The 57,671-nt window shown below is 45.1% G+C and carries 44 protein-coding genes, 2 tRNA genes, 1 pseudogene and 1 other annotated feature (2 of these 48 cut by a window edge); of the genes and pseudogenes, 39 read left to right on the top strand and 8 right to left on the bottom strand.

Annotation, left to right across the window (positions count from 1 at the left end):
• From ACTNEW_RS05005 to ACTNEW_RS04990, 4 genes and pseudogenes are all read left to right on the top strand, one after another.
• Nucleotides 1–1,211, top strand: partial view of an ATP-binding protein gene (locus ACTNEW_RS05005; protein ID WP_441058605.1) — the 3' portion only. It extends 97 nt beyond the left edge of the window; only the last 1,211 of its 1,308 coding nucleotides appear in the window; its start codon lies beyond the left edge, outside the window; the stop codon is at nucleotides 1,209–1,211.
• A 38-nt stretch (nucleotides 1,212–1,249) separates the two neighbouring features.
• The gene (locus ACTNEW_RS05000) at nucleotides 1,250–2,788 is read left to right on the top strand and encodes a Ppx/GppA phosphatase family protein (protein WP_441058603.1); all 1,539 of its coding nucleotides are present in this window, start codon (nucleotides 1,250–1,252) and stop codon (nucleotides 2,786–2,788) included.
• A 14-nt stretch (nucleotides 2,789–2,802) separates the two neighbouring features.
• Entirely contained in the window at nucleotides 2,803–4,962 is a 2,160-nt protein-coding gene (locus ACTNEW_RS04995) for an RNA degradosome polyphosphate kinase (protein ID WP_441058713.1), read from the top strand.
• Nucleotides 4,963–5,086: 124 nt separating this feature from the next.
• Nucleotides 5,087–5,185, top strand: a pseudogene (locus ACTNEW_RS04990) (type II toxin-antitoxin system YoeB family toxin); the annotation flags it as partial.
• A gap of 111 nt (nucleotides 5,186–5,296) precedes the next feature.
• Here the strand turns inward: ACTNEW_RS04990 and ACTNEW_RS04985 are convergent.
• A tRNA-Glu gene (locus ACTNEW_RS04985) sits at nucleotides 5,297–5,368 on the bottom strand.
• Between the two features lie 163 nt (nucleotides 5,369–5,531).
• On the opposite strand from ACTNEW_RS04985, the gene ACTNEW_RS04980 reads away from it, so the two are divergent.
• The 17 genes from ACTNEW_RS04980 to ACTNEW_RS04900 all read left to right on the top strand — a co-directional run bounded on the left by ACTNEW_RS04980 (nucleotide 5,532) and on the right by ACTNEW_RS04900 (nucleotide 24,243).
• Nucleotides 5,532–5,603, top strand: a tRNA-Glu gene (locus ACTNEW_RS04980).
• A gap of 168 nt (nucleotides 5,604–5,771) precedes the next feature.
• Nucleotides 5,772–7,697 (top strand): DNA gyrase/topoisomerase IV subunit B, encoded by a 1,926-nt coding sequence (locus ACTNEW_RS04975; protein WP_441058601.1) that lies wholly within the window; start codon nucleotides 5,772–5,774, stop codon nucleotides 7,695–7,697.
• Between the two features lie 49 nt (nucleotides 7,698–7,746).
• Nucleotides 7,747–9,993 (top strand): DNA gyrase/topoisomerase IV subunit A, encoded by a 2,247-nt coding sequence (locus tag ACTNEW_RS04970; protein WP_441058599.1) that lies wholly within the window; start codon nucleotides 7,747–7,749, stop codon nucleotides 9,991–9,993.
• 136 nt (nucleotides 9,994–10,129) lie between these two features.
• Nucleotides 10,130–10,594 (top strand): ribosome maturation factor RimP, encoded by a 465-nt coding sequence (rimP, locus tag ACTNEW_RS04965; RefSeq protein WP_441058597.1) that lies wholly within the window; start codon nucleotides 10,130–10,132, stop codon nucleotides 10,592–10,594.
• Nucleotides 10,595–10,624: 30 nt separating this feature from the next.
• Entirely contained in the window at nucleotides 10,625–11,872 is a 1,248-nt protein-coding gene (nusA, locus tag ACTNEW_RS04960) for a transcription termination factor NusA (RefSeq protein WP_441058595.1), read from the top strand.
• Nucleotides 11,869–12,144, top strand: a complete 276-nt coding sequence (rnpM, locus tag ACTNEW_RS04955; protein ID WP_441058593.1) for an RNase P modulator RnpM — start codon at nucleotides 11,869–11,871, stop codon at nucleotides 12,142–12,144. The genes nusA and rnpM overlap by 4 nt, the downstream gene beginning before the upstream one ends.
• A complete protein-coding gene (locus ACTNEW_RS04950; RefSeq protein WP_441058591.1) occupies nucleotides 12,134–12,448 on the top strand; it encodes a L7Ae/L30e/S12e/Gadd45 family ribosomal protein in 315 nt (104 codons plus the stop codon). The genes rnpM and ACTNEW_RS04950 overlap by 11 nt, the downstream gene beginning before the upstream one ends.
• A gap of 12 nt (nucleotides 12,449–12,460) precedes the next feature.
• Nucleotides 12,461–15,541: a translation initiation factor IF-2 gene (gene infB, locus ACTNEW_RS04945; protein ID WP_441058589.1), complete on the top strand. Its 3,081-nt coding sequence runs from the start codon at nucleotides 12,461–12,463 to the stop codon at nucleotides 15,539–15,541.
• Between the two features lie 23 nt (nucleotides 15,542–15,564).
• A complete protein-coding gene (rbfA, locus tag ACTNEW_RS04940; protein ID WP_441058587.1) occupies nucleotides 15,565–15,963 on the top strand; it encodes a 30S ribosome-binding factor RbfA in 399 nt (132 codons plus the stop codon).
• A 56-nt stretch (nucleotides 15,964–16,019) separates the two neighbouring features.
• Nucleotides 16,020–16,985: a DHH family phosphoesterase gene (locus ACTNEW_RS04935; protein ID WP_441058585.1), complete on the top strand. Its 966-nt coding sequence runs from the start codon at nucleotides 16,020–16,022 to the stop codon at nucleotides 16,983–16,985.
• The gene (gene truB, locus ACTNEW_RS04930) at nucleotides 16,982–17,869 is read left to right on the top strand and encodes a tRNA pseudouridine(55) synthase TruB (protein WP_441058583.1); all 888 of its coding nucleotides are present in this window, start codon (nucleotides 16,982–16,984) and stop codon (nucleotides 17,867–17,869) included. Before ACTNEW_RS04935 ends, truB begins: the two co-directional genes overlap by 4 nt.
• 10 nt (nucleotides 17,870–17,879) lie before the next feature.
• A complete protein-coding gene (locus ACTNEW_RS04925) occupies nucleotides 17,880–18,797 on the top strand; it encodes a bifunctional riboflavin kinase/FAD synthetase (protein ID WP_441058581.1) in 918 nt (305 codons plus the stop codon).
• Between the two features lie 3 nt (nucleotides 18,798–18,800).
• Nucleotides 18,801–20,465, top strand: coding sequence for a Na/Pi cotransporter family protein (locus ACTNEW_RS04920; protein WP_441058579.1), 1,665 nt, complete (start codon nucleotides 18,801–18,803; stop codon nucleotides 20,463–20,465).
• A gap of 147 nt (nucleotides 20,466–20,612) precedes the next feature.
• Nucleotides 20,613–20,879 carry a 30S ribosomal protein S15 gene (rpsO, locus tag ACTNEW_RS04915; RefSeq protein ID WP_015542977.1) on the top strand — a complete coding sequence of 89 codons (267 nt, stop codon included), beginning with the start codon at nucleotides 20,613–20,615 and terminating at the stop codon, nucleotides 20,877–20,879.
• A 255-nt stretch (nucleotides 20,880–21,134) separates the two neighbouring features.
• On the top strand, nucleotides 21,135–23,228 hold the full coding sequence (locus ACTNEW_RS04910) for a polyribonucleotide nucleotidyltransferase (RefSeq protein WP_441058577.1): 2,094 nt from the start codon (nucleotides 21,135–21,137) through the stop codon (nucleotides 23,226–23,228).
• A gap of 2 nt (nucleotides 23,229–23,230) precedes the next feature.
• Nucleotides 23,231–23,722, top strand: coding sequence for an anaerobic ribonucleoside-triphosphate reductase activating protein (gene nrdG / locus ACTNEW_RS04905; protein WP_441058575.1), 492 nt, complete (start codon nucleotides 23,231–23,233; stop codon nucleotides 23,720–23,722).
• 8 nt (nucleotides 23,723–23,730) lie between these two features.
• Nucleotides 23,731–24,243: a deoxyuridine 5'-triphosphate nucleotidohydrolase gene (locus ACTNEW_RS04900; RefSeq protein WP_441058573.1), complete on the top strand. Its 513-nt coding sequence runs from the start codon at nucleotides 23,731–23,733 to the stop codon at nucleotides 24,241–24,243.
• Nucleotides 24,244–24,421: 178 nt separating this feature from the next.
• Here ACTNEW_RS04900 and ACTNEW_RS04895 read toward each other — a convergent pair whose 3' ends face one another.
• Nucleotides 24,422–24,802 carry a DUF1292 domain-containing protein gene (locus ACTNEW_RS04895; RefSeq protein WP_441058571.1) on the bottom strand — a complete coding sequence of 127 codons (381 nt, stop codon included), beginning with the start codon at nucleotides 24,800–24,802 and terminating at the stop codon, nucleotides 24,422–24,424.
• A 234-nt stretch (nucleotides 24,803–25,036) separates the two neighbouring features.
• Between ACTNEW_RS04895 and ACTNEW_RS04890 the strand changes: the two genes are divergently transcribed.
• The 11 genes from ACTNEW_RS04890 to ACTNEW_RS04840 all read left to right on the top strand — a co-directional run bounded on the left by ACTNEW_RS04890 (nucleotide 25,037) and on the right by ACTNEW_RS04840 (nucleotide 40,608).
• Entirely contained in the window at nucleotides 25,037–25,789 is a 753-nt protein-coding gene (locus ACTNEW_RS04890) for an exodeoxyribonuclease III (protein WP_441058569.1), read from the top strand.
• A gap of 65 nt (nucleotides 25,790–25,854) precedes the next feature.
• The gene (locus ACTNEW_RS04885; protein ID WP_441058567.1) at nucleotides 25,855–27,708 is read left to right on the top strand and encodes a Type II secretory pathway, pullulanase PulA and related glycosidase; all 1,854 of its coding nucleotides are present in this window, start codon (nucleotides 25,855–25,857) and stop codon (nucleotides 27,706–27,708) included.
• A gap of 11 nt (nucleotides 27,709–27,719) precedes the next feature.
• Nucleotides 27,720–28,262, top strand: coding sequence for a DUF5662 family protein (locus ACTNEW_RS04880; protein ID WP_441058565.1), 543 nt, complete (start codon nucleotides 27,720–27,722; stop codon nucleotides 28,260–28,262).
• A 228-nt stretch (nucleotides 28,263–28,490) separates the two neighbouring features.
• The gene (gene putP / locus ACTNEW_RS04875) at nucleotides 28,491–30,029 is read left to right on the top strand and encodes a sodium/proline symporter PutP (RefSeq protein WP_441058563.1); all 1,539 of its coding nucleotides are present in this window, start codon (nucleotides 28,491–28,493) and stop codon (nucleotides 30,027–30,029) included.
• Between the two features lie 128 nt (nucleotides 30,030–30,157).
• Complete coding sequence (glf, locus tag ACTNEW_RS04870; protein ID WP_441058561.1) at nucleotides 30,158–31,279, top strand: UDP-galactopyranose mutase; 1,122 nt, start codon at nucleotides 30,158–30,160, stop codon at nucleotides 31,277–31,279.
• An 18-nt stretch (nucleotides 31,280–31,297) separates the two neighbouring features.
• Nucleotides 31,298–31,882 carry a DUF6553 family protein gene (locus ACTNEW_RS04865; RefSeq protein ID WP_441058559.1) on the top strand — a complete coding sequence of 195 codons (585 nt, stop codon included), beginning with the start codon at nucleotides 31,298–31,300 and terminating at the stop codon, nucleotides 31,880–31,882.
• Between the two features lie 207 nt (nucleotides 31,883–32,089).
• Complete coding sequence (locus ACTNEW_RS04860; RefSeq protein ID WP_441058557.1) at nucleotides 32,090–35,014, top strand: insulinase family protein; 2,925 nt, start codon at nucleotides 32,090–32,092, stop codon at nucleotides 35,012–35,014.
• Between the two features lie 28 nt (nucleotides 35,015–35,042).
• Nucleotides 35,043–35,951, top strand: a complete 909-nt coding sequence (era, locus tag ACTNEW_RS04855) for a GTPase Era (protein ID WP_441058555.1) — start codon at nucleotides 35,043–35,045, stop codon at nucleotides 35,949–35,951.
• A gap of 3 nt (nucleotides 35,952–35,954) precedes the next feature.
• Nucleotides 35,955–36,710 carry a DNA repair protein RecO gene (gene recO / locus ACTNEW_RS04850; protein ID WP_441058553.1) on the top strand — a complete coding sequence of 252 codons (756 nt, stop codon included), beginning with the start codon at nucleotides 35,955–35,957 and terminating at the stop codon, nucleotides 36,708–36,710.
• Nucleotides 36,711–36,771: 61 nt separating this feature from the next.
• Complete coding sequence (locus ACTNEW_RS04845) at nucleotides 36,772–38,166, top strand: glycine--tRNA ligase (RefSeq protein WP_441058551.1); 1,395 nt, start codon at nucleotides 36,772–36,774, stop codon at nucleotides 38,164–38,166.
• 150 nt (nucleotides 38,167–38,316) lie between these two features.
• Nucleotides 38,317–40,608, top strand: a complete 2,292-nt coding sequence (locus ACTNEW_RS04840) for a transglutaminase domain-containing protein (RefSeq protein WP_441058549.1) — start codon at nucleotides 38,317–38,319, stop codon at nucleotides 40,606–40,608.
• A 231-nt stretch (nucleotides 40,609–40,839) separates the two neighbouring features.
• Here the strand turns inward: ACTNEW_RS04840 and ACTNEW_RS04835 are convergent, their stop codons facing one another.
• Nucleotides 40,840–41,718, bottom strand: coding sequence for an aldose 1-epimerase family protein (locus ACTNEW_RS04835; RefSeq protein ID WP_441058547.1), 879 nt, complete (start codon nucleotides 41,716–41,718; stop codon nucleotides 40,840–40,842).
• 245 nt (nucleotides 41,719–41,963) lie between these two features.
• Between ACTNEW_RS04835 and ACTNEW_RS04830 the strand changes: the two genes are divergently transcribed.
• From ACTNEW_RS04830 to ACTNEW_RS04820, 3 genes are all read left to right on the top strand, one after another.
• Nucleotides 41,964–43,214, top strand: coding sequence for a 6-phosphofructokinase (locus ACTNEW_RS04830; protein WP_441058545.1), 1,251 nt, complete (start codon nucleotides 41,964–41,966; stop codon nucleotides 43,212–43,214).
• A gap of 323 nt (nucleotides 43,215–43,537) precedes the next feature.
• Nucleotides 43,538–43,783, top strand: a binding site (T-box leader).
• Nucleotides 43,784–43,961: 178 nt separating this feature from the next.
• On the top strand, nucleotides 43,962–44,456 hold the full coding sequence (locus ACTNEW_RS04825) for a TRAP transporter small permease (RefSeq protein ID WP_441058543.1): 495 nt from the start codon (nucleotides 43,962–43,964) through the stop codon (nucleotides 44,454–44,456).
• The gene (locus ACTNEW_RS04820; RefSeq protein ID WP_441058541.1) at nucleotides 44,453–47,860 is read left to right on the top strand and encodes a TRAP transporter large permease subunit; all 3,408 of its coding nucleotides are present in this window, start codon (nucleotides 44,453–44,455) and stop codon (nucleotides 47,858–47,860) included. Before ACTNEW_RS04825 ends, ACTNEW_RS04820 begins: the two co-directional genes overlap by 4 nt.
• 309 nt (nucleotides 47,861–48,169) lie before the next feature.
• Here ACTNEW_RS04820 and ACTNEW_RS04815 read toward each other — a convergent pair whose 3' ends face one another.
• Nucleotides 48,170–48,991 carry an AraC family transcriptional regulator gene (locus tag ACTNEW_RS04815; RefSeq protein WP_441058539.1) on the bottom strand — a complete coding sequence of 274 codons (822 nt, stop codon included), beginning with the start codon at nucleotides 48,989–48,991 and terminating at the stop codon, nucleotides 48,170–48,172.
• Nucleotides 48,992–49,178: 187 nt separating this feature from the next.
• Here ACTNEW_RS04815 and ACTNEW_RS04810 point away from each other — a divergent pair, with 187 nt between their 5' ends.
• Nucleotides 49,179–50,507: an alpha-glucosidase/alpha-galactosidase gene (locus ACTNEW_RS04810; RefSeq protein WP_441058537.1), complete on the top strand. Its 1,329-nt coding sequence runs from the start codon at nucleotides 49,179–49,181 to the stop codon at nucleotides 50,505–50,507.
• A gap of 265 nt (nucleotides 50,508–50,772) precedes the next feature.
• Here ACTNEW_RS04810 and ACTNEW_RS04805 read toward each other — a convergent pair whose 3' ends face one another.
• Nucleotides 50,773–51,360, bottom strand: a complete 588-nt coding sequence (locus tag ACTNEW_RS04805; RefSeq protein WP_441058535.1) for a LysE family transporter — start codon at nucleotides 51,358–51,360, stop codon at nucleotides 50,773–50,775.
• A gap of 497 nt (nucleotides 51,361–51,857) precedes the next feature.
• Between ACTNEW_RS04805 and pap the strand changes: the two genes are divergently transcribed.
• A complete protein-coding gene (gene pap, locus ACTNEW_RS04800; RefSeq protein ID WP_441058533.1) occupies nucleotides 51,858–53,330 on the top strand; it encodes a polyphosphate:AMP phosphotransferase in 1,473 nt (490 codons plus the stop codon).
• Nucleotides 53,331–53,568: 238 nt separating this feature from the next.
• Here pap and sigG read toward each other — a convergent pair whose 3' ends face one another.
• On the bottom strand, nucleotides 53,569–54,348 hold the full coding sequence (gene sigG, locus ACTNEW_RS04795) for an RNA polymerase sporulation sigma factor SigG (RefSeq protein WP_441058531.1): 780 nt from the start codon (nucleotides 54,346–54,348) through the stop codon (nucleotides 53,569–53,571).
• Nucleotides 54,349–54,498: 150 nt separating this feature from the next.
• Entirely contained in the window at nucleotides 54,499–54,762 is a 264-nt protein-coding gene (locus ACTNEW_RS04790) for a YlmC/YmxH family sporulation protein (RefSeq protein ID WP_441058529.1), read from the bottom strand.
• A 145-nt stretch (nucleotides 54,763–54,907) separates the two neighbouring features.
• Between ACTNEW_RS04790 and nrdR the strand changes: the two genes are divergently transcribed.
• The gene (nrdR, locus tag ACTNEW_RS04785) at nucleotides 54,908–55,360 is read left to right on the top strand and encodes a transcriptional regulator NrdR (protein WP_441058527.1); all 453 of its coding nucleotides are present in this window, start codon (nucleotides 54,908–54,910) and stop codon (nucleotides 55,358–55,360) included.
• Nucleotides 55,361–55,609: 249 nt separating this feature from the next.
• Here the strand turns inward: nrdR and gdhA are convergent, their stop codons facing one another.
• Entirely contained in the window at nucleotides 55,610–56,944 is a 1,335-nt protein-coding gene (gene gdhA, locus ACTNEW_RS04780; RefSeq protein WP_441058525.1) for an NADP-specific glutamate dehydrogenase, read from the bottom strand.
• 187 nt (nucleotides 56,945–57,131) lie between these two features.
• Between gdhA and ACTNEW_RS04775 the strand changes: the two genes are divergently transcribed.
• Nucleotides 57,132–57,671, top strand: the beginning of a protein-coding gene (locus ACTNEW_RS04775; protein WP_441058523.1) for an aminotransferase class I/II-fold pyridoxal phosphate-dependent enzyme. 681 nt of this gene lie beyond the right edge of the window; 540 of the gene's 1,221 nt are visible here — the first part of the coding sequence; it begins with the start codon at nucleotides 57,132–57,134; its stop codon lies off the right edge, out of view.

Below are 57,671 nucleotides of genomic sequence, written 5' to 3'. Positions count from 1 at the left end.
AGGAACAGTTAAAAGAACAGGAAAATACGTTTTTTGAGTGTATGAACGGTCTGGTGGAAATGGCAGGTTCCTACGGATTTTCCGGGAATCTGTGGCACAATTATCTGACGTTCCTTCTGGTCAATCACGAAAATGCCTTCAGTACGGCGAGTGAAATCAGGGGAGCAGTGGAAGGCAGTATCAATGAGCTTGCAAGAAATGATTTTGCAATCTTTAAAGAACTGTATGATTTTGATCTGGAAAAGCTTGGAAGTGTGTTTGGAACTGCATGCTGTAAGGTCATCTGCGACTATCAGAATGTCAATGGCAACAGCAAGATGTTCAATTCCAGAATCCGTGACAGAATCTGCAGTATGAGCAGAACACTGGCTGCTGCAGAGACAACGGAAGAATTTATGGAAGACATGGTGCAGTTTTACAAGGATTTTGGTGTAGGCAAGCTGGGACTGCACAAGGCGTTCCGCATTGCACATGATGACAATGGAAAAGTAGTCATCGAACCGATTACCAGGATTGCTCATGTGCAGCTGGATGATCTGGTGGGCTATGAGATTCCGAAGAAGAAACTCATTGAGAATACCGAAGCATTTGTCAGGGGAAGAAAATCCAACAACTGTCTGTTGTTTGGAGATGCCGGCACCGGCAAATCATCCAGTATTAAGGGAATCCTGAACCGTTACTATGACGAGGGACTCCGTATTATTGAAGTTTATAAGCATCAGTTCCAGGATCTGAATGATGTGATCGCTCAGATCAAGAACCGGAATTATAAGTTTATTATTTATATGGACGATCTGTCCTTTGAAGAATTTGAAATCGAATACAAATATCTGAAAGCAGTAATTGAGGGCGGTCTGGAGAAAAAACCGGACAATATTCTGATTTATGCCACGAGCAACCGGCGCCATCTGGTACGCGAGCGTTCCAGTGATAAGCTGGAGATTATGGATGATGACGATCTGCATTCTTCCGATACCGTGCAGGAGAAGCTTTCCCTGGTATACCGTTTTGGCGTTCGTATCTATTTCGGTGCTCCGAACAAAAAAGAATTCCAGAATATCGTCAGAGTTCTGGCACAGCGTTACGGAATTACCATGCCGGAAGAACAGCTGATGCTGGAAGCCAACAAATGGGAATTGTCCCACGGCGGCCTGACCGGAAGAACAGCGCAGCAGTTTATTGATTATCTGCTTGGAACAGTGGAAAATTAATGCGGTAACAGGGAACCGCTGAAGAAGGAGATGGGGATATGGCAGTGACAACTTTTGCAGCAATTGATGTGGGGTCATACGAAACCAGTATGAAAATCTTTGAATTTTCGAGAAAGGCGGGATTCAAAGAACTGAACTACGTAAGATATCGTCTGGAATTGGGAAGGGGTTCTTATACGGGTGGTCGTCTGGATGTCAATATGGTGGATGAGCTGTGCGAGATTCTGCAGGATTTCAAAAAGATGATGAAGGAGTTCGGTGTGGAGGAATACCGGGCATGCGCAACCAGTGCATTTCGCGAATTGAAAAATCCAATCCTGATCATTGAGCAGATTTATCAGAGAACAGGCGTAAGAATTGAAGTATTAAGTAATGCGGAGCAGCATTTCCTGGGGTACAAATCAATCGCAGCCATTGAAACCGGATTTAAGAAAATGATCCAGAAAGGAACCGCCATTCTGGATGTGGGCGGCGGCAGCCTGCAGGTCTCTCTGTTTGACAAGGATGCGCTGGTGACCACGCAGAGTTTGAAAATGGGAAGTCTTCGTATCCGTGAACGTCTGAAAGAGCTTGGCAAGCAGAATATCCATTATGACCAGCTGATTGAAGAATTTATCCGAAATGACCTGACTGCCTTTCAGCGGCTGCATCTGAAAGACCGGGATATCAAAAATGTGATTCTCATGGGAGATCTTCTGACAGACACGATCTTCAAAGAAGAACTGGACGATCATATTATTACCAGAGCGGAATTTATCAACCGTTATCAGAATACGGTAGATAAGACGGAAGAAGTTCTGGCGGAAGAACTTGGGATGGATGAAGAATATGCCTCCCTTGTCATTCCAACGATGGTCATCTGTAAGAATTTCCTGGATATTTTCAATGCGGAGTCCATCTGGGTTCCCGGAGTTTCCCTTCTTGACGGGCTTGCCTATGATTTTGGCGAGAAGAAGAAATTCATTAAGAGTGTTCACAATTTTGAGAATGATATTCTGGTGGCTTCCAGAAATATTGCAAAGCGCTATTCCAGCGGAAAGAATCATATTCAGGGAACGACAGATCTGGCACTGACTATTTTTGACAGCATGAAGAAGGTGCATGGCATGGGCTCCAGAGAACGGCTGCTTCTCCAGATTGCTGTACAGCTTCATGACTGCGGAAAATACATCAGTCTCGGAGATGTGGCAGAGTGTTCCTACCGGATCATTATGGCAACAGAAATAATCGGGCTTTCCACGGAGGAGAGACAGATCATTGCCAATGCGGTGCGGTATAATACGACAGAATTTGTATATTATGATGAAAGGAACGATGATGGTTCCGGCCTTGACAGGAAACGTTATCTTCTTGTGGCAAAACTGACGGCAATTCTCCGTCTGGCCAATGCGATGGACAGAAGCCATTATCAGAAAGTACAGGGGCTGCGCGCAGTTCTGAAAGACAGAGAACTGCAGCTGATCATCGATTCCAATCGTGATATTTCTCTGGAATTGGGACTGCTGAAAGATAAGGTCAAGTTCTTTGAGGAAGTATTTGGTATCCGTCTGGTTCTCAGACGCAAGAGAAAAATGTAGAGGTGGGTGCAATGATGGATCTGAAAAATTTTGAAAAACCGGTATATTTTGTAAACAGAGAGTTGAGCTGGCTGAAGTTTGATGAAAGGGTTCTGAGTGAAGCAAGGGATAAAAGTCTTCCACTGTTTGACAGGCTGAAATTTTTAAGTATTACTTCTTCCAATCTGGATGAATTTTATATGGTGCGTGTGGCGTCTCTGAAAGATCAGGTGCATGCCGGATATGAAAAAACGGACATTGCCGGACTGACACCGAAGGAACAGCTGAAAGAAATCAGCGCCCAGACCCATGAACTGGTGCATACACAGTATAATACGCTGACCCGTTCCCTCCTCCCTCTTCTGGAAAAAGCAGGATTACATATGATTCTGGAGCATGAGGAGCTTACGGATGATCAGAAAGAGTATGTGGACCGCTATTTTGAGGATAATGTTTATCCGGTATTGACTCCTATGGCGATGGATTCTTCCAGACCGTTCCCGCTGATCCGGAATAAGACATTGAATATCGGAGCACTGATTTCGAAAAAAGACCGCAAAAAAGACAAAGAAGTACTGGAATTTGCCACGGTGCAGGTTCCCTCCGTGCTGCCGCGTGTGATTGAGATCCCGTCCGGCAAAGAGGGTGTGAGAGCAGTGATCATGCTGGAGGAGATTATCGAGAGAAATATCGGTAAACTGTTTTTGAGCAATGATGTGGTATGTGCCCATCCGTACCGTATTATGAGAAATGCGGATCTGAGTATTGACGAGGATGAAGCAGAGGATCTTCTGGTAGAAATCCAGAAGCAGCTGAAAAAGCGTCAGTGGGGAGAAGTGATCCGTCTGGAAGTGGAAGACAAGATGGATAAACGTCTTCTGAAAATACTGAAAACAGAATTTGAAATTAAAAATGAAGATATCTTTTCCATCAGCGGTCCGCTGGATCTGACGATGCTGATGAAGGTTTACGGACTGGACGGCTTTGATGAGTACAAGACGCCGAAATATGTACCTGCTCCTGTGCCGGCTTTTCAGAATGACAAGGATATTTTCCAGGTTATCCGTGAGGGAGATGTATTTTTGCATCACCCGTATATGAGTTTTGATCCTGTTGTGAATTTTGTGCGTCAGGCTGCAAAAGATCCGGATGTTCTGGCTATCAAACAGACGCTGTATCGTGTCAGCGGCAATTCTCCGATCATTGCGGCACTTGCACAGGCTGCCGAGAACGGCAAGCAGGTTTCCGTTCTGGTGGAGTTGAAAGCGCGTTTCGATGAGGAGCACAATATCGTCTGGGCGAAAATGCTGGAAAAAGCGGGCTGTCATGTTATTTACGGTCTTGTGGGATTGAAGACACACAGCAAGATTACCCTGGTGGTCAGAAGAGAGGAAACCGGAATCCGCAGATATGTGCATATGGCGACCGGTAACTATAATGATTCCACTGCCAAACTTTATACAGACTGTGGCGTGTTCAGCTGCGACGAACGTTTCGGAGAAGATGCAACAGCCGTATTTAATATGCTTTCCGGTTATTCGGAACCGAAGCGATGGAACAAACTGATCGTGGCTCCAATCTGGATGAAGAATCGTTTCCTGAAGCTGATCGAGAGAGAAGCGGAAAATGCGAAAAACGGGCTTCCGGCTTATATCCGTGCAAAGATGAATTCTCTCTGTGATCCGGTGATCATGTCAGCTTTGTATTATGCGTCCTCCTGCGGGGTACAGATCGATCTTCTGGTGCGCGGTATCTGCTGTCTGAAAGTGGGCATTCCTGGTGTCAGTGAGAATATCCATGTACGCTCCATTGTTGGGGAATTTCTGGAACACAGCCGTATTTTCTGTTTCTGCAATGGCGGAAATGAAGAAGTTTATATGGGAAGTGCAGACTGGATGCCGCGTAATCTGGACCGCCGTGTGGAGATTGTCTTCCCTGTAGAAGACGAGTCGATTCGTGCGGAAGCCATCCATGTTCTGGATCTGGAATTTAAAGACAATGTTAAAGCACATATTCTTCAGCCGGATGGAACTTATGTGAAACTGGATAAGAGAGGAAAGGCGCTTGTCAATTCCCAGATGGAATTCTGCAGAGAAGCGCAGGAAAAAGCGGCCGGAAATAAAAAGCAGAATAAAGAAAAGTCCAGAGTTTTCGTTCCGGCAGAACCGGCAGAGGATCCTGAGGAAGAGAAGTAAGCGTTTTACAGACTGTACAGTACTTACGGGTGATATGCCCTGTGAAGTGCTGTGCAGTTTTATTTTATCATAGGAAAGTGCTGTGCATTTGCCTATGATATAAAAAGCCCTTCGGGCAGGATTCTGGAGCAGACGAGTGAATGATAAGGATCGATTGATTTACAAAATTGACGATGAAAATGTATATATTCTTGCATGTCGCTATCATTATGGAAACAGATGAGATTGTATATATAAAAAAGTGTAGCCTGCATTCAAAAAATGTAACTACACTTTTTATGTCCGAAAATAAGAAAAACCTTGAAAAATCAAGGTTTTCGTTGAATATTCCTAGCAGCCAGTACGGGAATCGAACCCGTGTTTTCGCCGTGAGAGGGCGACGTCTTGACCCCTTGACCAACTGGCCATGTCTTAACCGACTTGTTCAGTATACACCAGTTCTGAGAAATATGCAAGCACTTTTTTTTCTTTATCAAAATTTTTTTGTTTTATCAAAAATTCTTAAAAATATAAAAAAAGACTTGCATTTTTCGTAAAGTAGTGTATACTAAATAAGTCAGTTAAAACAAGGCCAGTTGGTCAAGGGGTCAAGACGTCGCCCTCTCACGGCGAAAACACGGGTTCGATTCCCGTACTGGCTGTTAGAAATGATAAAAACCAATCAAGCAGATACTTGATTGGTTTTTTTTTCTTGCCAAACAGGTAGAAAATGGGTTATCATAATAGAACTGATGTTTACTATTAGAAAGATAGAAAAGTTCCGGACAACAGATATGTCCATAGGATTGAAAGAAAGGAAATGTAACAGCATGGCAAAAAAGGAAACTTATGATGCAGGCAGTATCTCTGTTCTGGAAGGTCTGGAGGCGGTCCGCAAGCGCCCCGGTATGTATATCGGAAGCGTGTCACGGAAAGGTCTGAATCATTTGATATATGAAATTGTTGACAATGCAGTGGATGAACATCTGGCAGGGTACTGCGACCGGATCCATGTGGTTCTGGAGAAGGACGGTTCCTGTACCGTAGATGACAACGGCCGAGGAATTCCTGTGGACATGCATGAGAAAGGGGTTTCCGCAGAGCGGCTGGTTTTTACCACACTTCATGCGGGAGGCAAGTTTGACAACTCTGCCTATAAGACCAGCGGAGGACTGCATGGAGTGGGTTCTTCTGTAGTAAATGCCCTTTCCACGTACCTGGATATCAAGATCAGCCGTGATGGATATATCCATCATGATTATTATGAACGGGGTGTACCGGCACTGGAACTGGAAGATGGTCTTCTGCCGAAGCTCGGCCGGACAAAAGCCACCGGAACCTGTATCAATTTCCTGCCGGATCCGGAAATATTCGAAAAGACCCGTTTTTCCGCAACAGAGGTAAAAAGCAGGCTTCATGAAACGGCTTATCTGAATCCGGATCTGACCATTCTGTTTGAAGATCTGAGAGGGGAAACACCGGAGAAAATCGAATACCATGAACCGGATGGAATCATTGGTTTTATCAAAGACCTGAATCAGAATACGGAAGCACTTCATGAGCCTGTGTACTTTAAGGGAGAATCCGAAGGTATCCAGGTAGAAGTGGCTTTTCAGTTTACCAATGAATTTCGGGAAAATGTACTGGGATTCTGTAATAATATTTATAATGCAGAAGGTGGTACCCATCTGACCGGTTTCAAAACGACGTTCACAGCGGTTATGAATACCTATGCCAGAGAAATCGGAGTACTGAAGGAAAAAGATTCGAATTTTACAGGTGCAGATATCCGAAACGGTATGACAGCAGTTGTTTCTATCAAACATCCTACACCGCGGTTTGAGGGTCAGACCAAGACAAAGCTGGACAATCAGGATGCGGCCAAGGCTGCCGGCAAGGTAGTGGGAGAGCAGATGGTACTCTATTTTGACCGTAATCTGGAAACGTTGAAAACCATTCTTTCCTGTGCGGAAAAAGCAGCAAAAATCCGGAAAACAGAGGAACGTGCAAAAACCAATCTTCTGACGAAGCAGAAATATTCCTTTGACTCCAATGGCAAGCTTGCCAACTGTGAGAAGAAAGATCCTTCTCAGTGTGAAATCTTTATCGTGGAGGGAGATTCTGCGGGAGGTTCCGCCAAGACTGCGAGAAACCGCAATTATCAGGCAATCCTTCCGATCAGGGGCAAGATCCTGAATGTTGAGAAAGCTTCCATAGATAAGATTCTCGCGAATGCGGAAATCAAGACGATGATCAATGCTTTTGGATGCGGATTTTCCGAGGGATACGGGAATGATTTTGACATATCCAAACTGCGCTATGATAAGATTGTGATCATGGCCGATGCCGATGTGGACGGCGCGCATATTTCCACCCTTCTTCTGACGCTGTTTTACCGTTTCATGCCAGAGTTGATTTATGAGGGCCATGTGTATATCGCTATGCCTCCTCTTTACAAAGTTATGCCGAAGAAAGGCGCAGAAGAGTACCTTTATGATGATAAAGCACTGGAGAAATACCGTCGTACCCATAAGCCGGGCTCTTTTACCCTGCAGCGATACAAAGGTCTTGGAGAAATGGATGCGGAGCAGTTATGGGAGACGACACTGAATCCGGAGACCCGTATGATGAAGCGGGTGGAAATCGAAGATGCGCGTCTGGCTTCCAGCGTGACAGAAATTCTGATGGGAAGTGAGGTACCTCCAAGGAAGAATTTCATCTACGAGCATGCGAGAGACGCAGAACTGGATATCTGACAGTTATCTGTCCGAATGAAATGATGTATCAGGAACGGAAAGGAACAATATGGAAACAAAACAGGAAAATATCATCCGTACCGATTATGCGGAGGTCATGCAGAAATCCTATATTGACTATGCCATGAGCGTAATTATTTCCCGTGCTCTGCCGGATGTGCGGGACGGGCTGAAGCCGGTACAGAGAAGAACGTTATATGATATGTATGAGCTGGGCATCCGGTATGACCGCCCGTATCGTAAATGCGCCCGTATCGTAGGTGATACCATGGGTAAATATCATCCCCATGGTGACAGCTCGATTTATGAAGCCCTTGTGGTCATGGCTCAGGATTTCAAAAAAGGAAAGACCCTGGTGGACGGGCACGGAAACTTTGGCTCCATTGAAGGAGATGGTGCCGCTGCCATGCGATATACAGAGGCACGTCTGGAGAAACTGACTCAGGAAGTATTTCTGGGAGATCTGGATAAAGATGTTGTAGATTTCATGCCAAATTTTGATGAGACGGAGAAAGAACCGGTGGTTCTTCCTGTGCGGATTCCCAATATTCTGGTAAATGGTGCGGACGGAATTGCCGTTGGTATGGCGACCAGTATTCCGCCTCACAATCTGGGGGAAGTCATCGATGCGGTCAAAGCATATATGAAAGACAGCAATATCAGTGTGAAAGGTCTGATGCGCTATATCAAGGGACCTGATTTTCCTACCGGCGGGATTGTGGTCAACAAAGATGACCTCAGAAATATTTACGAGACAGGTACCGGAAAGATCCGTCTCAGAGGCCGGGTGGAAGTGGAAAAATTAAAAGGCGGCAGACAGCAGCTGGTGATTACGGAAATTCCCTACACCATGCTTGGTGCCAATATCGGTAAATTCCTGAATGATGTGGCAGGTCTGGTGGAAACGAAAAAGACGACCGACATCGTGGATATTTCCAATCAGTCATCCAAAGAAGGAATCCGTATTGTACTGGAACTGAAAAAAGACACAGATGTGGAAAACCTTACGAATATGCTGTATAAAAAGACCCGGCTGGAGGATACCTTCGGTGTCAACATGCTGGCTGTTGCGGACGGAAGGCCGGAAACGCTGAGTCTGAAACAGATTATCGAACATCATGTGGACTTTTTGTTTGAAGTGACGACCAGAAAATACAAAACACTTCTCGCAAAGGAACTGGAAAAAAAGGAAATCCAGGAAGGCCTGATCAAAGCGTGTGATGTAATCGACCTGATCATCGAAATCCTTCGCGGCAGCAAGAACCGGGAACAGGTGAAGAGATGTCTGGTTGACGGAATTACGGAAGGAATCCGTTTCCGGACAAAAGCAAGCGAAAAAGCCGCAAAGAATCTGCGGTTTTCTGAACGTCAGGCCAATGCGATCCTGGAAATGCGTCTCTACAAGCTGATCGGACTGGAGATCGAGGCTCTTCAGGCAGAGTATAGGGAAACGGTAAAAAATATCAACCTTTATCAGGATATTCTGGATAATTATGATTCCATGTCAGCCGTGATCATGAAGGAACTGGATGATATTAAAAAGGAATATAATACCAGACGCCGTACATCTGTGGAGAATGCAGAAGAAGCGGTTTACGAAGAGAAGAAGATGGAAGAAATGGAAGTCTGCTTCCTCATGGACCGTTTTGGTTATATGAAACTGATCGACAAGACAGCATATGAGAGAAATAAGGAAGCTGTCCACGGGGATAATAAATATGTTTTCACCTGTATGAATACGGATAAAATCTGTATGTTTACAGATACCGGAAAAATGCATACCATAAAAGTTGCAGATATCCCGCTGGTACGTTTCCGCGACAAGGGAACTCCTGCGGATAATCTCAGTAATTATGACAGTACGCAGGAGCAGATGATTTATGTGGGACCGATGGCACAGGTCAGCCGGTCTTCCCTGCTGTTTGTGACAGAAAGCTCCATGTGCAAGATTGTAGAGGGCACAGAATTTGATGTGGCAAAACGTACCATTGCCGCTACGAAACTGGGAGACGGTGACCGTCTGATCTTTGTGGGAAATGCAGATGAGATGGAGCATGTGGTGCTTCAGAGCCGGAACGGCTGTTTCCTGCGGTTCCTGAAAAACGAAGTTCCGGTGAAGAAAAAAGGCGCGGTCGGTGTACGCGGAATGAAACTTGCAGAAGGAGATCTTCTGGAACATGCATATCTTCTGGAAGGACATCAGGAGTACGCGATTACCTATCATGAGAAGCAGTATTCATTGAATAAAGTGAAACTGGCAAAACGTGATACCAAAGGAACAAAACCGCGCATTTAGCACATCGAAAAAAATCCCTTGATTTTCTGAAATGATAGTGTTAGAATGTAGGAAACTGGATGATGGATAGCATGAGAGTGGGCTTCGGTCCACTCTTTTATGTGTAATCCGAAATTTTGAAAGGAAGGTGGGTATTATGAGCAGGCGCGAAGAATACGAGCAGAGAGCAGAAGCTCTGCTGACTCCTATTGTGGACGCCAACGGATTTGAACTGGTGGATGTGGAATATGTCAAGGAAGCCGGAGAATGGTATCTCAGAGGCTACATTGATAAACCCGGCGGAATCACGGTAAATGACTGTGAGACTGTCAGCCGCGCGTTCAGTGACAAACTGGATGAGGAAGATTTCATCGACGAAAGCTACATTATGGAGATCAGTTCTCCGGGACTTGACAGACCTTTGAAGAAAGAGAAGGATTTTGTAAGAAGCATGGGAAAACTGATAGAGATCCGTACCTACCGGCCGATCGAAAAACAAAAGGAGTTCTGCGGAGTTCTGACCGCATATGATAGTAACAGTGTTACAATTGACGAGGACGGCACCGAGCGTACTTTTGACAAAAAAGAAATCGCACTGATCCGTCTGGCGATCGAGTTCTAGTAATTGACAAATCAGGAGGAAAAGAGAAAAATGAACAAAGAGTTGATGGATGCGCTGAACATTCTGGAAAAAGAAAAAAACATCAGCAAAGATACTCTGCTTGGTGCGATTGAACAGTCTTTGCTCCAGGCCTGCAAGAATCATTTCGGAAAAGCGGACAATGTACATGTTGCCATTAATCCGGAAACCTGTGATTTTAAGGTCATGGCAGACAGAACCGTTGTGGAGTATGCAGAGGATCCGGCTCTGGAGATCTCGCTGGTGGATGCCCAGAAGATCAATACCAGTGCAGAAATCGGTGATACCGTTCAGGTAGAGATCCATTCCAGGGAATTCGGAAGAATTGCAACCCAGAATGCAAAAAATGTGATCCTGCAGAAAATCCGTGAGGAAGAACGCAAGGTACTGTATGATCAGTATTACGGACAGGAAAAAGAAGTTGTGACCGGTATCGTTCAGCGCGTGATGGGCAAGAATGTCAGCATTAATCTTGGAAAGGCTGATGCGATCCTCAGTGAGAACGAACAGGTAAAAGGAGAGGAATTCAAACCTACCGAACGTATCAAAGTTTATATTCTGGAAGTAAAGGATACCCCGAAAGGACCGAGAATCCTGGTTTCCAGAACTCATCCTGGCCTGGTGAAACGCCTGTTTGAATCAGAAGTTGCAGAAGTACAGTCCGGTATCGTGGAAATCAAGAGTATTGCCAGAGAAGCAGGTTCCCGTACAAAGATCGCTGTATGGAGCAACAATCCTGATGTAGATCCGGTTGGAGCCTGTGTAGGTAAAAACGGGGAGCGTGTCGGCGTGATCGTCAATGAGCTTCGCGGAGAAAAGATCGATATCGTCAACTGGGATGAAAACCCGGCCATTCTGATCGAAAATGCGTTAAGTCCGGCCAAAGTCATTGCGGTAATGGCAGATCCGGATGAGAAAACAGCACTGGTAGTCGTTCCGGATTATCAGCTTTCCCTTGCAATCGGTAAGGAAGGACAGAATGCCCGTCTGGCAGCCCGTCTGACCGGATTTAAGATCGATATCAAGAGTGAGACCAAGGCAAGAGAAGCCGGCGATCTTTACGATTATGAGGATGATGACGAGTACTACGAAGATGAGGAAGAATACGGAGAAGACGCAGAATATGCGGAAGAATCCGATGAAATAGCAGAAACAGGTGAAGAAACGTCAGACGATGGGGCAGAAGATGCTGTAACTGAACAAGACAGTGAAGAAGCTCCGGAGGAAGAACGTGAGGAGGCAGCAGCGGAAGAAGAATGAAAACAAAAAGTAAGATTCCCATGCGCCAGTGCACCGGCTGCAGGGAAATGAAAAGCAAAAAAGAAATGATCCGTGTTCTGAAAACTGCAGAGGATGAAATTATCCTGGATTCCACCGGTAAGAAGAACGGCAGGGGAGCTTACCTGTGTTTTTCCATGGACTGCCTTGAAAAAGCAATCAAAAGTCATGGTCTGGAACGTTCGCTGAAAGCTTCGATTCCGGAGGAAGTTTATCAGAACCTGAAAAAGGAGTTTGAAGCGATTGAAAAATAATAAGGTTTTGTCACTGGTAGGCCTCGCAACAAAAGCCGGAAAGACGGTCAGCGGAGAATTTTCCACTGAGAAATCTGTCAAAACAGGAAAAGGCTTCCTAGTTCTGGTTGCCGACGATGCCTCCATGAATACGAAAAAGAAATTTCGGAATATGTGTGAGTATTATGAAGTGCCGATCTATTTTTTTGCAGATAAAGAAGGTCTGGGAAAAGCCATGGGAAAAGAATTCCGTGCCAGCCTTGCTGTACAGGACGAGAATTTTGCGAAAGCAATCAGAAAGGAACTGGAGCAGGAGCAGGCATAAGGAGGTAGAGAAATGGCTGGGATCAGAGTGCATGAGATTGCCCGGCAGCTGGGCAGACAGAATAGAGAGGTCATGGAACTATTACAGAAACATGGGATCACTGTCAAGAGTCATATGACGATGGTGGATGAATCTCATATTACAATGCTGAAAGAAAAATTTGAAAAGATGGGAAAGGAGCATATTGCCAACGTGGATACTTCCAAAGAAGAAAAGATGGTAAACATGAAGCCGGAAGCTGAGAAAGCAGAGGCTCCTAAAAAGAAAAAAAATATTATTCGTGTATATCACGCTCAGAATGCAAGCGACGGAGGAAAGAACAGAACAAGAAAGCCGGGGGCTGAAAGAAAACCGTCTCAGAGACCGCAGGGAGCACCTGCACAGGGACAGAAAGCTCAGGGAACTGCTTCTCAGACACAGAAAAATCAGGCAGAAGCACAGAGTCAGAAACCTCAGACTGCAGTAACTCAGAATCAGAAGCCTCAGACTGCAGTACCGCAGAGTCAGAAACCGCAGGCAGCAGCTGAAAAACCGCAGAAAGCTGCAGAAACCAGAACTCCCGCAGAGCAGCAGAATGCTTCCGCTGTACAGCCGAAGCCGGCAGCACCTGCAGCAGAGAAGCCGAAGACACCGGAGGTAAAAGCAGCAGAAACTGCAGTACCGTCAGCACAGAATGCTTCCAGACCGGCACAGCAGGCACCGGCAGGTACACGTCTTCAGCAGACGCGTACAAATAACAGAGATAACCGGGAAGCGAGAGAACCGCGTGAGAACAGAGACAACCGGGATTTCCGCGAGAGACGCGACAATCGTGATAACCGCGCTCCAAGAGATGCACGCAGCAATGACAGAAGACCGGGAGACCGGAACAGCCAGAATCGAAACGGCCAGGACCGTCCGCAGAGAAATAATGACGGTCAGAATCGTTCGTTCAGAAACAATGATGGTCAGAATCGTTCCTTCCGACAGGGAGAGAACAATGGAAACCGCGGACCGAGACCACAGGGACGTCCGCAGGGCGCTCAGGAACGTTCAGAAGGAAGAAATGACAGCGGAAGATTCGGCGGCAGCCAGAACCGTCCGGGCCAGAACCGCGGCGGTCAGCGTCAGAACACCAGAAAGAATGATAATGAAGCAGTATTTGCTCCGGAGCTGACCAAAACATCCAAGGACAGCAAGAGAGAAAGAGACAGAGAAAACAAAAACAAGAAAAAAGATTTTGATAAAACCTCCAATATGGGACACCGTCCGAATCAGAATGGCCGCAAGACCGGAGTGAAACTGCCGAAGGCATTGCAGAAACCGGTTCCTCAGCCAAAACAGGAGGAGAAGAAGCCGGAAGTAAAAGAAATTGTCCTTCCGGAGAAAATGACCATCCGCGAGCTTGCAGAAGCGATGAAAATGCAGCCGTCTGCAATTGTTAAGAAACTCTTCATGCAGGGTATTATGGTTACTGTGAACCATGAGATCGATTTTGAAAAAGCTCAGGAAATCGCACTGGAATATGACATCATTGCAGAACAGGAAGAAAAGGTGGATGTAATCGAAGAGCTTCTGAAAGAAGACGAGGAAGATGAAGAAACAATGATTTCAAGACCGCCTGTAGTCTGCGTTATGGGACACGTTGACCATGGTAAGACTTCCCTTCTGGATGCCATCCGTAATACCAATGTTACCAGAGGTGAGGCCGGCGGTATTACCCAGCACATCGGTGCTTATGTGGTAAATATCAACGGACAGAAGATCACATTCCTGGATACACCAGGACATGAGGCATTTACTGCAATGCGTATGCGCGGTGCCAATGCGACAGATATCGCAGTACTTGTAGTTGCAGCGGATGATGGTGTTATGCCGCAGACGGTAGAAGCAATCAGCCATGCCAAAGCAGCAGGTGTGGAAATCATCGTTGCCATCAATAAGATCGATAAACCAAGTGCAAACATCGAACGTGTAAAACAGGAACTTTCCGAATATGAACTGATTCCGGAAGACTGGGGAGGAAGCACGGTATTTGTACCGGTATCTGCACATACCGGAGAAGGAATCGAGACTCTTCTGGAAATGATCCTTCTTACTGCTGAAGTTGCAGAACTGAAGGCAAACCCGGATCGTGCCGCAAGAGGTCTTGTCATCGAAGCTCAGCTTGATAAAGGAAAAGGTCCGGTTGCAACCATTCTGGTTCAGAAAGGTACTCTTCATGTGGGCGATTTCATTGCAGCAGGCGCATGCAGCGGTAAAGTACGTGCGATGATGGATGATAAGGGACGCCGTGTGAAAGAGGCAGGTCCGTCTACTCCGGTAGAGATTCTGGGTCTTGGCGATGTTCCGAATGCCGGTGAGATCATTATGTCCTTTGACAGTGACAAAGAAGCCAAGAACTTTGCAGGTGCATTCGTATCTGAGAATAAGAACCGTCTTCTGGAGGAAACCAAGGGCAAACTGTCTTTGGATAACCTGTTTGACCAGATTCAGGCCAGCGATCTGAAAGAACTTCCGATCATTGTAAAAGCGGATGTACAGGGTTCTGTGGAAGCAGTAAAACAGAGTCTTGTGAAGCTGTCCAATGAAGAAGTGGTTGTCAGAGTCATCCATGGAGGCGTTGGTGCCATCAATGAATCGGACGTTTCTCTGGCAGCAACCTCCAATGCGATTATTATTGGATTTAATGTACGTCCGGACGCAATGGCAAAACAGCTTGCAGAGCAGGAAGGCGTAGATCTGCGTCTGTACAAAGTCATTTATCAGGCAATCGAAGATGTGGAATCTGCAATGAAAGGTATGCTGGATCCGGTATTTGAAGAAAAAGTCATCGGTCATGCAGAAGTACGTCAGCTGTTTAAGGCATCCGGTGTGGGAACGATTGCAGGAAGTTATATTCTGGATGGTGTATTCCAGAGAAACTGCAAGGTTCGTATTTCCAGAGAAGGCGAACAGATCTTTGAAGGTGAACTTGGCTCTTTGAAGAGATTCAAGGATGATGTGAAAGAAGTGAAGGCAGGCTATGAATGTGGTCTTGTATTTGCCGGATTTAATGATGTAAAAGAAGAAGATAAGGTAGAAGCCTATATTATGGTAGAAGTACCAAGATAGAATACCGACAGGAGTGAGACTGAATGAGAAAAAACAGCATTAAGAATACGCGTATCAATGGAGAAGTTCAGAAAGAATTGAGTTCCATTATCCGCGGTGAGATTAAGGACCCGCGCATTCATCCCATGACTTCCGTTATGTCTGTGGAAGTGGCGCCGGATCTGAAAACATGCAAAGCTTATATCAGTGTTCTCGGCACCCAGGAAGCAAAGGAGAATACCATCCGGGGACTTTCCAGTGCAGAAGGTTATATCCGCCGTCAGCTCGCCAGAAATCTGAATCTGCGGAATACACCGGAAATTCGTTTTATTCTGGATGAATCGATTGAATATGGTGTGAATATGTCAAAACTCATAGATGATGTGAACAGAAAGGATGCGTCCGCAAAAGAAGCGGCCGAGGCAGAAGAGGAACAGGAATAAAATTTCCTGTTCTCCTGTCTGCAGCGCATCTGCTGCGGGAAGCATGGGAGGTAAGCATGAATAATATTGCAGAAGTACTGGACCAGGTAAAGACGATGGGAATCGCAGGGCATATCCGTCCGGATGGAGATTGTGTGGGGTCCTGCATGGCGCTGTATCTTTATGTGAAAGAGTATTATCCGGAAATTCAGGTGGATGTCTATCTGGATCATCCGAAACCGATTTTTTCTCATATTGATTGCATGGATGAAATAAAAACAGAGACAGACGGAGAAAAAGAATATGATCTGTTTGTCACCTGTGATGTCAGCTCCAGAGATCGTCTTGCTCTCGCCGGAGAGTATTTTGAAAAGGCCAAAAAGACAGTCTGCATCGATCATCATATCAGCAACTCGGGATTTGCCCGGATCAATTATATCCGCGGAGAAATAAGCTCTGCGTGTGAAGTGCTTTATGGCCTTCTTGATCCGGAAAAGGTGAATCAGAGAGTGGCAGTTCCAATTTATACCGGTATGATTCACGATACCGGTGTATTCCAGTATTCGTCAACCTCTCCGGAAACGATGAGAATTGCCGGACAGTTGATGAAAACGGGATTTAATTTCAGCAGGATCATTGATGAGTCTTTCTATGAAAAGACATATATTCAGAATCAGATTATGGGACGTGTGCTTGCAGAGAGCATTATGCTGCTGGACGGCAAATGTATTATCGGTTATCTCCGAAGAAGAGATCTGGATTTTTATGGTGTGGACGGCAAGGATCTTGATGGGATCGTCAGCCAGCTTCGTTTGACAAAGGGCGTGGAAGTGGCAATGTTCCTTTACGAGGTGGAGAGTCAGAAGTTCAAGGTGTCTCTGCGTTCCAACGGAAGAGTGGATGTGAGCAGGATCGCTGTCTATTTCGGAGGCGGCGGACATATGAGAGCTGCGGGAATCGATATGATGGGATCTCTGCATGACGTGATCAATAATATTACAGGCGAGATCGAGCGTCAGCTGCTCCTGTGCCGGGAGGTATGATGGACGGAATACTGATCATCCGAAAGGAAAAAGGATATACATCTCATGATGTGGTGGCAAAGCTGAGAGGCATTCTTCATATGAAAAAAATCGGGCATACAGGTACGCTGGATCCGGATGCGGAAGGAGTTCTCCCGATAGCTCTGGGTAAAGCCACCAGACTCTGTGAGATGCTGACAGATAAGGAAAAAACCTATGAGGCACTTCTTCACCTGGGAATTGAAACAGATACGCAGGATATGACCGGGAAAGTTCTGGCTGAAAAAGAAGTCACTGCAACAGAAAAAGAGGTCCGGTCAGTGATGCAGTCTTTTCTGGGAGACCAGATGCAGGTTCCGCCCATGTATTCCGCACTGAAGGTAAACGGCAGAAAGCTTTACGAACTGGCAAGGGAAGGAAAAGAAATCAAACGGGAAGCCAGGCCGGTGCATTTTTTTGCGATTGAGATCAAAGAGATGCAGCTTCCCTTTGTCCGGTTTTCTGTCACCTGCAGTAAGGGAACCTATATCCGTACGCTATGTCACGATATAGGCAGGGCGCTTGGATGCGGAGGATGTATGCAGGAGCTTGTCCGTACAGCATCGGGCAGATTTGCCATAGAGGAAAGTGTGACCCTTTCCCAGGTACAGGAAGCAGCAGAAAAGGGAACGGTATCGGAACTGGTAATCGGAATTGAAGAAATTTTGTCAGATTTTCCGAGAGTGTTATGTACGAAAGAGGGAGACCGTCTGCTTCTGAACGGAAATCCTCTTCATGAGGAACTTCTTCAGAGCGGTTATATGGACAGTCCGGTACGGATGTGTACTTCAGCAGGGGAATTTACAGGAATTTATCAGTGGGATTCCGGACGCAGAAAATACCTTCCCGTAAAAATGTTTCTTTGAGGAGTTAAAAATGGAATATGTAAGGATACACGGGGGATTTCCCCGGCTGTCCAACAGTGCAGTTACTTTGGGGAAATTTGACGGTATTCACCGCGGACATCAGAAACTGGTGGAAGAAATCCTGAAACAGAAAGAAAAGGGAGCACAGGCGGTTCTGTTTGCTTTTGTTTCCCCGGGACAGATGATTTTTACCTGTGAGGAACGGGCGGAATTTCTTGAAAGAATGGGAGTAGACGTTCTTCTGGAATGCCCGTTGGATGACAGGATGAAGCATATGAAGGCGGAAGCTTTTGTCCGTGAGGTTCTGGTGGGAGATCTTCAGGCATCCCATGTGGCTGTCGGGGAGGATTTTCGCTTTGGATATGAGCGGAAAGGAACGCCGAAACTGCTCAGGGAACTTGGACGTAAATATGGTTTTACCGTAAAAGTATTTCCAAAAGAGATGGAAGACAGCAGGAAAATCAGCAGCACTTATATCCGGGAAAAACTGAAAAAAGGCAGCATGGAGAAGGTTTCTTCGCTGCTTGGAAGGAATTTTTCGGTAAAGGGAATTGTGGAACATGGAAGAGGGCTGGGACATAAACTGCTGTTTCCGACCGTGAACCTTGTGCCGTCCGGGCAGAAGCTGATGCCGCCCAACGGGGTTTATATTACCCTCAGCAGATTTGGAGACAGAGTCTTCCAGGGGATTACAAATGTGGGATATAAGCCCACAGTCGGTGAAAAATTTCTTGGAGTGGAAACCTATCTATTTGACTGTGACGAGGATCTTTACGGGCAGGAATGTGTCGTTGAGTTCCTGAAGTTCCAGCGCCCCGAGGAGAAATTCCCTTCGTTTGAGGCACTCCGGAATCAGATGAACAGAGATGCAGCCAGCGGAAGGAAGTACTTTGAAGAGAAAACAGGATACAAGCAAGGAGAAATTTAAGGAATGGCAGGGATAATTCTTGGATTAATGGGAGGCCTTGGCCTCTTTTTGTATGGTATGAAGCTTATGAGCGATGCCCTGGAAAAAGCTGCCGGTGCCAAAATGAGGAGCATTCTTGAGTTCTTCACGAAAACACCGCTTCGTGGAATACTGGTAGGTATCTTTTTTACCGCGGTCATCCAGTCCTCCAGTGCATCTACAGTTATGGTTGTCAGTTTTGTGAATTCCGGACTGATGAATCTGTATCAGGCAGCAGGTGTGATCATGGGTGCCAATATCGGTACTACGGTCACTTCACAGCTGATCTCATTTAACCTTTCGGCTTTTGCGCCGGCAATCGTTATGGCGGGGGTCATTCTGTCCATGTTCTGTAAGAAAAACAAAGTTCAGAGAATCGGTGAGGTTTTTCTGGGTTTTGGTATTTTGTTTATGGGACTTACATCAATGTCTTCGTCCATGTCGGTTTTGAGAGAGTCTCCGGAAGTAGTCGAGATCATGGGATCTCTCAGCAGTCATTTTGCGGCGCTTCTGGTGGGTATTATTGTGACAACAGTTCTTCAGAGCTCATCTGCAACGGTAGGTATCATTCTTCTGCTTGCACAGCAGGGACTGCTGGAAATCAATATCTGTCTCTTTATCATCATGGGATGCAACATCGGTTCCTGTGTATCGGCACTTCTTGCAGGTCTGAACGGCAAGCGGGATGCAAAGAGAGCGGCCCTGATCCATCTTCTGTTCAACCTGATCGGTACAGCTGTGATGTATGTGATCTTCTCCCTTGCCCTTGATCCGATCGTTCATCTGATCAAGACCGTTTCCCATATGGATCCGGGCCGTGAGGTTGCGAATGCGCATACGATGATCAAGGTCGTAGAAGTACTGCTGCTGGCACCGTTTAATAAACAGATCGTGAAACTGACCGGGCTGATTGTCCGTGGAGATGATGCGAAGACCGGAGAAAATTTCGAACTTCAGTATATCGGAGAAAAATCCGTATTTTCACCTACTACGGCAGTATTTGATGCAACAAGAGAAATGGAACGTATGGGACATATGGCGCTTGCGAATCTGGAACGTGCCATGAATGCTCTTATTACACTGGATGAAGACGATATCAGTGAAGTTTATCAGGTGGAAAAACAGATTGATTTTCTGAATCATGCCATTACGAATTATCTGGTAAAAATTAACCAGACAACCCTTCCTGTGGATGATAAGCAGACCATTGGCGGTCTTTTCCATGTAGTCAATGATATTGAGCGAATCGGTGATCATGCGGAAAATATTGCAGATGCTGCGAAAAGCAGGCTGGAACGCAGCGTTGAATTCAGTGATCAGGCAAAACGGGAACTTTCCGGAATGCTGGATATGGTCATTAAGATCACTACCTATGCGCTGGATATGTTCTCCAATAATAATCAGGAACATATGCAGGAAATTCTGGATCTTGAGGATCAGGTGGATGATGCGGAGCGTATTCTTCAGGAATCCCACATTCAGCGTCTGACACAGAATGAATGTACAGCAAGTGCCGGTATGATGTTTTCGGATATTATTTCCGGACTGGAACGTGTATCCGACCATGCGACCAATATTGCTTTTTCCCTGATGGAAGATGATCCTGATGAACGCCGGAAGGAACAGAAAATGGCAGCAGCCGGAAAATAAAAAGATAAAATAAAAAAAACAGTTTACACCCAAAAGGTTCTGTGATATACTAACCAAGGTTGTAATTCAGCCCATATTCAGAGACAGGAGACTCCGACCATTTCTTAATATGCGGCGTTTATAAAAGAAAATAAGGAGGAAATCAAAATGATTTCAAAAGAAAAGAAACAGGCAATTATGAAAGAATATGCAAGATGTGAAGGTGACACAGGTTCACCGGAAGTACAGGTTGCTGTTCTTACCGCAAGAATTCAGGAACTTACAGAGCATTTACAGACACACCACAAAGATCATCATTCCAGAAGAGGTCTTCTGAAAATGGTAGGTCAGAGACGTGGCCTGTTAGCTTACCTGAAGAAAACTGACATCGAAAGATACCGTGCACTGATTGAAAAGTTAGGCTTAAGAAAATAATTGGTATGCGGAAGGGGGCGGATTTCCATCCGCCCCATTTTTAGGTAAAGAAACCGGTAAGCAGGCAGAGAGAAACCTGTATACAGGAAGAGTCCGCTGCCGCCGGTAAAACGCATGGCAGAAGTAATTTCCGAGACTACTGAAAAGCCCGTCATTCCATTGTATGCGGCAGTTTTCAGAATGATGGTTTTTTCAGTTGTTTCGGACTTCTGTGATACATGCTGATCAAGTAAAATACAGAAAAGGAGAAAAAACATGTACAAAAGTTATTCCATGGAATTAGCAGGAAGAACACTGACTGTTGATATTGACCGTGTTGCAAAACAGGCCAATGGCGCAGCTCTGATGCATTATGGGGAAACCACTGTTTTATCAACAGCAACTGCATCCAAAGAGCCGAGAGAAGGCGTTGATTTCTTCCCGTTAAGTGTTGAATATGAAGAAAAAATGTATGCCGTAGGCAAAATCCCGGGAGGATTTAATAAGAGAGAAGGGAAAGCAAGCGAACATGCGATCCTGACATCCCGTGTTATTGACCGTCCGATGCGTCCTCTGTTCCCGAAGGATTACAGAAATGATGTGACCCTGGTCAATATGGTAATGTCTGTAGATCCGGAGTGCAATCCGGAAATCCCGGCAATGCTCGGTTCTTCCATCGCAACCTGCATTTCCGACATTCCGTTTGATGGTCCATGCGCAACTACACAGGTTGGCATGATCGATGGTGAATTTGTCATCAACCCGACCATGGCTCAGAAGGATATCTCTGACCTGCAGCTTACCGTTGCCTCCACCAGAGAAAAAGTCATCATGATCGAAGCCGGTGCAAATGAAATTCCGGAAGACAAGATGATCGAGGCAATTTACAAAGCGCATGAAGTCAACCAGGAGATCATTGCATTTATTGATAAGATCGTTGCAGAGTGCGGCAAACCGAAGCATTCCTATGAGTCCTGTGCAGTTCCGGAAGAATTGTTTGAAGCAATAAAGAAAATCGTAACTCCGGAAGAGATGGAAGTTGCTGTTTTCTCTGATGACAAACAGACAAGAGAAGAAAATATCCGTAAAGTGACAGAAAAGCTTGCAGAAGCATTTGCTGACAATGAAGAGTGGCTGGCTGTTCTTCCGGATGCTGTTTATCAGTACCAGAAGAAGACTGTCCGTAAAATGATCCTGAAAGACCACAAGAGACCGGACGGACGTGCTATCACACAGATTCGTCCTCTGGCAGCAGAAGTAGATATTATTCCGAGAGTTCATGGTTCTGCCATGTTTACCCGCGGTCAGACTCAGATCTGTACGGTGACAACTCTGGCACCTCTTTCTGAGGCTCAGAAGCTGGATGGTCTTGATGAATTTGAGACTTCCAAGAGATACATGCATCATTACAATTTCCCGTCCTACTCCGTAGGAGAAACAAAACCGTCCAGAGGACCGGGACGTCGTGAAATCGGTCACGGAGCACTGGCTGAGAGAGCGCTGGTACCTGTTCTTCCGAGCGAGGAAGATTTCCCGTATGCAATCCGTACCGTATCTGAGACATTTGAGTCCAACGGTTCCACTTCCCAGGCAAGTATCTGTGCATCTACCATGTCTCTGATGGCTGCAGGTGTTCCGATTAAGAAACCGGTTGCAGGTATTTCCTGTGGTCTTGTAACAGGGGACAGCGATGACGATTATATCGTACTGACCGATATCCAGGGACTGGAAGATTTCTTCGGAGATATGGACTTCAAGGTTGCAGGCACACATGACGGTATCACTGCGATCCAGATGGATATCAAAATCCACGGACTGACAAGACCGATCGTAGAAGAAGCAATCAGAAGAACAAAAGAGGCAAGAGAATATATCCTGACAGAAGTTATGGAAAAATGTATTGCACAGCCTCGTGAAACAGTTGGAAAACATGCACCGAAGATCATTCAGATCCAGATCGATCCTCAGAAGATCGGTGATGTAGTCGGACAGAGAGGAAAGACCATCAATACTATCATCGAGCGTACCGGTGTGAAAATCGATATTACAGATGACGGAGCAGTATCCATCTGCGGTGTTGATCAGAAGAGCATGGATGAGGCAGCACGCATGGTTCAGATCATTGCTACAGATTTTGAAGCAGGTCAGATCTTTACCGGAAAAGTTGTCAGCATCAAAGAATTTGGTGCGTTTGTGGAATTTGCACCAGGAAAAGAGGGAATGGTTCACATTTCCAAAATCTGTAAAGAAAGAATTAATCGTGTGGAAGATGTTCTGACCCTTGGCGATAAAGTGAAGGTAGTATGCCTTGGCAAAGACAAGATGGGAAGAATCAGCTTCAGCATGAAGGATGTACCGGAAGAAGCATAAAAATGAGATATCATAATATAACCAAGGACGATATGTTAAACGGGGATGGCCTTCGTGTGGTTCTGTGGGTTGCAGGCTGCTCACACTGCTGCAGAGAGTGTCAGAATCCGATCACATGGGATCCGAATGGAGGACTTCCTTTCACAGATGCAGAACGGAAAGAAATTTTCGATGAACTGGATAAGGATTATATCAGCGGAATCACTTTCTCAGGAGGGGATCCGCTGCATCCTTCCAATATCACGGAAGTGACAGCTCTGGCCAGAGAGATCCGGAGAAGATATCCGCAGAAAACGATCTGGCTGTACACCGGTTCTCTCTGGGAAGAAATCAACAACGAAGAAATCGTTCAATATCTGGATGTCTGCGTTGACGGAGAGTTCGAGATTGATAAGAAAGAACTCCTTCTGGAATGGAAAGGCTCCAGTAATCAGCGTGTGATCGATGTTCCCGCCACCCTTCGGGAAGGACATGTTGTTCTGCACGCCCATTAGGAGGAACTATGCAGAGAATCGCCAGATTTCATAAAGTAAGTGAAGAGAGATTTGCAGCAGACTGGAAAGATACCTTTCCGGATGCCTCTGAGGAAGAGATTGCGTCTGTTTATGAACGAATCCGTCTTCCGAGGAGAGCTACAGCAGGCAGTGCGGGCTATGATTTTTTTTCACCTGCTGATTTTATCCTGAAACCGGGAGACACGGTGAAGATTCCCACGGGAATCCGTGTGGAAATGAATCCGGAATGGGTTCTGAAATGTTATCCGAGAAGCGGACTTGGCTTCAAATACCGTCTGCAGCTGAATAATACAGTGGGAATCATTGACAGTGATTATTTTTATTCTGACAATGAAGGTCATATTTTTGCCAAGATGACCAATGACAGCAAGGAAGAGAAAATAGTGACGATTCCGGCTGATACGGGTTTCATGCAGGGGATTTTTGTGGAATACGGAATCACCGTAGATGATGATGTGACAGACACGCGCAACGGCGGGTTCGGCAGCACCACAAAATAATTATTAGAGCGTGAGAACAACGGAACAGATATTGCTGAACAGAGCAGACAGCAACTCACAGAGTTCCGCTGCTATATAAGAAAAAATACAGGGCAGAGATTCCGGGAAAATTCCGGATTTCTGCCCTGTTTCTGTCTGAAAAACTCTGAATCGAAAGGAAAGTGGATGCTTCAGCCTCTTACTCCAGAGGAGCACCTTCTGCCTCAGCCTGTCTTGCTTTTTCAACAATTTCGTCAAATGCATCAGCGGCTTTGGCATATTCCTCGTCGTCATCGATGTTGGACAGCATGGGATCGCCGTCTTCTGTGCGGGCAAATGCATAAAGATAAACTTCGCCTGCAGTATTCTGGCCGTTCTCATCCAGGGGAAGGAGAGCAATATATTCCTTCGTGTCTACCGGATAAATGGTCAGGATAGCACATTCTACTTCTGTGTCATCTTCCATGGTCAGGGTAATGGTGTGTGGTGTGCTGTCCCCGCATCCGCCGCAGGAAGCACAGTCACTGGATGTACATCCGCAGGAATCCCCGAAGGATGATTTGTTCATATCGTCACTCATAATCGTATCCTCGCTTTTTTTATTTTCGTAATGGTTGTTTTATTGTAACAGAACATCTGGAAGATTGCAAGAGCGGGGCGAACAGAATACGGGATTCAATATTTTTCTATGTTATACGACAGAGTTCTGTGGTATAATAAATGTACTTTGATAAATAATGCGCAGAAAAATCTGTGTGTTTGAACGGCAGAAATTTGCTGCCGGATCATTTTACGATTTATGAGGAGAAACAGTATGAAATTTATTTCATGGAACGTCAACGGAATCCGTGCCTGCCTGACAAAGGGCTTTGAGGAGCGGTTTCAGGAACTGGATGCAGATGTTTTCTGTCTGCAGGAAACGAAGTGTCAGCAGGGGCAGGTGAAGCTTGATCTTCTCGGATATCATCAGTACTGGAATTATGCCAACAGGAAGGGGTATTCCGGAACTGCTGTTTTTACGAAACAGGAACCGCTGTCCGTATTGTATGGAATCGGAATAGAGGAACATGATAAAGAAGGGCGGGTTATCACACTGGAGTTTGAAGAGTTTTATTTTGTGACGGTTTATACGCCAAATTCCCAGAGCGAATTGAAACGGCTTTCTTACCGCATGGACTGGGAGAGGGATTTTCTTGCTTATCTTCTCAGTCTTCAGGAGAAAAAACCGGTGATCTGCTGCGGAGATTTTAACGTGGCACATAAAGAAATCGACCTGAAAAATCCGGCTTCCAACCGGCATAATGCAGGATTTTCTGATGAGGAGAGAGCCTGCTTTACGAGAGTTCTGGAGAGCGGATTTATTGATACGTTCCGGTATTTTTATCCGGATGCGGAAGGAATCTATTCCTGGTGGTCCTATCGGTTCCGTGCCAGAGAGAAGAATGCAGGTTGGAGAATTGACTATTTTATCGTGTCTCCGGATCTGGAACAACGACTGGAAAGTGCGTCAATTCATACAGAGATTATGGGATCAGACCATTGTCCGGTGGAACTGGTTCTGAAGTAGGAGAGAGAACTCGTCCAGAACATTTTGCATAATATGACAGACTACACATGAGAAGGAGGTATTTTATGGCAGTCCATAAAGTTCCCCGAATTGAAAAGGGATCCCCATTCATACTTGGCGCCAATAAAGTAGCCGCAGGCTATAATTTTGCAGTGGAAGTACCGGAAAAAACCGAAGCATCTCTGTTGCTTTATTATAAAAAATCAAAAGAACCGACAGAAATCATTCCTTTTGCACAGGGAGCACGGACCGGATGTGTCAGTACCCTGTGTCTTGGCGGTTTTTCCCCGAAAGATTACGAATACAATTTCTGCATGGACGGCAGGGTCGTGCAGGATCCGTATGCCCATCATATTTCCGGAAGAGAACACTTCGGAGAAGAATGGAACAGAGAAGAGAAGCATAAGGTGCGCTGCGGATTTCTGCGCGAAGAATCGTATGACTGGGAGGAGGATGAGGCTCCGGAATTTCCGTTTGATGATATGATCCTGTATAAACTTCATGTCCGCGGTTTTACAAAACAGAGCAGATTGTCATCTAAGAAACGTGGAACGTTCAGCGGACTGGCGGAAATGATCCCATACCTGAAGGATCTTGGGATTAATGCGGTGGAACTGATGCCTGCTTATGAATTCATGGAAGTGTCTGTACCTGCAGAAAATGCAGGTCTGGTGTCTGCGAAGAAGGATGGGAAAATCAACTTCTGGGGATACCTTCCCGGCTTTTATTTTGCACCGAAGCGTTCTTATTGTGCGACAGCCCGTCCGGAAAAAGAATTCCGGGATCTGGTGAAAGAACTTCACAGAGCGGGAATTGCGTGTATAATGGAATTTTATTTTCCAAAAGAAGTCAATCCGATGATGGCTCTTCATGTTTTGCAGTTCTGGAAATTATATTATCATGTGGATGGATTCCATATCCTGGGAGAGGGAGCTCCGGCCAACCTGATTCTGAAAGACGGGATTCTTGCCGGATCAAAACTGATGATGGAGCAGATTCCTGTCTGGGATATTCCGGAAGAACATCTTCTTTCCGGGAAGTATCTTGCAGAATATCATGCCGGGTTTATGCAGGATATGCGCCGTTTCCTTAAAAGTGATGAAGATACGGTAACCGGAGCGGTAAATCGTATCAAAGAAAATTTCAATACACATACAGCGATTCATTATCTGGCATGTCAGGATGGCTTTACTCTGGCAGATGCGGTAAGCTATAATTACAAGCATAATGAAGAAAACGGAGAGAATAATACAGACGGAACCAGTTATAATTATTCATGGAACTGCGGATTTGAGGGGCCGTGCCGCAAGGCATCTGTCAGACAGATCAGGGAACGCCAGATGCGAAATGCCTTCCTGCTGCTGCTGTTGAGTCAGGGCGTGCCCATGATCTATGGAGGAGATGAAATTGCCAATTCTCAGGATGGCAATAACAATGCCTACTGTCAGGATAATCCTGTGGGATGGGTCGACTGGAAAGGACTGAAGAAAAATGAAAAACTTTTACAGTTTGTAAAAGATGCCATTGCTTTCCGCAAAAGCCATCCGGTACTGCATCAGCCGAAAGGACTGAAAGGCGTGGATTATCTTACCAGAGGATTTCCGGACATTTCTTTTCACAGTGAGCGGGCATGGTACTGCAGTTATGAGAATACGTCCCGGCTTCTTGGAGTGATGCTCTGCGGTGCTTATGCCGCAAAGGAAAACGGTGAGCCGGATGATCTTGTCTACATTGCGTTTAATTTCCACGGGGAATCAAGAAGTATTGCACTTCCCAATCTTCCGGATGGAAAAAAATGGAGAAAGGCTGTAGATACTTCCGGCTTTGAAGAAGAGGTATTTTTTGGAGAATCTGAAGAAACGTACACCAGAACAATGGAAATTTCGCCCCGCACGATTGTCGTGCTGCTGGGCAGGTAGGAGGCAGGGAGATGCATCCATGGCTGCATTTTAAAACAATCACGAAACATAAACTGCTGGTGATGCGGTATTGTTTCCGCATCGGATTATATAAACAGGGGCTGCTTCACGATCTGTCCAAATATTCTCCGACAGAATTTCTGGTGGGCTGCAAATACTATCAGGGAACGAGAAGCCCCAACAATGCAGAAAGAGAAGATATCGGAGTTTCCATGTCCTGGCTGCATCACAAAGGCCGCAACCGTCATCATTTTGAATATTGGGTGGATTATTCACTGGACGGGGAACATGTGATCATGGGAACAAAAATGCCGCGAAAGTATGTGGCTGAGATGATCATGGACCGGATCAGTGCTTCACGGACATATCTGGGAGAGGCTTATACCGATCAGGCGCCTCTGGCATATTTTCTCAAGAGCAAAGAAAAACTCTGGTTTATCCACCCGGAGACGAAGCGTGATCTGGAGGCCCTGCTTCGCATACTGGCGGATCACGGAGAGAAAAAAACTCTGCATTATATCCGACATGTGTATCTGAAACGGAATGCAGGATAATTCGGGTTCTGTACAGGGTTTTACGTAAGCATAAAAATACAAAATAACCTTATAAAACGGAATAAATATGAAAAAACATGCAAAAAAACGGGGGAATTGTTAAATTTCTCCGTTTTTTGGGTTGCAATGAACTGGTATTCTGTGGTAGAGTGTATGGTATCGTTACTGGGAATGGAGTGAACAGTAACATACTATTTTTTACTATATTTACCAAGAGGAGGAGAGCGTATGAATAGTACAAAAATGATTATTTTGTCCGCATTTGCGGCATACCTTCTGCTGATGATCGTGATTGGCATTGTGTATATGAAAAAAACAAAGAATTCGGAAGACTATTTTCTTGGCGGCCGTGGTTTGAATGCCTGGGTAGCAGCTTTGTCCGCACAGGCATCTGATATGAGCGGATGGCTTCTGATGGGGCTTCCGGGTGCGATTTATGCTATGGGAACCGGACAGGTGTGGATTGCAGTCGGTCTGTTTATAGGAACGGTGTTTAACTGGGTATGTATTTCAGGAAGACTGCGCAAGTACACTATTGCAGCCAACAATTCCCTGACGATTCCGGCATATTTTGAGAACCGTTTCCGTGATAAAAAGAAAATACTGCTTCTGGTTTCTTCCATTGTTATTGTGGTATTTTTCCTGGTGTATACGGCATCTGCGCTTGCAGCAGGAGGGAAACTTTTTAACACAGTATTTGGAATTGACTATCATGTGGCACTGGCAGTTGGTGCGGCAGTAATTCTCTGCTATACCTTTATGGGAGGCTTTATGGCAGTCTGTGTGACCGATTTTATTCAGGGCACTCTGATGCTGGTAGGACTTCTGATCGTTCCGATCATTGCCTATTTTATGCTTCCGGGAAATCTTTCCGGGATTCTGGATCAGAGTGGAGTTGTCGGTGGATCGGCTTCTTATCTGAATCCTCTGATGAACGGAGAACGTCCGTATACATTTGTGGAAATCTTTTCCCAGCTTGCATGGGGACTTGGATATTGTGGAATGCCGCATATTCTGACCCGTTTTATGGCTGTGAAGAATGAGACGGAACTGAAGAAATCCAGAGTGATCGCCATTGTATGGGACATTCTTTCTCTTGGTGCTGCGTGCTTTATCGGTGTGATCGGACGTGCATTCCTGTTTCCGGAAGTTCTGGGCGAGAACGGAGCTGCATCTTCTGAGAGTGTATTCATTGAGATGATCAGCAAGCTGTTCACAGAGAATCTGGCACTGCCTTTTATTGGCGGACTGTTTCTCTGTGGTATTCTGGCAGCTATCATGTCTACCGCGGATTCCCAGCTTCTGGTAACAGCATCTGCAGTATCTGAAGACCTGTATCACAGCTTTATTGACAAAAAGGCAGATGCAAAGAAAATTGTAAATGTGAGCCGCGGAACAGTTGTAGTCGTCTCTATTCTTGCATTTGTGATCGCATGGAATCCGAACAGCAGTATTATGGGTCTTGTGTCGAATGCGTGGGCCGGCCTGGGATCCGCATTCGGACCGATCGTTCTTCTGTCACTTTTCTGGAGAAGAACAAATCTGGCAGGTGCGATCGCAGGTATCGTTTCCGGTGGACTTACCGTCATTATCTGGGATTACATTCCTCTTATGGGAGGTCAGACACTGGGAAGTGCAACAGGACTTTATTCTCTTGCTGTGGGATTTGCGATCAGCACACTGATGATCGTAATCTTCAGCCTTGCAACGAAGGCCCCGTCCAAAGAAATTACAGAGGAATTTGACCGTGTAGCTGCAATGAAATGACAGGACCCGGTTTCTTCTGTTCAGAGTAATAAATAATCGTAATTATAAGGCTACCCTTTTTCTTCCAAATCTGTTATAATACTTGTTGTTATATCAGGAGAAATTTAGAAGAAAGAGGGTGTCTTTTTTTGAAGAAATATGATTATCTGATCGTTGGCGCCGGACTTTTTGGCGCTGTTTTTGCACATGAAGCCACAAAGAGAGGGAAGACCTGTCTTGTAATCGACAAGCGTGACCATATCGGAGGAAATATTTATACAGAAGACGTGGAGGGAATTCAGGTTCACCGTTACGGTGCGCATATTTTCCATACATCGAACAAAAAGATATGGGATTATGTAAATGAATTTGCAGAGTTTAATCATTTTGTAAATTCTCCGATCGCAATATACAAAGATGAACTTTATAATCTGCCGTTTAACATGAATACGTTCCATCAGCTCTGGGGAGTGCGGACTCCGGCAGAGGCACAGGCCAAGATTAACGAGCAGATTTCCAGAATGCATATTACCCATCCGAAGAATCTGGAGGAACAGGCACTGGCTCTGGTGGGACAGGATGTCTATGAAAAACTGATCGAAGGATACACCAGAAAACAGTGGGGAAGAGAATGCAAGGATCTTCCGTCCTTCATTATCAAACGTCTTCCGCTTCGTTACACCTATGATAACAACTACTTTAAAGATCCTTATCAGGGTATCCCGAAGGGCGGCTATACCCGTATTATTAAGAAACTTCTGGAAGGGGTTCAGGTGATTCTGAATACCGACTTTTTTGAAAATCGTGCAGAACTTACCGCACAGGCGGACAAGGTGCTTTATACCGGTATGATCGATGCTTATTATGATTTCTGTTATGGAGAGCTGGATTACCGTTCCCTGCGTTTTGAGACAGAAGTTCTGGATATGGAGAATTATCAGGGCAATGCGGTTGTGAACTATACGGATTATGAAATACCGTACACCAGAATCATTGAACATAAGCATTTTGAATTCGGCAAACAGCCGAAGACGGTGATCACCAGAGAGTATTCCGCAGAGTGGAAACCGGGAGCAGAGCCATATTATCCGGTCAATGATCCGAGAAATGACGAGCTGTTCTCCAAGTATGAGCAGCGTGCACTGGAAGAAGAAAATGTTCTCTTTGGCGGACGTCTTGGCATGTATCGCTATATGGACATGGACAAGGTCATCGAGGAAGCACTGAATATGGTGGAAACCGAATTAAGCTACGAGTCCCCGAAGGAATAAGGAAGGAGAAAGATACAGATGGATACACCCACAATTGCAGCTTATTATCGTGAAGCTGACCCCATGAAACGTAAGCGCCTTCTGGAAAAGTCCATTGCAGACGGCGAAGACGTGCAGGCAAATGCCGTGCGTAAGGAACTCTGGGAAATTCGTTATCGCGAGAAATCCGATGCAAAAGGAAACGAGAGAGCAGATGGATTTCTGGGGTTGTGGATGGAACTGGAATTTAACCGTGGAGCGGATAAAAAGTGGTTTGCGATCAAACGGGCACGTAAGGAAATCAGCAGGCGTCTCGAAGAACTTCAGTTTGCAGAACTGATTCAGAAAAGTGATCTGCACCGGGAACTGCTTTACCGGGAATGCTGCCATCTGATATGGATCTATATGGATCTCTGTGAGAAGGATAAGGCTTATTCCAATGTGCTGTTTGGTCTGGTCAGCATGAGTGATGAGAGGACCAGAGAGAAAATCCAGAGTGACATTCTCCAGACGGCAGTGAAGCTTCCGGCTGCTTTGCAGATGGAAGAGGAACTGGATCTCATTATCAGGGCTGCAAAAGAGATGTATGAAGAGCGATTTCCGGGTGAGGGCGGTATTGGCTGAGAATAGGGAATGATCAGAAGTCATGATTTTTCATATCTGTTTGAAAAATCATGACCTTTTGACATTAGAGCGTGTTTGAAAATTCATTCCCGTCAGATCGCGTCAGTGAAAGTACGGAATACATACATGAAAATATCAGCATTCTGGAGATAATAGCAGAAGAAGTGCTGATATTGCGTCAGAATAATTAAGATACCGGAGGAAAGAATGAAAACAGAAACGTTGACTGCATATGAAGTGATCAAACAGGAAAATTTAACAGACATTCATTCTGTGGGATGGCTGCTGCGCCACAAAAAAACAGGTGCACGGGTGATGCTCATTGAGAATGATGATGAAAATAAAGTGTTCAATATTGCTTTTCGTACACCGCCGAAGAACAGTACGGGTGTTGCTCATATTCTGGAGCACAGTGTATTGTGCGGTTCCCGGGAATTCCCTCTGAAGGATCCTTTTGTGGAACTTGTGAAAGGTTCTCTGAACACTTTTTTGAATGCTATGACTTATCCGGATAAGACATGCTATCCTGTTGCCAGCTGCAATGATCAGGATTTTCAGAACCTGATGCATGTATATCTGGATGCGGTTTTTTATCCGAATATTTATCAGAAAGAAGAGATTTTCCGCCAGGAAGGATGGAGTTATCATCTGGAAGATGTGAACGGGCCGCTGACTTATAATGGAGTGGTCTACAGTGAAATGAAAGGCGCATTTTCTTCCCCGGATGAAGTGCTGGAACGGGAAATTATGAATTCTCTGTATCCGGATACGACTTACGGATTTGAGTCCGGAGGAAATCCGGAAAATATTCCGGAGCTGTCCTATGAGGAATTCCTGGATTTTCACAGGAAATTTTATCATCCGTCCAACAGCTATATTTACCTGTATGGAAATATGGATATGGAGGAAAAACTGGATTTTATTGACAGACATTATCTTTCTGCTTTTGACTCGATGGAAGTGGATTCTGAAATCGAACTGCAGAAGGCATTTGAAACCTGCCGGGATCTCACTATGGAATATCCGGTGTCCGAAAACGAAAATCTGGAAGATAACACGTACCTTTCCTACAGCAGAGTCGTGGGAGATGTCCATGATATGACTTTGTGCACTGCTTTTGAAGTGCTGGACTATGCACTTTTGAGTGCACCGGGAGCACCGCTGAAGAAAGCTCTTCTGGATGCCGGGATCGGCAAGGACATTTATGGAGGTTATGAAGACGGCATCCGCCAGCCATATTTCGATGTGATCGCAAAAGGTTCCAATGCGGAGCAAAAAGAAAAATTTGCAGAGGTTATCCGGAATGTTCTGGAAGAAATCGTAAAGAACGGGATTGATGTCAAAGCAGTGGAAGCAGGAATCAATTATTTTGAGTTCCGTTACAGGGAAGCTGATTTTTCCTCTTATCCGAAGGGGCTGATGTACAGCCTTGATATTCTTGGAAACTGGCTGTACGATGAGGAAAATCCATTTGCGTCCGTACAGCTTCTGGATGTTTTTGATTATCTGAAAAAAGCGGTACATGAGGGATATTTCGAGAATATGATCCGGAAATATCTTCTTGAAAACACTCATGGCAGTATGTTGACCCTGGTTCCTGTCAGAGGTCTGGCAGCGCAGAGAGAAAAAGCTCTGGAAGAGAAGCTGGAGGCATTCCGCAGGAGTCTGCCGCAGCAGGAACTGGAGGAAATGGTCAGAAAAACCGAAGCACTGACTGCTTATCAGGAAAGTGAGGAAGATCCGGAAGCGCTGGAATGTATCCCTATGCTGAAGCGGGAAGATATCTGTCGGGAAGCGGGGCATTTTTATAACCGTGAACTGGAAGCGGGCGGAAGTCTGTTTTTGTATCATGATGTATGTACCAACGGAATCGGATATGTGGATGTTTTGTTTGATCTTGGACATCTCAGCCCGGAAAAAGTTCCTTATCTGGGACTTCTCAAATCGGTGCTGGGATATGTGGATACCGAACATTTTACTTATGGAGCCCTGTTTAATGAAATCAATGCCGGTACAGGCGGAATCCAGTGCGGAGTAGAAGTGTTCGATCAGACCGGGGAACCGGGGAAATTCCGTGCCATGTTCTCCATACGCGGAAAAGCACTGTACACAAAACTGGATTTCCTGTTCGCAATGATGGAGGAAATTCTTCTTACCTCGTCTCTGGATGATACAAAACGTCTTTATGAGATTATTGCCGAGGTGAAATCAAGAGCGCAGGCCAGTCTTGTAAGCGGAGGCCATTCCACTGCTGTACTGCGTGCTTCTTCCTATAGTTCTCCTATGGCTGCTTTTCAGGATGCAATGGCAGGCATTGCCTATTATCAGTTTATCGAGAAGCTGGAGAAGGAATTCGACAGCAGGAAAGAAGAAATCGTTTCTTCTCTGAAGGAACTGGCCAAGGAGATTCTCCGTCCGGAAAACTTTATGATTAGTTATACAGGAGAGGAAGAGTCGGTTGATCTGGTGAGAACACTTGCAGCCGGTCTGAAGGAGAAACTTCATACGGAGCCTGTTCAGACCTCGGAAGATACGATGAAATGTGTAAAGAAAAACGAAGGATTCATGACCTCCGGTCAGGTTCAGTATGTAGCGCAGACAGGCAATTTCCGCAAAAAAGGGCTGGAATATACAGGAGCACTGGAAATTCTCAAGGTTGCCTTAAGCTATGACTATCTTTGGATCAATCTCCGGGTAAAGGGCGGAGCGTATGGCTGTATGAGTGGATTCCGCAGAAACGGCGAGAGCTATTTTGTCTCCTACCGTGACCCGCATCTGAAGGAAACACTGGAGGTTTACCGGAAAATACCGGAATATATCCGGAATTTCCGTGCGGATGAACGTGAGATGACCAAATATATTATCGGAACGATCAGCGGTAAGGATGTTCCGAAAACACCACAGATGAAGGGAAATCTTTCCAAGAGTGCATACTTCAGCAGGGTTTCGGAAGAAATGGTCCAGAGAGAGCGTGATCAGATCCTGGATGCGCAGGTGGAAGATATCCGGGCGCTGGCTCCTCTAATCGAGGTCATTCTGTCGGATGAGATGGTCTGTGTAGTGGGAAGCGAAAACGCCATCCGCAGTGAGAAAGATCTGTTTATGGAAACCAGGCCGTTATTCAACAGCTGAGGAATTCCGTCAGGAGAGGATAGAAAATATGAATGAAAATTTTAAATCAGGTTTTGTGGCGATCATTGGACGTCCGAATGTGGGGAAATCCACGCTGATGAATCATCTCATCGGACAGAAAATCGCCATTACATCAAAGAAACCGCAGACCACCAGAAACCGTATTCAGACTGTGTATACCTGTGAAGACGGGCAGATTGTCTTTCTGGATACACCGGGGATTCATAAGGCGAAAAATAAACTGGGAGAATACATGGTACAGGTGGCGGAACGTACACTCAAAGAAGTGGATGTGATTCTCTGGCTGGTGGAACCTACCACGTTTGTGGGAGCAGGAGAAAAGCATATTGCCGAGCAGCTTGCGGGACTTCACATTCCGGTAATCCTGGTGATCAACAAAGTAGATACTGTGGAAAAAGAGGAAATTCTCCGATCCATTGATACCTATCGCAAAATTTATGAGTTTGATGAGATTATTCCGGTGTCTGCCCTTCGCGGACAGAATACCGGAGATATCATTACCAGTATTTTTCAGTATCTGCCGTATGGCCCCATGTTTTATGACGAAGATACGGTGACAGACCAGCCGCAGCGTCAGATCGCTGCAGAGATCATCCGGGAAAAAGCACTGCATGCACTGGATGCGGAAATTCCTCATGGAATTGCTGTGGCGATTGACAAGATGAAACGCAGGCCGGGAAACAGGCCGATGGTGGATATTGAAGCAACGATTATCTGTGAGAGAGAGTCCCATAAAGGTATTATCATCGGCAAACAGGGCAGCATGCTCAAAAAAATCGGAAGCAATGCCCGCTATGAACTGGAACGGATGCTGGAGTCGGGTGTGAATCTGAAACTCTGGGTGAAGGTGAAGAAAGACTGGCGGGACAGCGATTTTATGATCAAAAACTTTGGATATGATAAGAAGGAAATCTGACCTATGAGAGACCTGATTACCGTGCAGGGAGTGGTACTATCTGCCATGCCGGTGGGGGAATACGACAAGAGAATTGTACTTCTGACAAGGGAACGGGGCAAAATATCCGCCTTTGCCAAGGGCGCCAGAAGAATGAACAGTCCCTTTATGGCGGCGGCCAATCCGTTTGTCTTTGGATCCTTTACTCTGTATGAAGGAAGGACCAGCTATAACCTGAATCAGGTAACAGTGACGCATCATTTTGTGGAGCTGGCAGGCATGCAGCCGGGAATTTATTATGGTTATTATTTTCTGGAGCTTGCAGATTATTTCGGACGGGAAGGAACGGACGAGAGAGAAATGATGAACCTTCTCTATGTGACGGTAAAAGCACTGCTGAATCCCCATATTGATGACCGGCTGGTACGCTGTGTTTATGAACTGAGGATGATGGAGGTGCAGGGACTCTGTCCGCAGATATCCAGCTGCGCAGTCTGTGACTGTACACCGGATGAACAGGCACCGGTATATTTCTCCCAGCAGGAGCATGGAATGCTGTGTGCCGCATGTGCCCTGGGTGTGCTGGATGCTGTGAGAATTTCACGAGCTGCATGGTACGCAATGCAGTATATTGTCAGTGTACCGATGGGAAAGCTGTATACGTTTTCCGTGAAAGAGGATGTACTGCAGGAACTGGAGTATCATATTCACAGATATACCTCAGCTAATACAGACAGGAAATTCAAAAGCCTTCAGGTCCTGGAAATGATTTGCAGCTGAGTATTGAAAAATAATTTTTTGATGGTATAATGAGGATAATTGACGGTAAAGGAGAACTATTATGGAAAAAACAATGGAAAAAATTGTTGCCCTGGCAAAAGCCAGAGGTTTTGTCTATCCGGGATCCGAAATTTACGGCGGCCTGGCAAATACCTGGGATTACGGCAATCTTGGTGTGGAACTGAAGAATAATGTAAAACGTGCATGGTGGCAGAAATTTATTCAGGAATCCCCGTACAATGTCGGTGTGGACTGTGCGATCCTGATGAACCCGCAGACATGGGTGGCATCCGGTCATCTTGGCGGCTTTTCGGATCCTCTGATGGACTGTAAAGAATGTCATGAACGTTTTCGTGCAGATAAACTGATCGAGGATTACTGTGCAGAGCATGAGATCAAGCTGGAAGGTTCTGTGGATGCATGGTCACAGGAACAGATGATGGATTTCATCAAAGAACATGAAATTCCATGTCCGACCTGCGGCAAGCATAACTTTACAGATATCCGCCAGTTTAACCTGATGTTCAAAACATTTCAGGGTGTTACCGAAGATGCCAAGAATACCGTATATCTGAGACCTGAGACAGCGCAGGGTATTTTTGTAAACTTTAAGAATGTTCAGAGAACTTCCCGTAAAAAAATCCCGTTTGGTATCGGACAGATCGGTAAATCTTTCCGTAATGAGATCACACCGGGTAACTTTACATTCCGTACCCGTGAGTTTGAGCAGATGGAACTGGAGTTCTTCTGTGAGCCGGATACCGACCTTGAGTGGTTTGCATACTGGAAGAAGTTCTGTCTTGACTGGCTGAGCTCTCTTGGACTGAAAGAGGACGAAGTCCGTTATCGTGACCATGACAAAGAAGAGCTGAGTTTCTACAGTAAGGCAACGACAGATGTGGAATTCCTGTTCCCGTTCGGCTGGGGAGAACTGTGGGGTATTGCAGACAGAACCGATTATGACCTGACACAGCATCAGAATGTTTCCGGTCAGGATATGAGCTATTTTGATGACGAGAAGAAAGAGAAATATGTTCCGTATGTCATCGAACCATCTCTTGGTGCAGACCGTATGGTTCTTGCGTTCCTGTGCAGTGCATACGATGAAGAAGTTCTGGATGCAGAGAAGAATGATGTACGTACAGTCCTTCATTTCCATCCGGTACTGGCACCGGTGAAGATCGGTGTGCTTCCTCTTTCCAAGAAGCTGAATGAAGGTGCAGAGAAAATCTACCAGCAGTTATCCAAGAAATATAACTGCGAATACGATGACCGTGGAAATATCGGTAAACGCTACAGAAGACAGGATGAGATCGGAACTCCGTTCTGTATTACTTATGACTTTGAATCTGAGACAGATGGTGCGGTAACAGTCCGTGACCGTGACACAATGGAACAGGTTCGTGTAAAAATTGAGGAACTGGATGCATATTTTGCAGACAAATTTACATTCTGATTTCCTATACAGGGATGTGTCATATCAGAAAACAGAATTTGCCTGACATAACTTTTTAAGTGCATACAACAGGATAAAGGGAGTACTCTGGAAGAGTACTCCTTTTGCAATAACAGGATAATTGACGGATTTCACAGAAGGAGAAAACAAATGGCGAATATGAAAAAGAAACTGTTGTCACTGATTTTATCAGCAGTTATGGTACTTTCTCTGACTGCTCCTGTTCTGGCAACAGAATTTTCCAGCGGGGAAGATGCCTCTGTCGGATTATTTACAGATTCTGAAGCTTCCATCGAGGAAGCTGCAGTTTCCGGTGAAGGGGAAGTCAGAGAGTTTTCGGATGACGGAGAACGGTTGTCTGTGGCTGATTCCGATACAGAGTTTGTAACAGAGCTGGAACCGATTCTGCGTCCGGACCCCTTTACACCTGTAGGAACCGGCTGTGATACGCCGTCAGTGGAGGAAGTACTTTCGGCAGCGTCTTCAGAACTTTATACAGCCGGAGAAAACAGCGGATATGAGGAACTGGATCCGGCAGACGTGAAGGCTCTTCTGAATGCGGTGGATACTTATCGGAGCCTGCTTGTGAAGCGCCAGAATAAGATCACCATTTCGCTGAAGCTGACATTTGATGTAAGTTTGGATGCATGGAATGATCTTGCACTGGATATCCTGCTGCTTGCCATGGAAGAAACAGGGAATTCTGTTGAGGGAGATTATCTGAGATGGAATTTTGCAGGAATCAATGGCGGAAGAGTAGACTACGACAGCAGCAAGGGGGCATACATCATTTCAGAAACCCTCAGTTATTATACGACCTATGAGCAGGAGCAGAAGGTGACCAGTACTGTTAATCGTGTACTTGGAAATCTGGGCATCTCATCCGGGATGACCCCGTATATGAAAATCCGAAAAATCTATGATTATATTTGCAGTACTGTGACTTATGATTATGCGCATGTGAATGATGACAGCTATCTCACACAGTTTACTGCTTATGGTGCAGCCATTGATCAGACAGCTGTATGCCAGGGATATTCCCTTCTTCTGTACCGGATGCTGACAGAAGCGGGAATTACCAACCGTATGATTCCAAGCAGGGATCATATCTGGAATATTGTTTTTTTGAGAGACGCTTTTTATAATGTGGATGCCACCTGGGATGCAGAAGTTTATCCGGAACCATATGAATTCTTCCTGATGGGAGATGAGTATTTTGACAGTCTGGACAGTCATGCCAGAGATGATGATCCATTGTTTGGTGATTATGATTCTGCAGAATTTCGTGAATGTTATCCGACTTCTTATACAGATTATCAGGTTCAGACAAGTGATACTGCACAATGCAGCCATGTGTGGAGTGCATGGGAAGTTGTTTATGAGCCAAGCTGTCTGGAAGAAGGCGTGAAGGGAAGATACTGCAGTGAATGTGGACTGATCGAAAGTGCTTTTATTGCAAAAACTGCTCATAAATGGAAGTATACCTGTAACAAAAATAATACGCATCAGGCTGTATGTACAGTTTGTGGTTCCAGCAAGAAAGAAAGCTGTACCTTTTCCAGTAATACCTGTACGAAATGCAGAGGACAGCGGGTTCTTGCTTCTGCCAAAATCACGAAAGTCAGCTCTGCCGGTTATAATAAGCTGAAAATCACCTGGAATAAAGTGGAGGGTGCAACCGGTTATGTGGTTCAGTACCTGAAAGGCAGTACCTGGAAAGAACTCAAACGGACGACAGCAACTTCCTATACCCATACCGGAACGACGACGTATCCTGTTAAAACAGGTACCACATATTATTATCGGGTGTGTGCCTATTACACGAAGAACAGCAAAAATGTCTACGGCGGATATTCTGCAAAGACCGGCGGCAAGTCTGTTCCGGACAAACCGGTACTGGTAAGTGCGAAGGCTGCTGCTTATAATAAGATTACGATTCAGTGGAAAAAGGCTGCCGGAGCAACCGGATATCTGATTTATCGGAAGAATGGGACAAAGTGGGAACAGATTGCATCTGTGAATGGTTCGGAAACTACCAGTTATACTCACGCATCCTCCGGGGCTTTCCCGGTTATAGCAGGAACGACCTATGTTTATACGGTCCGTTCCTATACAAGCACCGGAAAGACAAAAGGACTGTACGATTCCACCGGAAAATCGGCAAAGACATCCATTGGTACACCCACATTAACATTGACAAAAATCAGTTCCGGGTTAAAGACATCCTGGAAAAAAGTCAGCGGAGCCAGCGGATACCAGATTCAGCGTTATGAAGGCGGGAAATGGACGGTGATCAAAACAGTCAGCTCCAGTACCCTTTCTTATACAGATCAAACGGCCAAAAAGGGAAAAACATATCAGTACAGAATCCGTGCGTACCGTACCTACAGTGGAAAAAGGGTATACAGCGGTTATTCTGCTGTAAAAAAACTGAAACGATAACTGTATAATGAAAAAGCAATCGGCCAATGTATGCATCAGCTTCTTATATTGTGTCTGAAAATTCATTGTGCTGATTTGCGCGAAAAAAGATGCAGAACTGCAGGAAATGCAGGGCTGCATCTTTTTTATGAGAACAGCAAAAGCAGTTTTCTGTTTAATAGTGTGATTTGGAAAAAGCAGTTTTCTGTTTGCAGATGTGGTTTGGAAAAGCCTATGTGATCAAAAAGGGATTTAAAATATTTTGATCACATAGGATTTCTGAAATGTTTCATTCGGCTCCAGGCTGTTGATATCCGGTTTTTCATCCAGAGGACCATGGTATCCGCAATTATCGCAGCGTCCCATCCATGGCTCCAGACATACAAATGGTGCACCGGGGACAGACCAGATGCCGAAATTCGGGAATCCTTCACAGCGAAGCTCCAGATAAGGACTTCCATCCGGAAGAAGAATTCCTGCCCGGGAAATCTGGCTGTGGTCAAATACAAGGGCATCATGATCGAACATGTGCGTATCAAGTCGGCAGTTTCCTTCTGAGAGCTTCAGTTCACAGGTTTTCTCTGCAAAAGCAGTACCGGATGCGGGATCCAGGAGAAGATAAGTCAGAGAATCCTGTCCCTCAAAAGTCAGGGAGTAATCACTGTAATCGGTTCCTTCAAGAACCGGTACCCGGAATGCCGGGTGTCCGCCGATAGTGAAATACATGGATTGGGCACTTTTGTTTATGACTTCCCATGATATCTGGACTTCCCTGTCCGTCAGGGAATGCGTGATCCGCAGTACAAAGTCAAAAGGATACGATGCCCTGGTAGCATCGGAAGAGGTCATTTCGTGAGTAACAGAGGTATCGGATGCTGCGGTACAGAGGAATTCCGTATCTCTGGCAAATCCGTGCTGTCTGGAGGGATATTCCTGTCCGTGTACTCTGTAATGATCACCGTAATGGCGTCCTACATTCGGGAAAAGGACAGGTGCGTGTCGTTTCCAGTAAGCAGGGTCTGCCTGCCAGATCACTTCGCGGTTATTCTTTTTATCATAAATACTGACAAGTTCTGCGCCTGCATCGGAAATACCGACACGCAGATACTCATTTTCCATTGTATGGACCATAGAAAAATCCTCCTGTTTCATGAAATTTTGTGTCAGGGAGAACGGTTCCCATTCCTGTTTCGGCACTGTTTTTGCTGTTAACAGAGTAAATAGAACCTGTTTTCCTGAATACTTTGTGCACATTATAGCACGGAAAAACAGAAAATGCGAGAAAAACACATAAAAATCTACAATTTTTTATTGACTTTGAAAGGAATACTTGTTAGAATTGACAATTATAGGCCGTTGCAGAGGAGGATAAGACTATGGCAAAGAAAAGAAACATCATTGTAGGACAGTCAGGAGGCCCTACTTCTGTTATTAATTCCAGTCTTGCCGGCGTTTATAAGAATGCCATTGAGAGAGGATTTGATAAGGTTTATGGTATGCTTCACGGCATCCAGGGTTTACTGGATGAGCAGTACATTGACCTTTCCACCCAGATTCATTCAGAACTGGATATTGAACTTTTGAAGAGAACACCATCTGCTTTCCTGGGCTCCTGTCGTTTCAAACTTCCCGAAATCCACCAGGACAAGGAAATTTATGAGAAAATCTTCGAAATCTTAAATAAATTGGATATTGATGCATTTATCTACATTGGCGGTAACGATTCCATGGACACCATTAAGAAACTGTCGGACTATGCGATCCTTACCGGTCATACCCAGAAATTCCTGGGTGTTCCCAAGACCATTGACAATGACCTTGCATTGACAGATCATACTCCTGGATTTGGAAGTGCGGCCAAGTATATCGGTGCATCTACGAAGGAAGTCATTCGTGACGCTGAGGGTCTGACATATAAGAAGAATATGATCACCATTATGGAAATCATGGGACGTAATGCCGGCTGGCTGACAGGTGCCACAGCACTTGCCAAGACAGAAGACTGTGACGGACCGGATTTGATCTATCTTCCGGAAGTTCCTTTTGATGTAGATAAATTCCTTGTAAAAGTCAAAGAACTCCTGAGCAAAAAATCATCGATCGTGATTGCTGTTTCAGAAGGTATCAAGCTGGCTGACGGCCGTTATGTATGTGAACTGGGAAGCGTTGGCGATTATGTGGATGCATTTGGACACAAACAGCTTCAGGGTACTGCCACATACCTGGCTAATTTCCTTGCTGCAGAGTGCGGATGCAAAACAAGAGCAGTAGAACTTTCTACTCTTCAGAGAAGTGCATCTCACATGGCATCCCGCGTAGATATCGATGAAGCATTCATGGTTGGCGGTGCCGCAGTCAAAGCAGCAGATGAAGGAGATACCGGCAAGATGATTGTCATTGACCGTGTTTCTGATGACCCGTATATGGCAAGGACTGGTATTTACGATGTACATCGGATCGCCAATGAAGAAAAACTGGTTCCGAGAAACTGGATGAACAAAGATGCCACATATGTAACCAAGGATTTCATTGATTACATCAATCCGCTGATTCAGGGTGATTATCAGCCGATTATGGTGAACGGTCTTCCGAGACATCTGGTACTGAATCTGAAGAAAAAGAGATAAGAAGAAAAGAATCCGAGACCGACAGGTGGGGGCCTGTTGATGAGGAATTTTTGGAGAAGTGTATATGGGATAAAATAGTTGCTGTTTACTGGTTGTGCTCCGGGAACAGTGACAGGAAATTGCCGTACTCTGTGAGATATTTTACAGCGTGCGGCAGTTTTTATATTACAGGAAAGTGCTCCGTATTTTCCTGTAATATTAAAAAGCCTTCCGGGTATTGCAGGAAAGTGCTTCGCATTTTTCTATGACATAAAAATATACTTGACGGCAGCTCAAAAAAAGTGTAGAATCTCTTTAGCTGATTAAACAATTAAAGCTAAGAAGCAAATTCTACGAAGGGAATAAGTAAATTCGGAATTCTGTCATCAGAGAGCTGTTGTGTGGTGTGAAACAGTGTCAGAACTGAGTTGAAGATCCTCCCTGAGAAGGAAGGCCGAACGCCATGTATAAGGTGAGTAGGCTTTTTCGGCTGTTCCCCGTTACAGGAACCGCGTATGCCGGTACGTTGCAGAATCGTACTTGTTTCAATGAGGAGACAGGGTGGTTGCGGATATTTGTCCGTCCCTATTTCAGGGGCGGGCTTTTTTTATATTACAGGAAAGTGCTCCGCATTTTCCTGTAATATAAAAAAGCCTTTATCCTAATCGCAAAAACCAGGTATTTTTCACAGAGATGTGAGAAAACACCTACATTCATTTATCCTATACGAAGAAACAGTGGGTGAAAATTAAAATGAGGAGGAAAGATATGAAAGTCTACAAGAAAATCATGAACGCAGTAGCAGCAGTGGAAAAAATCATTCTGATTGTAACCATGCTGCTCATCCTTGTACTGACAGTGGGAAATGTTTTTTCCCGAAAAGTCATTCATCGTTCCTGGTCTTTTACCGAGGAACTGGTAGTGGCAGTCTTTGTACTGATCACATTGCTGGCAGCAGCTCTGGCAGCAAGGGAGGGAGAACTGGTCAGCCTGACGCTGTTCACAGACCGCCTTCCGGAAAAACTCAAAAAACCTTCCGTGATTCTGATTACGGTACTGAGTATTGCTTTTACCGCAATTCTGTTTAAATATGGAATGGACAAAGTTATTACCCAGCTGGAAAATGGAAAACGTACCTTTGTACTTAACTGGCCGGAGTGGATTTTCTGGTCTTTTGTACCGATTGGTGCAGGATGCATGATTTTGCATTTTGTGGAATATTGCCTGGATTTCTGCCTGGGAGATAAGGAGGAAAAACGATGATCAGTGCAGTCTTATTTATTTCATTCTTTATTTTCCTGGTTCTGGGTGTGCCGATCGGAATCTGTCTGGGATTGTCATCCGTCTGTGCAATTTTGTATTCCGGAACATCCCTGACAATTGTTGCGACGAATATGTATTCCGGAATCAGCAAATTCCTGCTGCTGGCCATTCCGTTCTTTGTATTATCCGGAAACATCATGGCGAAGGCGGGAATTTCCAAACGTCTGATTAAATTTGTAGATACCTGCGTCGGACACAGAAGAGGCGGCATTGCGATTGTCTGTGTTATTGTAGCATGTTTCTTTGGCGCAATTTCCGGCTCCGGTCCGGCAACCGTTGCTGCTCTTGGTGCGGTTCTGGTACCGGCTATGGTGGAACAGGGAGGTTTTTCCGCACCGTTTTCCACAGCACTGATGGCGACAGCCAGTTCGATTGCTATTGTCATACCGCCCAGTATTGCATTTGTGGTATATGCGTCGATTACAGGCGTATCCATCGCAGATATGTTTATGGCAGGTATTGTACCGGGAATCCTGATGGGGGTTGCTCTTGTCATCGTGGTTATGGTGGAAGCCAGAAGAAAAAATATCCAGCCTGTTCAGAAGAAAGCTTCTGCAGCGGAGCGTCTGGCGGCATTTAAAGATGCATTCTGGGGATTTCTGATGCCGGTCATCATTCTTGGCGGAATTTATGGAGGAATTTTCACACCGACAGAAGCAGCAGCGGTATCTGTCGTGTACGGACTCTTTGTGGGTATGGTGATCTATCGGGAAATCAAACTGAAAGATCTGGCAGAAATTCTGATTGAGTCTGCGAAGACAACCGGTGGAATCATGCTGATCGTTGCATGTGCGTCTCTGTTTTCTTTTGTCTGCACCAAATTCGGTATTGCAGAGGCAGCATCCGGACTTCTCGCAGGAATTGCGAAGAATCAGTTTATCTTCCTGCTGATCGTCAATGTGATTTTCCTGATCGCAGGATGTTTTATTGATGCAAACTCAGCCATGTATATTTTTATCCCGATCATGCTTCCGGTATGCAAAGCCCTTGGCTATGATGTGGTGGCATTCGGTGTTATGGCAACGGTAAACCTTGCCATCGGACAGGTGACTCCTCCGGTTGGTGTCAATCTGTTTGTGGCAATTGGCATCAAAATTAAAAAAGGTCTGGAAATTACCCTGCAGCAGATTTCCAAAGCCGTTCTTCCGATGATTGCTGCATGTGTGGCTGTTCTTCTTGTAATTACCTATGTTCCGGAGGTTTCCGTAGCACTTCCCAAGGCACTGGCCAAGAATGGTGCTTACACTGGAATCCAGGAAGAACAGACAGAAACCGGTAATTCTGCAGGCGGAAGCGAGGAGCAGAATTTTAATGATATTGCAGATTACAGTGATCTGGACTGGCCGGAGATGACCTGGAACTTTGCTTGTTCCACAACAGAAACCAGTACCTGGGCAAAAGCCGGTGAAAAATTCGGCGAGCTGATGGAACAGGCTACCGGAGGCAAGATCAAAGTCAATGTTTACGCAGCCGATCAGCTGACCAATGGAAATCAGTCGGAAGGAATTCAGGCGCTGATGAATGGAGACCCGGTACAGATTTCCATGCATTCCAATCTGATCTACTCTGCGTTTGATCCGAGATTTAATGTGGTATCTCTGCCGTTTGCCTACGATTCCGTAGAAGATGCAGATGCCAAATTTGATGGAGAAGCAGGAGAAAAACTGAAGGAAATCCTTGGAGAATACGGATTGCACTGTATGGGTATTGCGGAAAACGGATTTCGTGAACTGACCAACAGTGTACATGAAGTGAAATCCGTGGAGGATATGAAGAACTTGAAGATTCGTGTGGCAGGCTCCAATCTTCTGATGGAATGTTATAAGAGATGGGGTGCAGATGCCACCAATATGAACTGGTCTGAAACCTATACAGCTCTGCAGCAGAACACCGTAGAAGGCCAGGAAAATCCGCTTCCTGCCATCGATGCGGCAAGTGTACAGGAAGTACAGCCATACTGCTCTCTGTGGGATGCCATTTATGACTGTCTGTTCTTCTGTATCAATGAAGAGCTTTATAACAGTTTGACACCGGAGCAGCAGGTCGTGGTAGATGAAGCAGGCCAGAAAGCCGTAGAATATGAGCGCTACATTAACCGCTCCGGCGACGAAGAAATCATGAGCCGCTGGGAAACCAAAAACGGTGTGACCTTTACCGCAAAAGAGGAGATGGACATTGACTCCTTTAAAGAAGCAGTAGAAGGTGTGGATGAGTGGTTTACAGAAGAATTGAAAAATCAGGGCTTTGATGACGCAGAAGAACTTGTGGAACTTTTCACAGAGGATGTAGCTGCAGAACCGTCTTCCGCAGGGGAGGAAATGTCAGGTGTTACAGATTCTGAAGACAGCGTCCAGTCAGAAGATGCGGCAAATGTGTCTATGGATGATTACAGTGATCTGGACTGGGAAGAAACAACCTGGAACTTTGCATGCTCTACTACAGAAACCAGTACCTGGGCCAAAGGCGGCGAGAAATTCGGCGAACTGATGGAGCAGGCTACCGGCGGAAAGGTGAAAGTTAAAGTATATGCAGCCGATCAGCTGACGAATGGAAATCAGTCTGAAGGAATTCAGGCGCTGATGGATGGAGATCCGGTACAGATTTCTATGCATTCCAATCTGATCTATTCCGCATTTGACCCGAGATTTAATGTAGTATCTCTTCCGTTCCTCTTTGATTCCATTGAAGATGCGGATGCCAAGCTGGATGGCGAGGGAGGAGCAATGCTCAATGAAGTTCTTGGAGAATACGGACTGCACTGCATGGGTATCGCAGAAAATGGATTCCGTGAACTGACTAACAGTGTACATGAAGTGAAATCCGTAGAGGATATGAAGAACCTGAAGATTCGTGTGGCAGGCTCCAATCTTCTGATGGAATGTTATAAGAGATGGGGCGCAGATGCCACCAATATGAACTGGTCTGAAACCTATACAGCTCTGCAGCAGAACACCGTAGAAGGCCAGGAAAATCCGCTTCCTGCCATCGATGCGGCAAGCGTACAGGAAGTACAGCCGTACTGCTCTTTGTGGGATGCCATTTATGACTGTCTGTTCTTCTGTATCAATGAAGAGCTTTATAACAGTCTGACACCACAGCAGCAGGCAGTGGTAGATGAAGCAGGCCAGAAAGCCGTAGAATATGAGCGTTACATCAACCGTTCCGGTGATGAAGAAATCATGAGCCGCTGGGAGACGAAGAACGGTGTGACCTTTACAGAGAAAGAAGAGATGGATATGGATTCTTTCCGTGAAGCTGTAGAAGGTGTGGATGAATGGTTCATTGAAGAACTGAAAAATCAGGGATATGAAGACGGAGCTGAACTGGTAGCAGCGTTCCGTTAGAATAGAATGTTACTGTGATCTGAGTGAGCAGTAAAGAGAGAACCGCCGGGGATGAAGAGACATCCTTCCGGCGGTTATTTATGTTGCAGAAGCGTGCTTCGCTTTTTCCTGTAACATAAAAATTTCTGGTCAGGGATTCTTTCCTGAACCACAGGAGTGTGCTTTGTATTTTCCTGTGATGCGAAAATGCTATATAAAAATATAACAAATGGACAGTTTTTTCTGTGAATACAATCTTGGTCAAGCGATGGAAATAAGTTACAATGTATATAAAGAATTTTCAGACAATACGAATTATCGTGGTGAAAATTACAAATGCAGGCGTTTCCGGTAAGCAGCAGGAGAAATTCCATAGCGCATACGGAAAATACGGATCAGAGATTCAGGCTGCTGATAACCGCAGGAATACGCAACAGCGGCAATGGAAAGCGTAGAGGTATCCAGCAGATGGGCGGCTTTGGTCAGCCGGAAATTCTGTATATATTCGATAGGAGTCTGACCAGTCTGTTCTTTGAAAATACTGCTGAAATAACTGCGGTTCAGTCCTACATGATGCGCAATTTCTTCTACCGTAAGAGGTTCTGCGAAATGATTGTGAATATAATCGGCCGCCTGGCGGACATAAAGGTTCCCGTCGGATTTTGGAAGAATTTCCTGGTTCGAAGCGGCAATGACACTGATAAAACGATAGAAATCACCAAGTACTGCGAAGGTGTCTGCGGCGTTGCTGTGATTATGAAGCAGCATGTCTGAAACGCAGCGGTGCAGGATTGCCGATTCGGTGCTTTCAAATACCGGCTGATTCTGAGAAAGCCCGATGGAAGCAATCAGCTGAGAAGCTTCCGTTCCGGAAAAACCAACCCAGATATAGGTCCAGGGTTCGGTGGCATCGGCCATATAAGTGGTCAGATAGTCAGGTTCAATGAGAAAGCCCTGTCCGGCTTTCAGATGATAGTCGGTCTGATTGACGGAAAAGACACCCTTGCCGTCAAGTATATAGTGCAGCAGGTAATAAGAACGGACAGCAGGTCCGTATTTATGACAGGGTTCCGTTACAGAATGACCGAATGTAACGATTCCCAGAGATTGCTGGCGGGGTGAGGGAAGAGAAAAACTGACTGCATTTTCCATGAAGCACGATCCTTTCGTAAATGAGAGTTAAGGCAACGATTCAGCAGCTGCGATCCCGTAATAATGAGGGATGGAGCAGTTCTGATGAAAGATATTTTAGCAGATGTTTTTCACAAATACAATGAATGGAAACGGGAATATTTGATAAAATACAGATGGCAAACATCTGAAAAAATAGGAGGATATCATGAAAAAAATCAAGATTACATTTATGGGAGCCGGAAGCACGGTATTTGCAAGAAATGTACTGGGGGACTGTATGTGTACTCCGGCGCTGCGGGAGGCGGAAATTGCGCTGTATGACATTGATGCAAAGCGTCTGGAGGATTCGGAGATTATTCTGAATGCCATTAACCGGAACATCAACGAGGGACGTGCCGCTATTCGTACCTACCTGGGTGCAGAAAACAGGAAAGAAGCCCTTCGCGATGCGGATTTCGTAGTGAATGCCATTCAGGTAGGCGGTTATGAACCGTGTACAGTAACCGATTTCGAAATTCCGAAAAAATACGGTCTTCGTCAGACCATTGCAGATACTCTTGGAATCGGTGGAATCATGAGAGGTCTGCGGACCATTCCGGTACTGGAAGAATTTGCACGTGATATGGAAGAAGTCTGTCCGAACACCCTCTTCCTCAATTACAGCAATCCGATGGCAATACTGACCGGATATATGCAGCGCTATACAAAAATCCGTACAGTAGGCCTGTGCCACAGTGTACAGGTATGTTCAAAAGGACTGCTGGAAAAACTGGGAATGGAAGACCGGCTGGAAGGCAGAAGAGAAGTAATTGCCGGAATCAATCATATGGGATGGCTGCTGGAGATTTATGACAAAGAAGGAAATGATCTGTATCCGGAAATTCGCGAGCGTGCAGCAAAGAAAAATGCAGAAGAAAAACATGATGATATGGTACGCTTTGAATATATCCGAAGACTGGGCTATTATTGTACAGAATCCAGTGAACATAATGCAGAATACAATCCGCTGTTTATCAAATCCGGATATCCGGAACTGATTGAAAAATACAACATTCCTCTGGATGAATATCCGCGCCGCTGTATCAACCAGATTGAGGGCTGGGAAAAAGAACGTGAGGATATTCTGAAAGATGGAAAAATCACACACGAGCGTTCCAAAGAATATGCTTCTTATATCATGGAAGCAGTCGTAACAGGACAGCCGTACAAAATCGGGGGAAATGTTCTGAATCATGGATTGATTGAAAATCTTCCGGCAGAAGCATGCGTGGAGGTGCCGTGTATGATCGATGCAAATGGCGTAAATCCATGTAAGGTTGGCAAACTTCCGACACAGCTTGCTGCTATGAATATAACGAATATCAACCCGCAGCTCCTGACAATCGAAGCAGCGGTAACAAAGGACCGCAATAAGATTTATCAGGCAGCCATGCTTGACCCGCATACGGCCGCAGAACTCAGCATGGATGATATCTGCGCCATGTGTGATGAACTGATCGCGGCACATGGAGAGTACATGAAAATGTATCGGTAAATCAGAAAGATAAATAATCAGTCCTGTTTGCTGGAAATATACTGAGAAATATGCTGCAGAGTATATTGCTGTGAATCATTGTGATAGATCCTGAATATTACGGCACAGCAGAGTTGCCAGGTCGATGTGATAATCAATGAAAGAATCAATGAAACAATTATCGGTATAGTCGATGAAAGAATCGATGAAACAATTATTGGAATAATCAATGAAAAATCCATATAAAAATCTCCTGCAGAAAACCATCGAATTCTGCAGGAGATTTTTAACGTATAATTCTTAGTGCACACCAGAGAAGAAGAAATGCCATGACCGCATTCATTACCCGGTAATGTGCGTTATACAGACGTTTCAGGAGATTTCCGGCAAATGCCCAGATGAGGTTCCCGATAGCTCCAAGAATCATAAGATATATGGCAAACAGGAAAAGCAGGGGGATACTGCTTTCCCATGGGAGAATAAAAGTGGAAAACATGGTCAGTCCGTATAGAATAATTTTTACGTTCAAAAGTTGGAGAAAAAGTCCCATCAGATAGGATGGTTCTTTTTCAGCAGCAGAATCGGCAGGTGGTTGGCGCCGGAAGGTCTGCCAGGCAAGATAAAGAATATAGGCAGCACCGGCATATTTCATGTATGCCTGAATGCCTGGAATGACTTTGCTCAGAGTACTGCAGAACAGTCCGCTGAGACACATCAGAGTCAGAGAACCGGTCCAGATTCCAAGCATCAGACGGAGATTTTTCCGGATTCCATATTTACTGGAAGTGGATAATAACAAAATATTGTTCGGGCCCGGAGACCAGACGGTGATGGCTGCAGAAACAGTCATATTAAGAAAAACGGATAATGGCATTGCGTTTTTTCCTTTCATTCCATGATAATCACTGTCTATAAAAACAGGTACCTTTATTTTATCATGGCAGGAAAAACAAGGCAAATGGAATTGCATAGATGCGTGACTATTAAATAATTCTGAATTATTCACGGAACAGTATCTGAACTAAAAAACAGATCCATGAATCAAACAATTGTTTCATGCAGCCATAGCCTTACTCCATAACCCCGTCAAAAGGGTATATTATCCCTGTGACAGATTTCAGAGTAGTTATTGAGCTGTCAAGGTTCATTCATAGCTGCTATTCCAGCTGTACATTTAGTTTGCTGATCTATAAAAACTGAAAAATAATAATAAATCACATAAAAATGCAGAATAAAACAACTAAAATACGAAAAAGTGTGATATAATAACGAACACAAAGAACAAACACAAAGAACAAACACAAAGAACGAAACGTGATATGCAGTAAAATGAAAACACACATAGATCCATAAGAAAACGAGGTGAAGTATATGCTGAAAAACTGGACACCGGGAGAAATCCCTACGAAAGACGAAATCAATGAACGGTTGGAAAAAGCTCGTACCAGGCTCTATGAGCTGCAAATGAAAATCAAGGAACACAAACTTCCGGTACTTGTTCTTTTTGAGGGATGGGGAGCATCAGGAAAGGGCAGTACCATCGGGAAAATCATCAGAAATATCGATCCGCGATTTTTCAAGGTTGCGACGATGTCAGCGCCAACAGAAGAGGAACTGCGCAGGCCATTTCTGTACCGTTATATGAAACAGATTCCGGAAGCAGGAAAGTTTACATTTCTGGATTCCGGCTGGATGGAAGAGACCACCAGAGCATGCCTGGAAGAAAAGCTTGCAGGTGATGATTATGACAGAAGAATCGACAGTATCAAACGCTTTGAACGGCAGCTTACCGACAATGGATATCTGGTTCTGAAATTCTTTATGCAGATCGGCAAAGAAGAGCAGACTGCCCGTATGGAACATCTTCTGGAGAGCAAGGATACAGACTGGCGCGTTTCAGAATCTGACAGATGGCAGAATAAACATTATAAGAAATGCAGAAAAGTATTTGACCGTTATCTGACAGATACCAATATGTCCACATCTCCGTGGTATATTATTGATGCGTCCGAAAAGAAATGGGCAGAGCTGCAGGTGCTGGAGGTTCTGGTAGAAGGAATTGAAGTTGCCATGCAGAACAGTGCTCATTCGGTGCCGATTCTCCAGAATGTATTTCCACTGGTAAAAATGCCGAAACTTCAGGAAATCGAACTGGAGGGCAAAGTTATCGAGGATGACGAGTACCGTGTGGAATTGAAAAAGCTGCATAAGAAACTGGGAGAACTCCATAACCGGATTTACCGCAAACGGATACCGGTGATCATCACATATGAGGGCTGGGATGCGGCAGGCAAAGGCGGCAATATCAAGCGGATTACCGGCGCACTGGATCCAAGAGGTTTTGAGGTACATCCCATTGCAAGTCCGGAACCTCATGAAAAAGCCCGTCATTATCTGTGGCGTTTCTGGACGAGACTTCCCAAAGACGGACATATTGCAATTTTTGACCGTACCTGGTATGGCCGTGTGATGGTGGAACGTCTGGAAGGCTTTTGCAGTGAGAATGACTGGAAGAGAGCTTATAATGAAATCAATGAATTTGAGAAAGAGCTTTCTGACTGGGGTGCTGTGATCATTAAGTTCTGGGTGCAGATCGACAAAGATACACAGCTGGCACGTTTTACTGACCGTCAGAATAATCCGGAGAAGCAGTGGAAAATTACGGATGAAGACTGGCGTAACCGTGAAAAATGGGATGATTATGAGGTGGCTGTCAATGAAATGCTTCAGAAGACAAGTACCGCTTATGCACCGTGGCATATACTGGAATCCGCAGATAAGAAATATGCCCGTATAAAAGCGTTGAAAATCGTAATAGAAGAAATCGAAAAGGCACTTGAGTGATGCATGGCCTTCTAAATGAAAAAGGAAACAGGTCGGGAGATGGTGATAAAACCGTCTCCTGGCCTGTTTCCTTTTGGTGAACATGCTTATTATCTTGCAGCTACAGACAATGATAAATTTGTGAGTACAGATGAATTGTAGGTTTACGGATGCATCCAATTTCTAACCTGCGAACACAGATGAGTTGTAAGTCTCTGTCTGCATAAAATTTCATTCTGCAAGCGGATGATTTTTCACTCTATGGACGAAGATAATTCTTCATGGTTTTCAGCGCATTTTTTTCCAGGCGGCTGACCTGTGCCTGGGAAATTCCGATTTCATCGGCAACTTCCATCTGCGTTTTTCCTTCATAAAAACGCAGTTCAATGATATGGCGTTCCCGATTATTCAGACGCTGCATGGCTTCCCGGAGAGAAAGATCTTCAATCCAGCGATCTTCCCGGTTTTTCTTGTCGCTGATCTGATCCATGACATAAAGCGTATCGCCGCCTTCTGTGTAAACCGGTTCGAAGAGACTGACAGGACTCTGGATGGCATCCATGGCATAGACGATCATTTCTTTTTCAATGCCGATCTCTTCTGCGATTTCCGCGATGGTGGGTTCTTTGTCGTGATGACGGAGATAATTCTCTTTTGCGTAGATTGCTTTGTAGGCAATGTCGCGAAGGGAACGGCTGACACGTATAGAATTGTTATCACGTAAATAACGGCGGATTTCTCCGATGATCATGGGCACCGCATATGTGGAAAATTTGACATTCAGTGTGGTGTCAAAGTTATCAACGGCTTTCATCAGTCCGATACAGCCAATCTGAAAGAGATCATCTGCATTTTCACTGCTGTTCTGAAACCGTTTGATCACGCTTAAAACCAGGCGCAGATTTCCTTTGATGTACAGTTCCCGGGCTTCCATATCACCTTCCCTGATCCGCCTAAACAGTTCCTCTTTTTCCTCAGGCTTCAGTACGGGAAGCTTTGCGGTATTGACTCCGCAGATTTCTACTTTATTAAGCGCCATCTGAATGATCCTCCTTATCTTCTTTTGCTATTAAAAATGATTCTCAAATGGGAGGATAAATATACTTTTTTCGGGAAAATATAAAAAATATAAGCCCTTGACAAAGGACGATGACGCAGATGAATCAGAATGCCGGCGATGGGACAAAGTTCATCCGGAGTGCTCCTTGTGGAAGCATTTTTCTTCTGTGATATTGACGAGAATGATATCCTCACCAATCTGACAGATACATTCCCAGGGGATGATGAATTCGCTTTCTCTTGCGAACAGGCTGCAGAATTTTCCTGGACCTGGAACGATAAGCGCGGTGAGACATCCGGTTTTGCAGTCGAATTCCACATCTGCCGGACATCCCAGACTGCGGCAGGTACAGGTATTGATAATTTCCTTTTGCTTCAGATCACATACACGCATGAGAAAACCTGAGCTTTTTTATTTATTTATGCAGAAAAAAACGGCATTATACCCGCACTTTTATTGACATAAAACGGAAAAATAAAGTATAATATCGGCAGAAAATGATGAAGGATTACATGCATGAGCAGGGGAGGAAAATGCAGTGAAATGTCCGTTTTGTAATCAGGAAAATACCAAGGTTGTGGATTCCAGACCGGTAGAAGATACGAACTCTATCCGGAGAAGAAGAATGTGTGATGCCTGCGGCAAACGTTTTACCACATATGAAAAAGTGGAGACGATTCCGCTGAGTGTGATCAAAAAAGATCAGAACAGAGAGCAGTACGACAGAGCGAAACTTCAGGCGGGGATTTTGCGTGCGTGCTATAAGAGACCGATTCCGATTGAGAAAATCGAAATCATGATGGATTCCATTGAAGGGGAAATTTTTAATACGGAAGAACGGGAAATTCCAAGTACAAGAATCGGCGAAGTGGTTATGGAACATCTCAAGGATCTGGATGCGGTGGCATATGTACGATTTGCTTCTGTATACAGAGAGTTTAAAGATGTCAGCACATTTATGGATGAACTGAAGAAATTTATGGAACCATAAAGATGGATGATTGTCGGAAAGAACAGAGGAGAATCCGGTTCTTCTTCCGTTTTTGAAATGCAGAATACTATCTGGCGAGGAAGTTGAAAGTAACGGCATAATGGCAAAGAAAAGTGCCCATCCGGGAACCAGAGCAGTTTTCAAACATGCTCTGGTCTCAGGTGGACACTTTTTTCTGTGCAGCAGTAACAGGAAAGAATCCTGTTACTGCATTAAGAAATTTTGTCTGATGATTTAAGAAGACAGGAATTAAACGATTCCCTGTGCTTTCATAGCATCGACAACTTTTTCAAATCCGGCAATGTTTGCGCCGACTACATAGTTTTCTTCCATATCGTAACGTCTTGCGGCATCATCCACTTTTCTGAAGATGTCTTTCATGATTGTGTGAAGTTTTTCATCCACTTCTTCTGCACTCCAGGAAATTCTCATGGAGTTCTGGCTCATTTCAAGAGCGGAAGTAGCTACACCGCCTGCATTGGCAGCTTTGCCAGGCATGAAAAGAACGCCGTTTTCCATAACATAATTGGTTGCTTCCAGAGTAGTAGGCATGTTGGCACCTTCCACAATATATTTACATCCGTTTGCAACCAGTGTTTTTGCACCGTCAAGACCAAGTTCATTCTGAGTAGCACATGGCAGATAAACATCACATTTGATATTCCAGATGCCGAGACCGTCTGTATAAGTAGCGCTTTCTACACGGTCTGCGTATTCTTTGATACGTCCGCGTTTTACTTCTTTGATATCTTTTACGATATCCAGTTTGATGCCGTCCGGATCATGGATGAATCCGTTGGAGTCACACATGGCAACTACTTTAGCGCCAAGCTGAGTAAGTTTTTCTACTGCGTAAATAGCAACGTTGCCGGAACCGGTTACGATGGCAGTCTTGCCTTCCGGAGAATCGTTGTGTGCCTTCATGATTTCATTGAGCATGTAAACCACACCATATCCGGTAGCCTGTGTACGAACAAGAGAACCGCCATAGGTAAGTCCTTTTCCAGTAAGGACACCTTCGTAAAGACCGCGGATTTTCTTGTACTGTCCGAACAGATAGCCGATCTCACGGCCGCCGACACCGATATCACCAGCAGGTACGTCTGTATCAGCACCGATGTATTTGCAAAGCTCTGTCATAAAGCTCTGGCAGAATGCCATAACTTCTCTGTCGGATTTGCCTTTCGGGTCAAAGTTGGAACCACCTTTGCCGCCGCCGATCGGAAGACCTGTCAGAGAATTTTTGAAAATCTGCTCGAAACCGAGGAATTTCAAGATGCTCTGGTTAACGGACGGATGGAAACGAAGTCCTCCCTTGTATGGTCCGATTGCGCTGTTGAACTGGATACGGTATCCTTTGTTGACCTGAACAACACCCTTGTCATCTACCCACGGTACGCGGAAAGAGATGATTCTTTCCGGCTCAACAAGACGTTCCAGGATGGAAAGTCTGCGGTATTCCTCTTCGTTTCTGTCGATTACGACTTTCAGGGAATCCAGGACTTCCTTAACTGCCTGATGGAATTCCGGTTCACCCGGGTTCTGTGCTACGACTCTCTCGTAGACTTCTTCTGTGTAAGACATTGTAATTTCCTCCTCATCCATTTGAATAACAAATAAATCGATGTTATTATACACTAAAGTGATACAAATGAAAAGAGTGAGAATAAATTTTTTTTTCGCTTGCGTAATATCCGTAAATGTGAGATTATATTAAGAATACAAATGGTATCTGTGAGACAGATCCATAAGATGAGGAGTGATTAGAGTAATGCGAACATTTGAAAAATCTTCAAAACTTGATAATGTACTGTACGATGTGCGGGGTCCAGTGGTTGATGAAGCCAGCAGAATGGAAGAAGACGGTATGGAGATTCTGAAACTGAATATCGGAAATCCTTACCCGTTCGGTTTTTCCGCGCCGCAGGAAGTCATTCTGGATATGCTGAGCAATATCCGTACTTCTCAGGGCTATTCCGATTCCAAGGGTATTTTTTCCGCGAGAAAAGCGATCATGCAGTATTCTCAGCTGAAAAAGATTCCAAATGTGACCATGAATGATATTTATACAGGAAATGGAGTCAGTGAGCTGATTAATCTGTGTATGCAGGCGCTTCTGAATAACGGGGATGAAATTCTGATTCCTTCTCCGGACTATCCTCTCTGGACAGCAACAGCAACACTGGCAGGAGGCAAGGCAGTGCATTATGTCTGCGATGAACAGTCGGAATGGTATCCGGATATGGATGATATCCGCAGTAAGATCACAGACAGAACCAAGGCAATTGTTATTATCAATCCCAATAACCCT

This window comes from Blautia sp. HCP3S3_G3 (genome assembly GCF_052063365.1).
Lineage (GTDB): Bacteria > Bacillota > Clostridia > Lachnospirales > Lachnospiraceae > Blautia_A.
This window is presented reverse-complemented; position numbering and strand designations above follow the sequence as displayed.

Coding starts and splice junctions, on each gene's coding strand:
- ACTNEW_RS05000 (WP_441058603.1), top strand. CDS start 1,250: ATGGCAGTGACAACTTTTGCAGCAATTGATGTGGGGTCATACGAAACC.
- ACTNEW_RS04995 (WP_441058713.1), top strand. CDS start 2,803: ATGGATCTGAAAAATTTTGAAAAACCGGTATATTTTGTAAACAGAGAG.
- ACTNEW_RS04975 (WP_441058601.1), top strand. CDS start 5,772: ATGGCAAAAAAGGAAACTTATGATGCAGGCAGTATCTCTGTTCTGGAA.
- ACTNEW_RS04970 (WP_441058599.1), top strand. CDS start 7,747: ATGGAAACAAAACAGGAAAATATCATCCGTACCGATTATGCGGAGGTC.
- rimP (WP_441058597.1), top strand. CDS start 10,130: ATGAGCAGGCGCGAAGAATACGAGCAGAGAGCAGAAGCTCTGCTGACT.
- nusA (WP_441058595.1), top strand. CDS start 10,625: ATGAACAAAGAGTTGATGGATGCGCTGAACATTCTGGAAAAAGAAAAA.
- rnpM (WP_441058593.1), top strand. CDS start 11,869: ATGAAAACAAAAAGTAAGATTCCCATGCGCCAGTGCACCGGCTGCAGG.
- infB (WP_441058589.1), top strand. CDS start 12,461: ATGGCTGGGATCAGAGTGCATGAGATTGCCCGGCAGCTGGGCAGACAG.
- rbfA (WP_441058587.1), top strand. CDS start 15,565: ATGAGAAAAAACAGCATTAAGAATACGCGTATCAATGGAGAAGTTCAG.
- ACTNEW_RS04935 (WP_441058585.1), top strand. CDS start 16,020: ATGAATAATATTGCAGAAGTACTGGACCAGGTAAAGACGATGGGAATC.
- truB (WP_441058583.1), top strand. CDS start 16,982: ATGATGGACGGAATACTGATCATCCGAAAGGAAAAAGGATATACATCT.
- ACTNEW_RS04925 (WP_441058581.1), top strand. CDS start 17,880: ATGGAATATGTAAGGATACACGGGGGATTTCCCCGGCTGTCCAACAGT.
- ACTNEW_RS04920 (WP_441058579.1), top strand. CDS start 18,801: ATGGCAGGGATAATTCTTGGATTAATGGGAGGCCTTGGCCTCTTTTTG.
- rpsO (WP_015542977.1), top strand. CDS start 20,613: ATGATTTCAAAAGAAAAGAAACAGGCAATTATGAAAGAATATGCAAGA.
- ACTNEW_RS04910 (WP_441058577.1), top strand. CDS start 21,135: ATGTACAAAAGTTATTCCATGGAATTAGCAGGAAGAACACTGACTGTT.
- nrdG (WP_441058575.1), top strand. CDS start 23,231: ATGAGATATCATAATATAACCAAGGACGATATGTTAAACGGGGATGGC.
- ACTNEW_RS04900 (WP_441058573.1), top strand. CDS start 23,731: ATGCAGAGAATCGCCAGATTTCATAAAGTAAGTGAAGAGAGATTTGCA.
- ACTNEW_RS04895 (WP_441058571.1), bottom strand. CDS start 24,802: ATGAGTGACGATATGAACAAATCATCCTTCGGGGATTCCTGCGGATGT.
- ACTNEW_RS04890 (WP_441058569.1), top strand. CDS start 25,037: ATGAAATTTATTTCATGGAACGTCAACGGAATCCGTGCCTGCCTGACA.
- ACTNEW_RS04885 (WP_441058567.1), top strand. CDS start 25,855: ATGGCAGTCCATAAAGTTCCCCGAATTGAAAAGGGATCCCCATTCATA.
- ACTNEW_RS04880 (WP_441058565.1), top strand. CDS start 27,720: ATGCATCCATGGCTGCATTTTAAAACAATCACGAAACATAAACTGCTG.
- putP (WP_441058563.1), top strand. CDS start 28,491: ATGAATAGTACAAAAATGATTATTTTGTCCGCATTTGCGGCATACCTT.
- ACTNEW_RS04865 (WP_441058559.1), top strand. CDS start 31,298: ATGGATACACCCACAATTGCAGCTTATTATCGTGAAGCTGACCCCATG.
- ACTNEW_RS04860 (WP_441058557.1), top strand. CDS start 32,090: ATGAAAACAGAAACGTTGACTGCATATGAAGTGATCAAACAGGAAAAT.
- era (WP_441058555.1), top strand. CDS start 35,043: ATGAATGAAAATTTTAAATCAGGTTTTGTGGCGATCATTGGACGTCCG.
- recO (WP_441058553.1), top strand. CDS start 35,955: ATGAGAGACCTGATTACCGTGCAGGGAGTGGTACTATCTGCCATGCCG.
- ACTNEW_RS04845 (WP_441058551.1), top strand. CDS start 36,772: ATGGAAAAAACAATGGAAAAAATTGTTGCCCTGGCAAAAGCCAGAGGT.
- ACTNEW_RS04840 (WP_441058549.1), top strand. CDS start 38,317: ATGGCGAATATGAAAAAGAAACTGTTGTCACTGATTTTATCAGCAGTT.
- ACTNEW_RS04835 (WP_441058547.1), bottom strand. CDS start 41,718: ATGGTCCATACAATGGAAAATGAGTATCTGCGTGTCGGTATTTCCGAT.
- ACTNEW_RS04830 (WP_441058545.1), top strand. CDS start 41,964: ATGGCAAAGAAAAGAAACATCATTGTAGGACAGTCAGGAGGCCCTACT.
- ACTNEW_RS04825 (WP_441058543.1), top strand. CDS start 43,962: ATGAAAGTCTACAAGAAAATCATGAACGCAGTAGCAGCAGTGGAAAAA.
- ACTNEW_RS04820 (WP_441058541.1), top strand. CDS start 44,453: ATGATCAGTGCAGTCTTATTTATTTCATTCTTTATTTTCCTGGTTCTG.
- ACTNEW_RS04815 (WP_441058539.1), bottom strand. CDS start 48,991: ATGGAAAATGCAGTCAGTTTTTCTCTTCCCTCACCCCGCCAGCAATCT.
- ACTNEW_RS04810 (WP_441058537.1), top strand. CDS start 49,179: ATGAAAAAAATCAAGATTACATTTATGGGAGCCGGAAGCACGGTATTT.
- ACTNEW_RS04805 (WP_441058535.1), bottom strand. CDS start 51,360: ATGCCATTATCCGTTTTTCTTAATATGACTGTTTCTGCAGCCATCACC.
- pap (WP_441058533.1), top strand. CDS start 51,858: ATGCTGAAAAACTGGACACCGGGAGAAATCCCTACGAAAGACGAAATC.
- sigG (WP_441058531.1), bottom strand. CDS start 54,348: ATGGCGCTTAATAAAGTAGAAATCTGCGGAGTCAATACCGCAAAGCTT.
- ACTNEW_RS04790 (WP_441058529.1), bottom strand. CDS start 54,762: ATGCGTGTATGTGATCTGAAGCAAAAGGAAATTATCAATACCTGTACC.
- gdhA (WP_441058525.1), bottom strand. CDS start 56,944: ATGTCTTACACAGAAGAAGTCTACGAGAGAGTCGTAGCACAGAACCCG.